The following is a 55,824-nucleotide window of genomic DNA, read 5'->3' on the forward strand; positions in this document are numbered from 1 at the left end:
GATTCGTTTGAGGATTCGGCGTTGGGCGAGATTCCGAAGGGATGGCGCGCTGCCACTTTGGAAAGGCTGATAGCAATTGGCGCGGGGGTGATTCAAACAGGGCCGTTTGGTAGCCAACTGCATGCGAGTGACTACAGCGACGAAGGCGTTCCGGTTGCTATGCCGCAAGACCTCGAAGGTCGTCGCATTTCGACTACTCGCATTGCTCGGGTCAGCGACGCACACGTTGAGCGCTTGTATCGACATAAGCTACAGGCGGGAGACATTGTGTTTAGCCGCCGAGGCGATGTGGGCCGACATGCCGCTGTCACTCCAGCGGAAGCTGGATGGTTGTGCGGAACCGGGTGTTTGCTCGTACGCCCCGGAAAAAAATGGCCATCTAATGCTTATGTTTCGTTCGCTCTTGCAACCGAAGCCACATCTGATTGGCTTCATCGGCATGCGGTCGGGGCCACTATGCCGAATCTTAATACCGGGATTCTTGGTTCGCTTCCTATCCTGTTGCCAACCGAGCCGACCCTACTTGCGTTCGAGAAAATCGCTGGAGTATTTGAAGCGCGCATCAGCGAAAACCTAGCTCAGACTAAAACGCTTGCAGCATTACGTGACACACTTCTCCCCCGCCTAATCTCCGGCAAACTTCGCCTCCCCGAAGCCGAGGCGCAATTGAACGAGGCACTTGCATGAGCGTCATCAGCGAGGATGCGGTCGAACAGGCCATGCTTAGCTGGCTGGCCGACCTCGGCTGGAAAACCGCTCACGGCCCCGACATTTCCCCGCCCGACAGCAAGACGCCCGGCACCGAACGCGACACGTACCGCGATGTCGTCCTGCGTCATCGCCTGGCTGCTGCCGTTGCGAAGCTCAACCCTCATATCCCGCCCGCCGCGCGCGACGACGCGCTGCGCCATGTGCTGAACCCGAACGTCCCCGGTCTCGTCAACGCCAATCGCCAGCTCTACCGCTGGCTGGTCGATGGCGTGCCGGTCGAGTTCCAAAAGGACGGCGAGACGCGCGGCGACCGCGTGCGCCTGGCCGATTTCTCTGACGTGGCCGCGAACGACTGGCTGGCCGTCAACCAGTTCAGCATCCAGGGCGCGAAGAAAACCCGCCGTCCCGATGTCGTGCTGTTCCTCAACGGCCTGCCGATAGTCGTAGTCGAACTGAAGAACCCCGGCGACCCAAACGCCGACATCTGGGGTGCATGGAACCAGCTTCAGGCTTACCAGGAAGACATTCCCGACCTGTTCCATGCCAACGCGATACAGGTTATCTCGGACGGCACCACGGCTCGCATGGGGGCGCTCACCTCCAGCAAGGAACGCTTCTTGGTCTGGCGCACCATCGACGGCCACGAAACCGACCCGCTCGGCACGATGCGCGAACTCGAAACGCTCACGCGCGGCCTGTTCCGCCGCGATTACCTGCTCGACTATCTGCACCACTTTATTCTGTTCGAGGACGAAGGCGCGCTCGTCAAAAAGATTGCCGCGTACCACCAGTTCCACGCGGTACGCGCCGTGATTGATAGCGTGCTGCATGCTTCGGCCCCCGGCGGCTCGCGCAAGGGCGGCGTCGTCTGGCACACGCAGGGCGCGGGCAAGAGCATCGAAATGACCTGCCTAGCCGGTGCGCTGATGGCCAGTGCGGAGATGAAGAACCCGACGCTCCTGGTCGTCACTGACCGCAACGACCTGGACAACCAGCTTTTCGGCGTGTTCGCCGGAGCCTGCGAGCTGCTGCGTGAAACGCCTGTGCAGGCCGATACGCGTACCGAGCTGCGCCGCCTGCTCGCCAATCGCCCGTCCGGTGGCATCATCTTCACAACCATCCAGAAGTTCACGCCCGGCGAGGACGAGGACACGTTTCCGGTGCTCTCCGAACGGCACAACATCGTCGTTATCTGCGACGAAGCGCACCGCAGCCAGTATGGTTTCGATGCGCGCCTGACGGACGCCGGCAAGGACGGCGCGTCATCGGCCAGTTCGGCCGTGCGCTACGGCTATGCGCAGTATTTGCGCGATGCGCTGCCCGGTGCCACGTTCGTGGCGTTTACCGGCACGCCGGTTTCGCTCGACGACCGCGACACGCGCGCCGTGTTCGGCGATTACGTGCATGTGTACGACATCGAACAGGCCGTGAAGGACGGCGCGACAGTGCCGATTTACTATGAAAGCCGCCTGGCTGCGTTGGAGCTGAAAGAGGCCGACACCGACGACCTCGACGACCGGGTGGATGAGCTGACCGAAGACGAGGCCAACGACGAATCGAAGGTCGCCACGCTTCGCCGATGGGCTGCGCTGGAGAAGATTGTCGGTGCGCCGCCTCGTGTCCAGAAAATCGCTGCCGACATCGTGGCCCACTTCGAGAACCGCCTGGCCGCGATGGACGGCAAGGCGATGGTGGTCGCGATGAGCCGCGACATCTGCGTGCATCTGTATAACACTATCGTCGCGCTGCGCCCCGAGTGGCATAGCGACGACCCGATGCAGGGCGTCATCAAAGTCGTGATGACAGGCTCGGCGTCTGACAAGGCGTTACTCAAGTCGCACATCTACCCGAAGGACATCCGCAAGAAGCTCGAACTGCGCTACAAGGACACGTCCGACCCGTTCAAGCTGGTCATCGTGCGCGATATGTGGCTCACGGGCTTCGATGCGCCGTGCATGCACACCATGTACATCGACAAGCCGATGAAGGGCCATAACCTGATGCAGGCGATTGCCCGCGTCAACCGGGTTTTCAAAGACAAGCCGGGCGGCTTGGTGGTCGATTACATCGGCATTGCGAACGAGCTGAAAGCGGCGCTGGCGACTTACACGCAGGCCAACGGACGCGGCCGGCCGACCATCGACGCGCGCGAAGCGCTGGCCGTGTTGATGGAAAAGATGGACGTGCTGCACGACTTGCTGCACGGCGTCGATTACGCGGCGTTCCGCACCCAGGCATGGCAACTGTTGCCGGTCGTAGCCGACCACGTGCTCGGGCAGAAGGACGGCAAGAAACGTTTCGCGGATGCCGTCGTGGCTGCGAGCCAGGCGTTCGCGCTTTGCTGCACACTCGATGCAGCGCTCCAGTACCGGGACGAGCTGGCCTTTCTTCAGGCAGTCAAGGCCGCCATCGCCAAGAGCGAGAACGTCAATAAAACGCTGACCGACGAGCAGAAGGAACACGCGCTGCGGCAAATCATCAGCAGCGTGGTTGTCAGCGACGAGGTCATCGACATCTTCTCGGCGGCAGGGTTGAAGCGACCGGACATTGGAGTGCTCTCCGACGCCTTCCTTGATGATGTGCGGCACATGAAGCAGCGCAACCTGGCGGTAGAACTCCTGGAGCGTCTGCTGAAAGACCAAATCAAGTCACGTTTCAAAACCAACGTAGTGCAGAGCGCGAAGTTCTCGGAGCTGTTGCAGCAGAGTTTGACGCGTTACAACAATCGGGCGGTGCAGACTTCGCAGGTCATCGAAGAGCTTATTGCGATGGCCAAACAGTTCCAGGAAGCCGCCGAGCGCGGCGAGCGCTTGGGGCTGAACAGCGACGAGATGGCCTTTTACGATGCGCTGGCAACCAATGAGGCGGCGGTGCGCGAACTCGGCGACGATATTCTCAAGAAAATCGCGGTCGAGCTGGTCGTGAGGCTGCGCGGCTCGGTCACGGTCGATTGGGCGAAGCGAGAAACCGTTCGCGCGAAGCTGCGCGTGATGGTCAAAACGCTGCTCAAGCGCTACAAGTATCCGCCCGACCGGCAGGAGGAAGCGACAGATACTGTGTTGTCACAGGCGGAAACGCTGTCGGCAGATTGGGTGGCCGCGTAGCAAGCAGGCCATGTTGGCCAATTTGGCCACGCTTTCTGCATGGCCGACTTTGGACAACTTCCTTCGGGGCATGGTTACTGTAGTGCCGGAGAATCTAGCTGAGCCTGCTCGGGCTTGAAGTCGATGCCCGCTCGTTCGAGCATCCAAGCTTCGATGCGTGTGTGCCACTCACGCAGTAAGTCGATGTGGCGGCGACGGTAGTGCTTTTCTGCCAGAGCGCTGGGCTTGTGTCCTTGAATCTGGGCCACGACACCAGCGGGCACGAATACCCACTCGGCCAGGGTGCCGAATGAACGGCGCAGACCTTGCAGCGTCACACGCGGCAGGCCGGCTTCTTTAAGGGCGCACTCATGTGCGAAGCGCGGCTCCTCGATGTGACCGCTCTCCGATGCGTCGCTTGGAAACACCCAGGGTGATGGTTGCCATGGCTTGCCATCGTCTACCAACCTCTGAAGCTGCTTTGCGCTCGGTGGCATATCGTTGTATCGCTTCAGCTCGAGCAGCAGCGAGCGGAAATATGGCGTTAGGGGAATAAAGCGGGAGCCTTCAACTTTGTCGCGCAGCTTTATCTTGTTCCAGAGTAAATCGACGTTTTCCCAGCGCAGCTCGGCCAATTCCTCGCGGCGCGGGCCGGTGATGAGCAGGCCTTGCAGATACGCGGCAGCCACGGGATTCGGGAGGGCGCGCACCGCTTTAAACCAGGCAGGCAGTTGTTCGCGCTCTAGGCAGTCGCCTTCCGGCGTTTTCACGCTTGGCAGCAGCGCCGTGACCTTCGGCGATGAATAGCAGTCGTCCGGCAGCAGCCTTTGGAATTTCGCCTGGCCTTCGCACCAGCCAGCAAACGCTTTGAAAATGCGGTACGCGTAAGCGACGCTGGTCGGCCGTTGAGCAACCTCGTCTTCCATCCAGGCAGCAATCGCGTCGCCAGTCATGTCGGACAACTTCGTCGACATAAGCGCATGCAGCGGGCCTTGGCTTGTCGGCCCCTTGCCTCGTTTCTTCTCCGCGCCGCCGGGGGCGGCTAACTTGTGGTGGTCCTCGATGTATTGCGGGCTGCGGCGGCGTTTCGTTTTCGGAGACGGCTTCGCTTCCAGGTCAATCAAGTAAGCTGACCAAGCATCGGCGAATGTTACGTCCTTGCGCTCGGCTTCAGCCTTTCGTGCGGCTACGGCGGCACGCTGGTCAGCGGCTTCCTCTCGGGGGTCCTTGCCAGCGTCAATCAGCCTTTGCAGGCGGCGGGCTTCGTCCCGCGCATCGTCGATGCCCCAATCCTTTGGCGAGCCGATTGTCACGCGTACCGTCGCCCCGTTCAGCTTGCCCTGGAATATGTAAGACCGTGTGCCTGCAGCGGTGGCACGGAGACCAAGGCCGGATGCGCCGCTGTCCCACAAAAATGCCTGGGGCTTGTCTGCAGGGCAGCTATGCCCGTTGACCCTGCCCACCGTGAAATTGACCTTGGCCACCGTTGACATCCTATGAAATGGTTACATAGACGTCCATGTAACCGTTGTGTAACCGGATTTTGTAGTTTTCAGGGAATTCGTGTCAACGTCAATAAATGAGCCGATACGGTGAAGTGCCCGTATTCTCTGGGTTCGGGCGATTTTTGGAATTCGAGTCAACGCCGAGAAATACGTCATTCCGCTGATTTGTAATCATCAGGTGGCGGGTTCGAGTCCTGCAGCCGGCACCACATACAAGACAAAGGGTTACGTGAAGTTCACGTAACCCTTTGTGCTTTCTGGGCGCCCTAACGGCGGCGGCACACCGCCGCATCTCACTCCGCCCATTGCGGATCGCTCGTGAACATGATCGTGAGCCAGCGGTGCGACTCGTCGCCGCCGATGGCCCGGCCGATCTCGTCGCGAATCGCGTCCCATTCGGCGATGCGCTTGGGCGGCATGTCCGGCGACACCACGAAGTACAGTTCGATTTCGCGGGAGCGCCCCACCTTCGCGACATAAGCGCGGTAGTACTCGAAGCCGTAGCGCTCCACGAACCGCGCCGCGATGGCATCGACGTGCCGCTTGAGGTCGGGGGGCGCGACGAGCAGCACGTCCAGCAGCGCCTGGCGGATTTCCGCGAGCGGTATCGGAATGATCACGACGCACACCACCACGAGCGCCGCCGGGTCGACGTAGGGCGTGAGGTGCTCCCACGCCGTTCCCTGGATCGCGTAGCCCGCGCTGAAGGCGATCAGGAGGGCCGCCGTGATGCCCGCGGACATGATCCACGACTTGATGTCGAGGCGCAGGAAATCCGAACGGATGCGGCGATTCGCGCGCGACTCCACCACGGCCATCGCAAGACAGGCGCTCACCGTGAGCGCGGCATAGCCGAACGCCGGGCCGAAGTGCAGTTCGTGGCCGCCCGACAGCAGGTTCGTGATGCCGTTGATCAGCGCGTAGACGGCCACGCCCACCAGCAGCGTGCTGTTGAGCCCGAGCACCATCGGTTCGAGATGCCAGAAGCCCATGGTGAAGCGCTCGCGCCACTTGCGCGGCAGATCGACGTTGACCGCGTAGGAGGTGATGAGGCGCACGACCGCGAGGGCGAGCGCGCTCATGCTCGCGTCGATGAGCGAGTAGACGCCGTCGAACACGATTGAGAACGATCCCGAAACCAGCCCGAACACGACGCCGAAGATCGCGATCAGCAACGTCGTGGCGATCGAAAGCCGCAGCACGCTGCTTTCGTCCGAGGTGCCGAACAAGCGTGGCCATTTCATGCTGTCTGCTCTCCGCGCGTATGAGCAAGGGTTGAGCAAGACTAGCCGACTCGCCGGGACGTCGTCGCCGGGCTGTCCGTTCGCTGGTGTGTTCAGCGTTGCGGCTTCGCGGCGGCGCGGCCTTCCACGAGATCGATCTCCTGTGCGGTCAATCCGAATGCCGCGTACAGGCAGGCGTCGATGTCGCGCGCCATCGCGGCGGCCTGCTCGCCGCCGGTCCCCTCGTGCGGGCACCGCAGCAGTGCGCTCACGCGCGCCGCGATCGCGTGACGCACCGAGGCGTCGGCGGGTGCGGGCAACGTGTCGATCATCGCCTTGGTGAACGCCACGCCGCCGTTGTAGCTCGACGCCCCGAAGCGCGCGCGGATCAGGAAAAGCGAGAGCGGGCAGTTGAGCAGCGCGGCCGCGAACATCAGCAGGTCGTCGTCGTGCGCGCGCAGGATCAGCGTGGTCTTGCCGGGAATCGTGTCGCCGGCCAGGTCGAGCGCCGCGTCGAGCCGCGTGAGGCCTTTCACGATCACCTTTTTCGCGGCGGCTTTTGCGCGGTACCCGTTCGCGAACGTCGCGGCGAAGCGTTCGCGCTCGACCACCGGCGCCGCGTAAGCGTTGCCGAGATAGGTCATTGGCTTGGCGCCCCAGCGCGACCGATAGCGGCCGAGTGTGCCGGTGTTCACCACGCGATAGTGGCGCTCGCGCGAGTAGCGGCCGGAGGCTTCTTCGACGAGCGGCGCGAGCCGGTAGGCGTCCGCGGTCGCGCAGGCGTTTTCGCACGGCAAGAGCGAGCCGAGCGTTGGGTGCGAGCGGGCGAGGCGTTGCGCGAACGCGTGGTGTGGCGAGAGCAGTGCATCGAGCCGCCACGGCGCTTCGAGCGTGCGCTTGCCGGTTTTTGCGAGTTCGGTGAGAGCGGTGCCGTCGATGCGCGCCGTCGTGACGATGTCCGTGCCCGCTTCGCCATAGAGCGTGACGATCGAATCGACGCGCGCCTGCTCGAACACGTCCCGCCCCAGCGCGACGATGCGCTCGATCTTGCCGATATGTCGCGCGCGGAACGCTTCGCCAAACGGCTTCGAGAGCCACTTGTCCGGCGTGAGGTACGCCATCGCGCCGCCCGGCCTCAGCAGCGCGAGGCCCAGTTCCATGAACACGATGTACAGGTCCCAGTTGCCTTTCGCGCTCGGCCAGCGCCGCGTGAGTTGCTCGCGCAAGGCGCGCTGGCCTTCGTTGATCATGCGCTCGGAGTCGATGTATGGCGGGTTCGCGATCACGGCGTCGAAGCCTTCGAAGCGGCCGTCGTCGGCGAGAAGATCCGCGAATTCGACGTGCCATTCGAACGCGGCGGCGTCCGCGGGCGTGGCGTCGCCGCCGGGTGTGGCGCGAGCGAGCAACGCGTCGCGCTGTTGCGCGAGCCGCGACGCTTCGGCGGCGTTTTGCGCGCGCGTGGTGGAGGCGCGCAGCCTGGCGGTGGTCACGCGATAGTCGGCCACCGCGTGCGCGGCGTCGCGCAGCGGCGCGTCGAACGCGAATCGGCTGATGGTCGCGTTGCCTTGCTTGAGATTGGCTTCGAGATTCGGCAGGGCGACGGGCGGCGCGCTTGCGGTGAGATCCGCGTGTTCGAGCAACTCGATCCAGAGCCGCAGACGCGCCATGCCGACCGAATCCGCGCTGATATCGACCCCGAACAGTGAGTGCTCGACGATGCCGCGCTTCACACGAAACAACGCGGCTTCGATCTCGCGAATGGCCGCGCCGTCGCGTTCGCGCGTGAGCGACGCGCCATTCGCGTGCGTGACGCAAAGGCGGTCGTCGGCCACGGTGATGGCGTATGGGTTGAGGGCTTCGCGGTCGCAGGCGTCCAGCAAGCCGAGTCGCACTTTCAGTACGAGCAGTTCGTTGAGCGCGCAGACGAGCAGATGCCCCGAGCCCACGGCCGGATCGCAGATGCGCAGCGCGTCCAGCACCATGCGGGCTTCGTCGTGGTCCACGATCGATTCGGATAGCTGATCGATGGTGGCGCAGCACCAGCCGTTCGCGCGGTTCAGGCGATTCAGCGCGGCCTGCGTGAGCGCCGGGCGCGCGAGTTGCATCGCGACGCTGGCGGGCGTGTACCACGCGCCGTCGCGGTAGCCGTTGAGTTTCTCGAAAATGAGGCCGAGCGCGGAGGCGTCGAGGCAAGGTTGGCTGGCGGCGTCTCGCCCGATCACGCCCGCCGAAAACTCGAACGCCGCGAGAAAATCGAGCAGATAGGCCAGCACGCTTCGTTCGCCGTTTTCCGGCGCAAGCGCCGACCCGGCGTATAGCGGCAGGGTTGCGCCTTCGTCGAGCGCGCTCATGGCGAGCAGATTCTGGTCGAGATCGCGCGGCTCGAAATGCGAGCCGTCGAAGCGCGGGAGATGGGCGAAGCGTGACGCCTGGGTCGTGCCGCCGAGCACCTCGTTGCATAGCACATCGAGTTCCGCGAACGAGCGGATCTGCGCGCTGCTCAGAAAGCCGTACAGTGGGTCGCCGTCATGCAGCGTCAGCAGGCGCGTTTCCAGCACCTTGAGAAACACGAGCCGGCTGATCCACGCGATGCAAAGCCGCAGCGCTAGCGCGAAACGTTCCGCCTCGTCGTGGCGCCCATGCGCGAGACGCACTAATGCGAGTTCGATGAGCGACCCGTTCGAACGCTCATGCGGCGCGAGCCGCGCAACCGCGCACCGCGCGCCCGTCGTGCTTTCGCACAGCCCCACGATATGCAGCAACTCGGCGTAAAACCCTTCGTCGAGCCCCGCGCCCGCCCGGGCGCGGCGGGTGCGCGGTTTGCGCGCGCGGCGCGTCTGCTGGGTCGTTTCGGGCATGGTTTCAGGGTGCGGGCGAAGGCCCGGTCGGCGCCCATTTTACTGCCGCATGCCTCGCGTTTTCGCGTGCGCTTTCGTCCTATGCCGTTTGGCCGGGTCGACGCGCACGGCCGCCTGAGCGATGATCGCGGCAATGGCGATACGGCGGACCGCGCCGCGTCGCTCTCCTATATGATGGCGCCGCATTGCACATTCGACCTATGACCGAACATCCCACTCTCACCTGGCCCGACACGGAAGGCCCGCGCACGGTGCGCTGGCGCTCCGAGGCCGGCGTGCCCGCGCCCAAACGCGTGGTGCTCGCCGACGACAGCACGACCGCCGACGCGGCGTATCGTCTCGCCTGTGAAGGCACCGCGCTGCTCTGGCAGGGCGACTTTCAAAACGCGCGTCAGCTCTTGCTGGCCATGGGGCGCCGTGCGGAGCGCAAGCCGCGCAAGGCCGCGGCAGCGCCCAAGGCGCCCGCCACGCCCCTCGAAGCGTTTCACCTGCACCGCCAGGCACAGGCCCAGCGTGCGCGCACGCTCGGCATGGTGCTGATTCCGCTCGAAGGCGATTACGGCATCAACCTGCGCCGCGCGCCCGACGTGCGGCTCACGTGTGAGGAGGCGTGGGGCGCGCCCAATGGCGAGGCTTCGGCCGTTTCGCTGCGCGAGATCCTCGGCCTTATCGGTGCGCATGAGTGGCGCAAGAAGGGCGTCGAAATCGCGGCGCTCGACGGCGAGCGCATTCATCCGTACTACGGCGTGTTCTCGCCGGTGCGCGGCGAGTATGTTGATCTCGTCGCGCGCACGGCGCTGCCTTCGCTCGAAAAGGCTTTCGATATCGGCACGGGCACCGGCGTGCTTGCCGCCGTGCTCGCCTCGCGTGGCGTGAAGCATGTGGTCGCCACCGATCAGGACGCCCGCGCGCTGGCCTGCGCGCGCGAGAATCTCGAGCGCCTCGGCTACGCGGCGCAGGTCGAGGTGGTCGAGGCGGATCTGTTCCCGCCGGGGCGCGTGCCGCTCGTCGTCTGCAATCCGCCCTGGGTGCCGGCGCGGCCTGCGTCGCCTATCGAATACGCGGTGTTCGATCCGGACAGCCGCATGCTGCGCGGCTTTCTTGGCGGGCTTAAGGATCACCTCGAGCCGCGCGGCGAGGGCTGGTTGATCCTGTCCGATTTCGCCGAGCATCTCGGGCTGCGCACGCGCGAAGCGCTCGTCGAGATGATCGTGCAGGCCGGGCTGGAAGTGGTAGGGCGCGAGGACATCCGGCCGCGGCACCCCAAGGCCTCCGATCCCAACGATCCGCTCTACCGCGCGCGCGCAGCCGAAGTGACGTCGCTATGGCGTTTGAAGGTACGGCCCGAGTGAGCCGGAGGTAGGGGAAAGCTCAGGCAAAAAGAAGCGGGCAGGCCGCAGGCGGCCCGTGTCGGTGTCGATCGTCGGCGCTGGCGGCGCAACCGCCGCGCCGGCGATGCGGCTTTATATCGGTTTTGTATCGGTTTTACATCGGCTTCACTTCGGCTTTACATCGGCGTCACCCCGGATAGGCCTCGTCGACCTTGAGGCCCGCGAGCTTGAAGATCACGCGCAGGGTTTGCGGCTTGATGTCGCGACGCGACGCGAGCGCCGACATCACGAAGTCGAGAACCTTCGCGTACTTCAGCAGTATCAGGCAGGTCTCGAGATCCGATGGCCCGTCACGCATGGTTTCCGCAACACGCAGCATCTCCACCGAGATGTCGCGCGCCATTTCCAGCTCCAGTTGCTGCTTTTCCGTCCAGTCGGGAACCGTGACGAGTTTCGTAAGCAGTTCCTGGAATTTTTGTTCTGCGTTGCCGTCAGGTATCGTATTCATTGCATGCCCCATGCAAGGCCGTACAGCGTCGTGCGCTCTTCGCGCAGCGGGGGCTGCGCCAGCCTGATTTATCGCAACCGGCGAACCCGGTACGACCTCCCAATGCGCGCCATCCGGTACATAGCCGGCCGGCAGCGCTACGCTTTGGTCCTTTTTGGGCATCGGGGACGAAAATCCTCGTGTCTCTTCTATTCAACCCCTCCCTCCTGTCCGCACGTGGGTCAGCGTGCCGGACGCAGTTACGACACGGGCCGTTCTTCAGGGTTCGACGGCCTTGACCAGCTTTTTTCGTAAAATGACAGATATTCCAGATCCCTTCTGTCGCCTGTCGCACGTTTCGCGCGACTCGACACCTTTCTCCAAGCCACGCCGATGTCCAGCAAGACTTACGAAATCCGTCCGAACCAGTCTGTCGAACTCCTGAAAGAGCTCCACATCCTGACGCGCGACGGCAAAATGAACCAGGACAGCCGCCGCAAGCTGAAGCAGGTCTATCACCTGTTCCAGTTCATCGAGCCGCTTCTGAAGGAACTGAAGCAGGACGGCCGCGACGTGACCCTCGTCGACCATGGTGCGGGCAAGTCCTACCTCGGCTTTATTCTCTACGACCTGTTCTTCAAGGATCAGCGCGACAGGTCACATATCTATGGCATCGAGACGCGCGACGAACTCGTGAAGCGCTCGCAGGAGCTGGCCAAACACCTGGGCTTCGGGGGGATGTCTTTCCTGAACCTTTCGGTGGCCGATTCGATCACGTCGACGCAACTGCCGCCGAGCGTCGACATGGTGACCGCGCTGCACGCCTGCGACACCGCCACCGACGACGCGCTGCGCTTCGCGCTCAAGAAGCACGCGCGCTTCATCGTCGTTGTGCCGTGCTGTCAGGCCGAGGTGGCGGGCGTGCTGCGCAGGAACAAGGGCAAGTCGCTCGGCCAGGCGCTGACCGAGATCTGGCGGCATCCGCTGCATACGCGCGAATTCGGGAGCCAGATCACCAATGTGCTGCGCTGCCTGCAACTCGAGGCGCACGGGTATCAGGTGAGCGTGACGGAACTGGTGGGCTGGGAGCATTCGATGAAGAACGAACTCATCATCGCCCAGTACAAGGATTTGCCGCGCGGCCGTGCGGCAGCGCGACTCAACGAGATTCTCGACACCTTTGGTCTCGCCGAGTTGCGCGAGCGCTTTTTCGCCGACGAGGGCGAGGCGGCCGCGGAGCCCGCGACCGAAGCCTGAGCCGCGCAGAGCCCGTGACCGGGGCGCGGCGTCAGTCGCGCTTCGCCATCCAGTCGCGCCAGCCTTCGAAGCCGAGCTTGCGCAGCGTTTCCTGGTTGCGTTCGTAGATGTCGGCGGCGTCGGGAAACGCCTCGACCGCGCGCTCGATGCTCGCCTCGCGCAACAGGTGCAGGATCGGATACGGCGCGCGATTCGTATAGTTCTCGATGTCGTCGGGCGCGGTGCCGTCGAACTGGAATCGAGGGTGAAAGCTCGCCACCTGTAGCGTGCCTTCGAGCCGCAACTGGCTGACAAGCCGCTCGGCAAACCAGGTCGCGTCGTTGAACTCGGCGAAATCGGCGAGCGCGTGGGGCAGGATCAGCAGCGTCGTGTCGATTTCGGCGGCGTCGGTCTGCGCGAGCGTTTGCAGCTCGCGTTCCAGATCGATAAGGATGCCTTCGAGTTCGGTTGCCTCGCTGATCACATAGCGAATCTGGTTTTTGACGTGTACGCTCTTTGCGAACGGGCAGAGGTTCAGCCCGATCACGGCGCGCGTGAGCCAGTGCCGCGTGGCGTCGAGGATGGCGGCGTGATTGTCGGAAGGCGCGTCGGACTGCGCGGAAGGCGGCAGGGAAGTATCGGTCATCGCGTCATTTTAGCGGCGCTGGGCACGCCGCTTCGATCAGCCGCTTTGCCATGCGCGGCGCCGCGTGGATCACCCCGCAGCCCGGCCCGTAAGTCTGGCTCGCGGCATAAACACCTTCCACGATGAGCGCGAGCTCCTCGGCGAGCGCGACCGCGTCCGTGGCGCCCGCTTCCTGCGCGAGCGCGGTGAGCCGCGCGATCAGCTTCGACTTGTTGTCGTCCACGCTGCGTCGCGCGGGATGCGTGGCGTCGGGAAATTCCGTGGCGACGTTGACGAACGGGCAGCCGCGATAATCCGGCGCCGAGGCGCGCCGCGCCAGATCCTCGAAATACTGCACCAGTTGCTTGACCGGCTCGCCCGGATGCTTCGCGAGACTTTCGTCGAAGCGCTGGAAAAAGCGCACGTCGCAGCGTTGCAGGTACGCGACGACGAGATCATCCTTCGACGAAAACTGCCGGTACAGGCTCATCTTGTTCACGCCCGCGCGCTCGACCACGGCTTCGATGCCCACCGCGCGCACGCCTTCGCGGTAGAACAGTTCGTCGGCGGCAAGCAGCAGATGCTCGTGAGCGCGCGCGCCCGGCTTCTGCGCGCGCGGGCGCTTTGCCGGCCCCGAAGTGGGGGCGGCTTCGTCCTGGCCTTCGTGTTTCATGAGGGCATCTCGCGATCAAGGGATTGCTTGACATGTTACCGAGCGGTCACTACTATCGCAACACACTTGTGACCGATCGGTAACAATCAAGCGGTGGTGCATTGTCGCAGCCACGCGAGCCGTCACAACGAACATCACAACGAACAACTCAACGAACCGTCGCACGCTTCGCGCGCTGCCACGGCGTGACAGGAGCATCAATGAACTGGGCAGCGAGGCGAATAGGCGGGCGTTTCCACTATGGATGGCTCGTCGTGGCGGTGGTGTTTTTCGTGCTGCTGGCGGCCGCCGGCACACGCGCGACGCCGAGCGTGATGATGGTGCCGCTCGAGCACCAATTCGGCTGGAGCCGGGCGACGATCTCGCTCGCCATTTCGGTGAACATCGCGCTCTATGGGCTGATGGGGCCGTTCGCGGCGGCGGCCATGCAGCGCTTCGGCGTGCGGCCCACGCTGCTCGTGGCGCTCGCCACGATGGCGGCGGGCGTGGCAATCTCGGCGCTGATGACGCACCCGTGGCAGATGATCCTGATCTGGGGCGTGATGGTGGGCGGCTCGACCGGCGTGGCTGCGCTCTCGCTCTCGGCCACCGTCGTTACGCGCTGGTTCAGCTCGCATCGCGGACTCGTCATGGGCATCCTCACCGCGAGTTCGGCCACGGGCCAGCTCGTGTTCCTGCCTTTGCTCGCGGCCATTGCGCAGAAGTACGGCTGGCAACCGGTGGTGCTCGTGGTCGCCGCCGCCGCCGCCGTGGCGCTGCCGCTCGTGCTGTTCCTGCTGCCGGAGCGGCCCGCGAGCGTGAATCTGCGTCCGTTCGGCGAGGACGAGAGCACCCCCGTCGCCCCGCCTGCGCCGCAGCAAAATCCGCTGAAGATCGCGTTTGACGCGCTGTTCTCGGCAAGCCGCACCCGCGACTTCTGGCTGCTGTTCTTTAGTTTCTTCATTTGCGGCGCGAGCACCAATGGCTATGTGGGCACGCACCTCATCGCGATGTGCGGCGACTACGGCATGACCGAAGTGCAGGGCGCCTCTTTGCTCGCGACGATGGGCATTTTCGACCTGTTCGGCACGACGCTCTCGGGCTGGCTCTCGGACCGCTTCAACAGCCGCGTGCTGCTGTTCTGGTACTACGGGCTGCGCGGCCTCTCGCTGATCTATCTGCCGCACGCGTTTGGCATCGACTTCTTCGGGCTGCCGATCTTCGCGGTGTTCTACGGCCTCGACTGGATCGCGACCGTGCCGCCGACGGTGCGTCTTGCCACCGACGTCTACGGCAAGGAGCGCGCGCCGATTGTGTTCGGCTGGGTGGTGGCGGGCCATCAGCTCGGCGCGGCGTTCGCGGCGTTCGGCGCGGGCCTGCTGCGCTCGAGCCTCGGCACGTACACGGTGGCGTCGATGATCTCGGGCGGCTTGTGCCTCGTGGCGTCGTTCCTCGTGTTGCGGATCAATCGCGGGCCGCGTACGGTGGGCGTGCAAACGGCCTGACGTGGCCTGACGTGGCTTGACGCGGGCGGCGCGAGCGTGCCGCCCGTCGCGCTTGAGCGTATTTCACGCGCTGCGGTTATGCTAGTGCCCCCCGGGCAAGCCGCCCGCCACCGCAAGGACACACAAGGCATGACGAAGCACAAACCCGCACCGACAGCCGTGCCCATTCACGAACTCATCGCCGGGCGCTGGAGCCCGCGTGCCTATTCGAGCGAGCCGGTGAGCCGCGAGGCGCTGCACGCGGTGATCGAGGCGGCGCGCTGGGCGCCCTCGGGCTACAACCTTCAGCCGTGGCGCTTTATGGTGTTCGATCGCAGCGCCGACGAGGCCGCGTTCAAGCGCGCGTTCGCGACGCTCGTGCCGTTCAACCAGCAATGGAACACGCCGGCGCCGGTGCTGATCGCCGTGACCGCGCAAACGCTCAACTCGAAGGGCGAAGTCAACCGCACGGCGCAATACGACGCGGGCGCGGCGGCAATGTCGCTCGTGCTCCAGGCGCATGCGCTGGGCCTCGCCGCGCACCAGATGAGCGGCTTCGACGTGCAGGCGTTCCGCACGGAATTCGCCCTGCCGAACGACGTGGAGCCGCTCGCGATCATCTCGATCGGCCACTACGGCGAAACCGACAGGCTGGAGCCGGTGCTGCGCGACCGCGAAAAAGCGGAGCGCACGCGCTCGGCGGTGGGCGACATCGCCTACGAAAACGCCTGGAAGAAGCCGTTCAAGGGTTGATCCTGCAACCGGGTGCGCGCCGGCTGGCTGCGCGCGTGTCCGGTGCTCCCAGATGGGTCATATGAAACGCGCGGCGCAGTCCGCGCGTTTTTCTTGTGGGGCCGCATCAAGGCCCTGCGGTTGCCCCGCGCCGCGCTTTCGTGTTACAAAGCCGGTCCTCCCCGACCTTTCCTCTCTCGCGCGCGCATTCGCTGCGGCGCAGCCTTTGCCATGACCAGCTTCTGCGCGATTGACTTCGGAACCTCCAATTCGGCAGTGGCGCTGCCCGCAGCGGCCGGCGACGCCATGCGCCTTGCGCCGGTGGAAGGCGCCCACACCACCTTGCCGACGTCGGTGTTCTTCAACGTCGACGAACACACGCGCGAGTTCGGGCGCGCCGCACTGGCGTCCTATATCGACGGCTTCGACGGCCGCCTGATGCGCTCGATGAAGAGCATCCTCGGCTCGCCGCTCGCCGAAAGCACGACCGACCTCGGCGACGGCAGCGCGATTCGCTACACCGAGATCATCACGATCTTTCTCGAACACCTGAAACGCAGCGCCGAACGCTGCGCGGGCGCGCCGATCACGCACGCGGTGCTCGGGCGCCCCGTGTTCTTCGTCGACGAGGACCCGCGCGCCGACCGGCTCGCGCAGGACCAGCTCGAAGGCGCGGCGCGCGGCGTGGGCTTTCGCGAGATCGAGTTCCAGTACGAGCCGATCGCGGCCGCGTTCGACTACGAGTCGCGCCTTACCGCTGAAGGGCTCGTGCTCGTGGCCGACATTGGCGGCGGCACGTCGGACTTTTCGCTCGTACGCGTGGGGCCGCAGCGCATGTCGCGGCTCGAGCGCAAGGACGACGTGCTCGCGCACCACGGCGTGCACGTGGCGGGCACGGACTTCGACCGCCGTGTCGAGCTCGCGACCATCCTGCGCGAACTCGGCTACCAGGCGCTTGACCCGGAAGGCCGCGAAGTGCCGAACCGCATCTACTTCGATCTGGCGACCTGGCACCTGATCAACACGATCTACACGCCCAAGCGCACCACCGAGCTCAAGCTCATGCGTCACCTGTACCGCGAGACGCGCCACCACGACCGCCTGATGCGCGTGGTCGAGGAGCGTCTCGGGCACGCGCTCATGGCGCGCGCGGAGGAGGCGAAGATCGGCGTGTCGGCGGGCGGGGAGACGATGATCGACCTCGAATCGGTCGAAGCGGATCTGCGCCTCGCGTTCGGCGACGCCCAGCTCGTCGAGGCGGGCCGCGAGGAAACGCGCCGCATCGTGCAGGCCGCGCGCGACACCGTGCAGGCCGCGGGCGTGGCGCCGGGCCAGGTGAGCGCGCTCTACTTCACGGGCGGCTCGACCGGCCTCATGTTCCTCACGCAGGCGCTGGCCGAGGCGTTCCCCGATGCCCAGCCCGTGTTCGGCGACCGCCTCGCGAGCGTGGCGACGGGGCTTGGCATTCACGCGCGGCGCCTGTTTGGCTGAGCGTGCCGGGCGGGCTTGATCCGCGCAAAAAACGGCAGGCAAGAAAAAACCCCACGTTCGAGAAGAAGCGTGGGGTTTTTCGGTAAGCTTGCCACTCAAGAACCGGTGTTCAGGTCCTGAACGTCAAAGCAGGTCGGCGCGGACACGGTCCGCAGCCCTTAGACCGGCTTGATGTTGGCGGCTTGCTTGCCCTTCGGGCCCGTACGGACTTCGAATTGAACCTTTTGGTTCTCTTGCAGCGTCTTGAAGCCGTCGATCTTGATTTCCGAGAAGTGCGCGAACAGGTCTTCGCCGCCGCCGTCCGGAGTGATGAAGCCAAAGCCCTTTGCGTCATTGAACCACTTGACGGTACCGGTTTCCATATTACTTTCCTAAAAATGAATGAAGGCCGAAGCCCGAGAGGTGCATGAAAATCAAGGAAGGGGTATGGGACCAGCCGGAGTACCGTTGATGGGCGAACTACGAAAGACCAATTCACACTCGCCGCTTGAAATCCTGCTCGAACTTTATACGGCTTATTGCGAACAAGGTCAACTGGGGGCCCGGCAATCTCCATGTTTTTTTACTTCGGGGACGCAACAAAACCTTACAAAGCTTGATAAGCAAATGACTTTTTTGTATTAAGCCGCGACTTTCGGCGGTGCAACCGGTTAAACTACGCGCCGCGCTAAAGTTGCGCCTACAGGCGCAATCTTTCGTGTGGAGGTACGACAACCGCGGGAAACCCGCCCGCACAACAGACGGGATAAATGCGGTGTCGAGCTGCTCTTGATACAGGAGAAGACGTGAAAAGTTCTATTCAACGGAACATCGGCCCGTTCGCGCTGATGTTTACCGGCCTCGGGTCGATTATCGGTTCGGGCTGGCTGTTCGGCGCGTGGAAGGCGGCGAAAATCGCGGGTCCGGCGGCCGTTTGTGCCTGGATCATCGGCGCCGTGGTCATTCTGGCCATCGCCCTGACTTACGCCGAACTGGGCGCGATGTTCCCGGAGTCGGGCGGCATGGTCCGTTACGCCCGCTACTCGCACGGCGCACTGGTGGGCTTCATCAGCGCGTGGGCAAACTGGATCGCCATTGTCTCGGTGATCCCGATCGAAGCCGAAGCCTCGATCCAGTACATGAGCACCTGGCCCTACGAGTGGGCGCACGCGCTCTTCGTCGACGGGTCATTAACACATTCAGGGCTCGGGCTTTCCGCCATCCTCGTGATCATCTACTTCATGCTCAACTATTGGGGTGTGAAGCTGTTCGCGCGCGCCAATAGCGCGATCACGATCTTCAAGTTCATCATTCCGGGTCTCACGATCGTCGGTCTGATGGCGGGTGGCTTCCACCACGAGAATTTCGGCGAGGCGAGCACGTTCGCGCCTTATGGCTGGTCGGCGGTGTTCACGGCGGTCGCGACGAGCGGCATCGTGTTCGCGTTCAACGGCTTCCAGAGCCCGATCAACCTCGCGGGTGAAGCGCGCAATCCGGCCAAGAGCGTGCCGTTCGCGGTGATCGGCTCGATCCTCTGCGCGCTCGTGATCTACGTGCTGCTGCAAATCGCGTACATCGGCGCGGTTTCGCCGTCGGACGTCATGAAGGGCTGGAACACGTTCAACTTCAAGTCGCCGTTCGCGGAACTCGCGATCGCGCTGAACCTGAACTGGCTCGCCATCCTGCTCTACGTCGACGCATTCGTGAGCCCGAGCGGCACCGGTACGACCTACATGGCGACGACCTCGCGCATGATCTACGCGATGGAGCGCAACAACACGATGCCGAAGATGTTCGGCAACGTGCACCCGTTCTACGGCGTGCCGCGCAACGCGATGTGGTTCAACCTGCTCGTTTCGTTCATCTTCATGTTCTTCTTCCGCGGCTGGAGCTCGCTCGCGGCGGTGATCTCGGTGGCGACGGTGATTTCGTACCTCACGGGTCCGATCAGCCTGATGGCGCTCAAGCGCGCCGCCTCGGACATCGAGCGCCCGCTCTCCGTGCCGTTCATGAAAGTGATCGCGCCGTTCGCGTTCGTCTGCGCGTCGATGATCCTGTACTGGGCGAAGTGGCCGCTGACCGGCGAAATCATCCTGCTGATGGTCGTCGCGCTGCCGGTGTACTTCTACTTCCAGCGCAAGCAGGGCTTCGCCGGCTGGGGCCAGGATCTGAAGGCCGCATGGTGGCTGTGCGCGTACCTGCCGATCATGGCGCTGCTCTCGTTGCTCGGCAGCAAGGAGTTCGGCGGCAGCGGCCTGCTTCCCTACGGCTGGGACATGCTCGTGGTCGCGCTGATCTCGCTCGTGTTCTATTACTGGGGCGTGAGTTCGGGCTACCGTTCGCCGTACCTCGCCGAACGCGAAGAACACGACGAAGTGCTCGAAGGCATCGGCGCGCACTGAGCGCACTAAGCCAAGCGCACTAAGCGTCGCTGGTCCGATTGCGCCGCGCTGTCGAAGCGGCGCAAAACAAAAAGCCCGCCTGAAGCGATTCAGGCGGGCTTTTTTGCGTCCGGAGCGTGTGCGGCGGTCTTACTGCACGGCGCTGCCGAACACGTAGTTCGTCATCGCCAGCGCGCGCTGGTAGGTGCCGAGCGATTGCACGCCGAGCGTGTAGTCGTCGTCAGCCGCGCCGAGCGCCGCGAAGACGGGCAGCAGGTGCTCGTCGGTCGGGTGCATGAGCACCGCGTGCGGAGCGCGCTGGCGGTAGTCGAGCAGCGCGTCGATATCACGCGCGGCGAGGTGGTTCTCGAACCAGTCGGTGAACTCGGCCACGCGCGGGTCGGCGTCTTCGGGGCGCGCCGAGAAGTCCGCCGCGCGCAGGTTGTGCGTGATCTGGCCCGAACCGATCACCATCACGCCTTCGTCGCGCAACGCGCGCAGCGCGCGGCCGACGGCGAAGTGGTGCGCGGCGTCGGCGCGCGGCTGGATCGAGAGCTGCGCGACCGGCACGTCGGCGTCGGGGAACATCAGCAGCATGGGCACCCACGCGCCGTGGTCGAGCCCGTGCGCTTCCTCATCGACCGGCACGCCTTGCTCGCGCAGCAGCGCCGCGGCGCGCTGAGCCGTCTCGGGCGCGCCCGGCGCCGGATACTGGATCTCGTAGAGCGCGCGCGGAAAGCCGTAGAAGTCGTGGATCGTTTCGGGCTGCGTGGCGGTGCTCACCACGGGGCGCATCGTGCCCCAATGCGCCGAGAGCATCAGCACCGACTGCGGACGCGGCAGGTGCTGCGCAAGCGTGGTGAAGCCGCCGGACGGCAGCGACGGGTCGATCGGCAGCGTCGGCGCGCCGTGCGAAAGATAGAGGGTAGGCGTACGGGTTGTCATGATCGTGGGCTGGCCGCGCCAGGGCGGTCCGAAAGTATCGTATTGCGATCAATATAGGAGCCTACCGTCGAGAATTAAACGGGGCGAAAGGGAATTGATTGTGTCGCCGGTATTGATAATCGGCGCAGCGCGAAGAGATTCGGGCCGCGGCTACTCGCCGCTGCCGCGCAGCCCCGGCCAGGCGGGCGAGAGCGCGGGCCCGAGCGCGAACAGGTCGAGCACGCGCGCCACGGTGTGATCGACCATTTCGTCGATCGAGGCCGGCTGGTTGTAGAAGGCCGGCAGCGGCGGGAAGATCACGCCGCCCATTTCGGTCACGGCCGTCATGTTGCGCAGATGCGCGAGGTTGAACGGCGTCTCGCGCACGAGCAGCACGAGGCGGCGGCGCTCCTTGAGCGTGACGTCGGCGGCGCGTGCGATCAGGTTGTCGGAGAGACCGTGGGCGACGCTCGCGAGCGTCTTCATCGAGCAGGGCGCGACGATCATGCCGTCGGTCGCGAACGAGCCCGATGCGATGGTTGCGCCGACATCGCGCACCGAATGGACCACGTCGGCGCGCGCATGGAGATCGTCTTTCGTGATCTGGAGTTCGTGCTGGATGTTCAGCCACCCCGCGGCCGACACCAGCAGATGCGTTTCGACGCCGCCCAGCCGCCGCAGCACGTCGAGCATGCGCACGCCATAGATCGCGCCCGTGGCGCCCGTAATCGCGATGATCAGCCGGCGTTGCGCGGGCCGTGCGACGGCGGACGAGGCAGGGGAGGCGGTATTCACGTCAGGCGGGTGGGGAGTCGAAGCGAAGGCGAGGCGCGCGGCGCCTCATGAAGCGCGCGGGCGTGGCGCGCCGCGCGCCCGGGGACGAACGAGACGCAATGGATTGCCATTGCGTCCGCCGCCGCCCCGCAGGCCGGCATTTACGCCGCGGCGAAGAGCTGTTGCAGTTCGCCGTTCTGGTACATCTCCATCATGATGTCCGAGCCGCCGATGAACTCGCCCTTCACGTAGAGCTGCGGAATGGTCGGCCAGTTCGAGAATTCCTTGATGCCCTGGCGGATCTCGTCGTCCTCGAGCACGTTGACAGTCTTGAGCTGATCGACGCCGCACGCTTTCAGGATCTGCACCGCGCGACCGGAGAAGCCGCACATCGGGAACTGCGCGTTGCCCTTCATGAAGAGGACGACGGCGTTTTCGTCGACGATCTGCTTGATGCGTTGTTGAGTGTCCATGACTGACCTTGCGATTGGATTGATGCTGAATACGTTGGAATGCAGGATGAAATGATAGCGGATTTCGTCGGGGAGAGCCGGGCGTGACCGGCGGCCTCAGCCCGGCCTCAGCCAGGCATCAGCCAGGCATACGGCCGCCGCTGATGCGCTCGATGCCCGCCAGGTCACGCCCGGAGCGCACATCGGCGAAGCCCGCGCCTGCCAGCAGTGCGCGCACGGCTTGCGCCTGGTCATAACCGTGCTCCATCCAGAGCGTGCCGCCAGGCGCGAGCCGCGCGGGCGCGCCCGCAACGATCGCGCGCAGGGCGGTGAGGCCGTCGGCTTCGTCGGTGAGCGCGCCGCGCGGCTCGAAACGCAAGTCGCCCTGCTCCAGATGCGGATCGCCGCTCGCGATATACGGCGGATTGCTCACGATCGCCTCGAAGCGCAGTGCCGGGTCGAGCGTGTCGTACCAGCTGCCCGCCACGAACGCGAGCGCGCCGCCGGGGCGCCGCGCGTTCAGCAGTTTCGCGGCATTGCGCGCCGCCACCTCGAGTGCGGCGGCCGAGCGGTCGACCGCCCAGACGCGTGCGTCGGGCCGCATCGACGCGAGCGCCACGGCGATCGCGCCGCTGCCGGTGCCGAGGTCGAGCACGCGCGGCTGCACAACGCCTTCGAGCGCGGCGAGCGCCGTTTCCACGAGCAGTTCGGTTTCCGGGCGCGGAATCAGCACATCGGGCGTCACATCGAAGTCGAGGCCGTAGAACTCGCGCGCGCCCACGAGCTGCGCGATCGGCTCGCCGCGCACGCGGCGCGCTTCGAGCGCGCGGTAAGCGTCCACGCGGGCCGCGTCGAGCGCCTGGTCGCCGCGCGTGATGAGTTCGGTGCGGCGCCAGCCGAGCACGTGCATCAGCAGGATGCGCGCTTCGAGCGCGGGCAGCGGCGAGGCGCGCAGCAGGGCGTCGGCGGTGACGGCTTCGTTCATACCGGGTGCGCGCTCAATCCGCGTCGCCGAGCGAGGCAAGCTGTTCGGCCTGATGCTCGGAAACCAGGGCGCCGATCAACTCGCCGAGGTCGCCGTCCATGATCGCTTCGAGACGATAGAGCGTGAGATTGATGCGGTGATCGGTGAGCCGCCCTTGCGGGAAGTTATAGGTGCGGATGCGCTCCGAGCGGTCGCCCGAGCCCACGAGGCTCTTGCGCGTGGCCGCTTCCTTCGCGTGCTGCTCCTGGTACTGCTTGTCCTTGATGCGCGCGGCGAGCACCTTGAGCGCGCGATCCTTGTTCTTGTGCTGCGAGCGGTCGTCCTGGCATTCCACGACGATGCCGGTCGGCAAGTGCGTCACGCGTACGGCCGAATCGGTCTTGTTGATGTGCTGGCCGCCCGCGCCCGAAGCGCGGAACGTGTCGATGCGCAGATCGGCGGGATTGATCTCGACCTCGCCAATTTCATCCGCCTCGGGCATCACCGCGACCGTGCAGGCCGACGTGTGGATGCGGCCCTGCGTTTCCGTGGCCGGCACGCGCTGCACGCGATGGCCGCCCGACTCGAATTTGAGCTTCGAATAGGCCGCCTCGCCCGCAATGCGCACGATCACTTCCTTGTAGCCACCCAGATCCGACTCGCTCGCCGACATCATTTCGATCTGCCAGCGGTTGCGCTCCGCGTAGCGCAGGTACATGCGCAGGAGGTCGCCCGCGAACAGGGCCGACTCGTCGCCGCCCGTGCCCGCGCGGATTTCGAGGAACACGTTGCGGTCGTCGTTGGGGTCCTTCGGCAGCAGCATCATCTGCAATTCGTGCTGGAGCTGCGCCATGCGCTCGCGCGCGGCCTTCACTTCTTCCTCGGCGAAGTCGCGCATCGAGGCGTCGGAGAGCAGGTCCTTCGCCGCGGCCTCGTCGTCTTTCGCCTGGCGCCATTGGCCGTAGTGCTCGACCACCGGCCCCAGTTCCGAATGCTCGCGCGTGAGCTTGCGGTACTGGTCGCGGTTCGAGGTCACGTCGGGACGGCTCAACAGGTCGTTCAGCTCGGCCAGGCGCGTAGTCAGCTGGTCGAGCTTCGATTGCATGCTCGTTTTCATCGGGCGGTGCGGAGCGGGCTCCGGAAAGGACTGCGAGAGAGAAGAGGCGGGCGCGCGGCCCGTTCGTGCGGGGCGCGCATGGCGCGCGCCGGGCCCGAGCGTCGCTAACGGTCCGAAGAACCGGACGCTTCAGTCGAGCCGGAGGCGTCCGCGGAACGGGACGAGGCTTCGGAGGTCGCGGGCTGCGCCGCGTCGCCGGATTTCGGCGACTGGCCGTGGCGATAGAAACCGCCCATCAGCTCGATGAGCGAATCGCGGTTGTCGCCGCTCGACGTGTTGAGCGCGTGCGTCGGGCCGTGGATCAGCTTGTTGGTGAGCGACTGCGAGAGCGCTTCGAGCACGGCGGACGGGTCGTCGCCGCGCGCGAGCATCTTGCGGGCGCGCTCGAGTTCGGCGCGGCGCAGGGCGTCGGCCTGGGTGTGCATGTGGCGGATGACGGGCACGATGCTGCGCGAGTCGAGCCACTGCATGAAGTTCGCCACGCGCGACTCGATGATCGTTTCGGCTTGCGCCACGGCTGCCTGGCGCGAGGCATTGCCTTCGCGCACGATCGTGCCGAGATCGTCGACGGTGTAGAGGAACACGTCTTCGAGCTGGCCGACTTCGGGCTCGATGTCACGCGGCACCGCGAGGTCGACCATGAAAATGGGGCGGTGACGGCGCGCCTTCACCGCGCGCTCGACGGCGCCGAGACCAATGATGGGCAGCGTGGACGCCGTGCACGAGACGATGATGTCGAACTCGTGCATGCGCGAGGGCAGGTCGGAGAGCGGAATCGACTTGCCGTTGAAACGTTCCGCAACATAGCGCCCGCGCTCGGCGGTGCGATTGGCCACCACGAGTTCGCGCGGCTGCTGCGCGGCGAAGTGGGCGGCGCACAGCTCGATCATTTCGCCCGCGCCGATGAACAGCACGCGCTGGTTGGCGATCTTGTCGAAGATGCGCTGCGCGAGGCGCACGGCGGCGGCGGCCATCGAAACCGACTGCGCGCCGATTTCAGTCGTGGTGCGCACTTCCTTCGCCACGGCGAAGGTGCGCTGGAACAACTGGTTCAGATAGGTGCCGAGGGCGCCCGCTTCGGTCGCGGTGCGTACCGCCGTCTTCAACTGGCCGACGATCTGCGTTTCGCCGAGCACCATCGAATCGAGTCCCGACGCCACCCGGAACGCATGGCGGACCGCTTCCGACTGCGGCAGCGTATAGACGTGCGGCGCGAGTTCTTCCTCGCGGATGCCGTGGTAATGGGACAGCCAGCTCACCGCGGCCTCGCGCGAGCCGTGCGCGTCGGTCGCGCAATAGAGCTCGGTGCGGTTGCAGGTGGAGAGGATGGCGGCCTCCGGCGCGCTCAGCGAACGCTTGCCGGACCACGCTTCCTTGAACAAGCCGAGTGCGGGCTTGATCTGTTCGAGCGGAAACGCCACGCGTTCGCGCAAGGCGACGGGCGCGGTGTGGTGATTGATTCCGATCGTTAGAAGCTGCATACCATGGGGCGAAGATTTAGGCGGATATTATAACTTTTCCGCGCTTCTGACATTCTCGTCGACAGATTCCGACTCTTCGGCAGATGATAGGGGGAGTCTTTCGAGCTGGTAGCCGAAGCCGTACAAGGTCGTCAAACGCCAGCCGTGCTCGGGCCCGAGCTGCAATTTGCTGCGCAGCCGGGAGGCGTGCGTGTCGAGCGTGCGCGACCGAACGTCGCGGTTCAGATTCCACACCGTTTCGAGAATGCGCGCGCGCGAAACGGGGCGCGATGCGTTCGTGAACAGCAGCAGGGCGAAGCGATATTCCTTCGGCGTGAGCGTGACGGTCTGGCCCCGGAAGGACACTTCGTAGCGCCCCGAGTCGAAGAGATAGTCGCCAAAGCCGTGGCGCGCGCGGTTGCGCGGACGGCGCACGCCCGCGCGGCGCAGCAGCGCGTCGATGCGCGCGAGCATTTCGGGGCCGCGCACAGGCTTGGCGATACAGTCGTCGGCGCCGGCTTGCAGGCTCGCGACGATCTCGCTCTCGTGCGGCGTGACCATCAGCACGATGGCGGGCAGGCCCGGGAGCAGCTTGCGGGTGCGCGGGATGAGGTCGTCGGCGCCGGTGTCGCCGCACCACCATGCCACGACGAGGAGGTCGAAGGTTTCTTCTTCGAGCGTCTCGAAGAACTGTGTGCCGAGCGCGAAGTGCTGGCATGCGTGCCCGCCCGCGATGAGCAGGCGGACGACGATTTCGGCCTGACGGGCGTCGGGTTCGACTAGGGCGATTCGCATACGAGGGGGGGGCGGCCGCGGCGGACCGGACGCGCTTGCCTTGCGCCATCCCGCCCCCTACACTCAACCGCTACGCGGAAAGCGCCGAGCCGACCGTTCTCCAGTAAAAGTAGATGTAACCGAGAAAGTGATGCTAGCCCTCGCGCTTCGACGGTCCTATCAGACATCTCTGAAAATCTATAGGACAAATCTCTAATGGGCTGGTCCGGTATCGTTGTTCTGGGTCTGGTGGTGGGGTGTGCCGGGTGGTGGCTCCATCCCCTGCGCCGTGCCGCCCGCCACGGGTTCGCGCTGGCGGCCGTGGCCGGCGTGCTGGGCGCGGTGCTCGCGAAAGCGGTGGGCCGCGCGACGGGCCTCTTCTACGACGGCGAGGTGCTCGAATGGCCGCTTTGCACGGCGCTCGCACTCGTCTTCGTGGGCGCGTGCGTCGCGTTGCGCGCGCGGCAGCGCTAACCCGTTCCGATCCGGTCCACCCATCATCCCGCCCCGAATTCTTCGCAGGTGAAAACATGAACGCCCGACTCCCCGAAACCGCTTCGATCCCTGAACGCATTGCCGCCCTGCGCGCCGCAATGGCGCGCGCCGACGTGGACGCCGCACTCGTGCCGTCCGCCGATCCGCATCTCTCCGAGTACCTGCCGCGCCGCTGGCAGGGCCGCGAGTGGCTGTCGGGCTTCACCGGCTCGGTGGGCACGCTGGTCGTGACGAAGGACTTCGCGGGCGTGTGGGTGGACAGCCGCTACTGGGTGCAGGCCGAAAACCAGTTGGCGGGCACGGGCATACAGCTCATGAAGATGATGGCCGGCCAGCAGAGCGCGCCGCACATCGACTGGCTTGCGCAGAACGTGCGCGCGGGCGGCGCGGTGGCCGTGGACGGCGACGTGCTGGGCGTGGCCTCGGCGCGCGCGCTCGCCGACGCGCTCAAGGCGCGCGACATCGCGCTGCGCACCGACCTCGATCTGCTCGACGACGTGTGGCAAGGCCGCCCGTCGCTGCCGCTCGAACCGGTGTACGAGCACGTTGCGCCGCACGCGGACACGAGCCGCGCGGGCAAGCTCGAACAGGTGCGCCGCGCGATGCAGGAGAAGGGCGCGCAGTGGCATTTCATCTCGACGCTCGACGACCTCGCATGGCTCTTCAACCTGCGCGGCGCGGACGTCAACTACAACCCGGTGTTCGTCGCGCATGCGCTGATCGGGCCGGACGAAGCGACGCTCTTCGTCGCCGGCGGCAAGGTGAGCGAGGCGCTTGCTCAATCGCTCGCGAAAGACAAGGTGCGTGTGGCGCCCTACGCCGAGGCCGCCGCCGCGCTCGCGGTGCTGCCAGCCAAGGCCGCGCTGCTCGTCGATCCGCGCCGCGTGACGTACGGCTTGCTGAAGGCGGTGTCGTCGGCGGTGCAACTCGTGGAGTCGGTCAACCCGAGCACGTTCTTCAAGTCGCGCAAGACCGCCGCCGAAGCCGACCACGTGCGCGCGACCATGGAGCAGGACGGCGCGGCGCTCGCCGAGTTCTTCGCGTGGTTCGAAGCCGCGCTTGGCCACGAGACCATCACCGAACTGACCATCGACGAAAAGCTCACCGCCGCGCGCGCGCGCCGGCCCGGCTTCAAGTCGCTCTCATTCGCGACCATCGCGGCCTTCAACGCCAACGGCGCGATGCCGCACTACCACGCCGTGCCCGAGTCGCACAGTGTGATCGAGGGCGACGGCCTGCTGCTGATCGACTCGGGCGGCCAGTACCTCGACGGCACCACCGACATCACGCGCGTCGTGCCCGTGGGCACACCGGGCGCGGAGCAAAAGCGCGACTTCACGCTCGTCCTCAAGGGGATGATGGCGCTCTCTCGCGCGCAGTTCCCGCGCGGCATCCGCTCGCCGATGCTCGACGCCATCGCGCGCGCGCCGATCTGGGAAGCCGGCGTGGACTATGGCCACGGCACGGGCCACGGCGTGGGCTACTTCCTGAACGTGCATGAAGGCCCGCAGGTCATCTCCCATTACGCGCCCGCCGAACCGTGGACCGCGATGGAAGAGGGCATGATCACATCGGTCGAGCCGGGCATCTACCGGCCGGGCAAGTGGGGCGTGCGCATCGAGAATCTCGTGCTGAACCAGCGCGCCGAAACCACCGAATTCGGCGAGTTCCTCAACTTCGAGACGCTCACGCTCTGCCCGATCGACACGCGCTGTATCGATCTGTCGCTCTTGCGTGAGGACGAACGCGAATGGCTGAACGCGTACCACCAGACGGTGCGCGTGCGCGTCGCGCCGCATGTGAGCGGCGAGGCGCTCGCGTGGCTCGAAAAGCGCACGCAACCGATCTGATTTCCTCGATATTCAGCTAGCGATCAAGCGGAGCGGCAAGCGTATGGCGATCAAGGCAGTGGTGTTCGATTTCGGCGGCGTGCTCGTGGACTGGAATCCCGAGCATCTCTATCGCAAGCTCATTCCCAACGACGACGAGCGGCGCTGGTTCCTCACGAACGTCTGCAAGATGGACTGGGTGATCCGCCAGGACGGCGGCGAGCCCCTTGCCGTGGGCACCGAGGAACTGGTCGCGAAGTTTCCCGAGCACGAGGCGCTCATTCGCGCGTTTTACGACCGCTGGCACGAGATGATCGGCGGCCTGCTCGAGGGCGGCGTCGCCACCTTCGAGCGGCTGGAAGCGGCGGGCGTGCCGATCTTCGGCCTCACCAACTGGTCGGCGGAGACGTTTCCGTGGGCCTGGGAGCGCTTTGGCATCCTGCGGCGCTGCCGCGACATCGTCGTTTCGGGGCGCGTGAAGCTCGTGAAGCCCGATCCGGCGATCTTCCACGAGATGTTTCGCCGCATCGAGGCGCAGTTGCCCGGCGTGAAGCCCGAGGAACTCGTTTTCATCGACGACAACGCGCGCAATGCCGAGGCCGCCACGGCGCTCGGCTGGCATGGCGTGCATCACTCGAGCAACGCCGCCACCGACGCGAAGCTGCGCGAACTCGGCCTGCCGCTCTGAGCGGCTGATCGGCTGACTGCCTGTTCGCGTGATCGCCTGATCGCGCAGCAAGCCCGCGCTCGCGGGCTATTTCGATGCGGGCGCCGGCGCCGCCGGTTGCCCGAGCAGGCTGCGCAGCGCGTCGGCGATTCCCTTCGCCGTTTGCCCTGCGCCCTTCGCCACGCCCTCCGCGCTCACGCCGAGCGCTTGCGCGAACCCCGCGCGCAGTTCCGTCACGAGGCTTTCGTTGAGCTTGAATTTCGGATCGCGCAAGTTGCCGTCTAGCACGAAATGCAGCGTGATCTCGCCCTTGTGCGCCTTGAGCGCGGCCACGGCGGCGCGCGTCGGGATCGACAGGAAGGTGTCCACGGCGTCGCCGCTTTCCGCCAGTTGCAGGTTGTGCAGCGTGACCGTGCCCGGCGCGTGCAGGTGATAGCCGCGCACGGTCGAGGTGAGATCGAGGTCGAGCGTGCCGCCCGTCACATTGGCCTTGGCGCCGGCCTTTTTCAGCAGATACGGATCGATCGTGCGCACGTCCACGCCGCGCAGCGTCGTGTGCGTTTGCGAATCCTTGTTCGCGATCTGCATCCAGCCGTCAAACGCGACGCGGCCCGTATGCTCGGGGCCGACCACATTGCCCGTGACCGAAACGCGCGTGGGCTCGCTGAGCGCGGGCAGATGCACGTTGTCCACGCTCGCCTGCGCGCGGTTCACCGTCACGCGCCACGGCGGGTTGCTCACCGAGCGGTCGTAGAACTCGAACGTGCCGTTCTCGAAGCCGATATGGTCGATGACCTTTTCGCGGGGCAGGCCGCCCGCGTCCGGCGTTGCGCTCGCGCCGGACGCGGGCGCTGAAGCTTGCGCCATCTCGTCGCGCAGATTCGGCAGGATCAGGATGGAGCCGCTCTCCCGGCGCAGCACCGTCATCGTGAAGTCGCTCACTGTGACACTGCGGATGTGCACGCGGTGCGAGAGCAGTGCGCGCAGGTCGGGCGTGATCGTGATGCGCGCGGCGCGCAGCGTGTTGGCGGTGGGCCAGTTGGGCGGCGGTTTCAGGCGGACGTCGACGAGTTCGACGGACGAGAGGTTGAATGCCACGTTCACGCTCGCCGCCGTGCCGACGGGCGCGAGCGCTCGCTCCACATACGCCTTTGCCTCGCGCTGGAGCGTGTACGCCGCGCCGAGCGCCGCAAGCACGAGTAACGCGGCGGCGATCGTCACGATCAGCAGAATCCGGTTGCGGAGCGGCATCGCCATGCGCAATTCCTCGCGGGGGAGAGGGCCAGGGGCTAGAGGACCAAAGGCTGAAGGCCCTAAGCGTAGCGGCTTTCGCGCAACCGCCGTGCCGCGCGTGCCGCAAAGAAAAACGGCGGCCCGAGGGCCGCCGTTGCTGGCTACCGAACCCGTCGCGGGTTACCGGCTGATCGGCTTGTAGCGCAGACGCTTCGGACGCGCGGCTTCCTCGCCCAGGCGCTTGATCTTGTCGGCCTCGTATTCCTGATAGTTGCCGTCGAAGAACGTGACCTGCGAGTCGCCTTCGAACGCCAGGATGTGCGTGGCGATACGGTCGAGGAACCAGCGATCGTGCGAAATCACCATCACCGAGCCCGCGAATTCGAGCAGCGCGTCTTCGAGCGCGCGCAGCGTTTCGACGTCGAGGTCGTTCGACGGTTCGTCCAGCAGCAGGACGTTGCCGCCCGAAATCAGCGTCTTGGCCAGATGCAGACGGCCGCGCTCACCACCCGACAGATTGCCGACGACCTTCTGCTGGTCGCCGCCCTTGAAGTTGAAGCGGCCAATGTACGCGCGCGACGGCGTTTCGTACTTGCCCACGGTCAGCACGTCCGCGCCGCCCGAGATTTCCTCGAACACGGTCTTGTCGGCGGCCAGCGCGTCGCGGCTCTGGTCCACGTACGCGAGCTTGACCGTCGGGCCCTGCACGATCTCGCCCGAATCCGGCTGCTCCTTGCCCGTGAGCATGCGGAACAGCGTCGACTTGCCGGCGCCGTTCGGCCCGATGATGCCGACGATCGCGCCCGCCGGAATCTTGAAGCTGAGGTTGTCGATCAGCAGACGGTCGCCGTAAGACTTGCTGACGTTCTTGAACTCGATGACTTCGTTGCCCAGACGCTCGCCCGCCGGAATGAAGATTTCCTGCGTTTCATTGCGCTTCTGGTAATCGGCGCTCGACAGTTCCTCGAAGCGGGCGATACGCGCCTTCGACTTCGCCTGACGGCCCTTCGGGTTCTGGCGCACCCACTCCAGTTCCTTCTTGATCGCCTTCTGGCGCGCCGATTCCGACGCTTCTTCCTGCTTCAGGCGCTCTTCCTTCTGGTCGAGCCAGCTGGAGTAGTTGCCCTTCCAGGGAATGCCGTGGCCACGGTCGAGTTCGAGAATCCACTCGGCGGCGTTGTCCAGGAAGTAGCGATCGTGGGTCACGGCGACCACGGTGCCCGGGAAGCGCGTAAGGAACTGCTCGAGCCACTCGACCGATTCGGCGTCGAGGTGGTTGGTCGGCTCGTCGAGCAGCAGCATGTCGGGCTTTTCGAGCAGCAGCTTGCACAGCGCGACGCGGCGCTTTTCACCGCCCGAGAGGTTACCGATTTTCGCGTCCCACGCCGGCAGGCGCAGGGCGTCGGCGGCGATTTCGATCTGCTGTTCGGCGCTGCCGTCGGTGGTCGCGAGAATCGCTTCGTACTTTGCCTGTTCGGCGGCGAGTGCGTCGAAGTCGGCATCCGGCTCCGCGTAGGCGGCGTAGATTTCGTCGAGCTTCTTCTGCGCATTGAATACGTCGCCCAGACCCTCTTCGACCGCTTCGCGCACGGTCTTTTCCGGATCGAGCTGCGGCTCCTGCGGGAGGTAGCCGATGTTCAGATTCGGCATCGGCGTGGCTTCGCCTTCGATGTCCTTGTCGACGCCGGCCATGATCTTGATGAGCGTGGACTTGCCCGAGCCGTTCAGGCCGAGCAGGCCGATCTTCGCGCCGGGGAAGAACGACAGCGAGATGTCCTTCAGGATCTGGCGCTTGGGCGGCACGATCTTGCCGACCCGGTTCATGGTGAAGACGTATTGGGCCATGAGAGTGTCTTTGGAAACGGGAGAAAAGGGGGCGGGACGCGGCGCTGCTTGCACGGGCGCCACGTCGGAACCGCGAATTGGGGTGACGCCGGGTGAAACGCAAACCGCTATTGTACGGGGTGGGGGCGGCGGGGGAGTGACGGGTGGCTACCGTCGGCCGCTCGCGCCCTCAGCCACAAAAAAGCCCGCTCACAAGCGGGCTTTTCTGCATTGCCTTGCAACGTCGCTTACACGTTGAACAGGAAGTTCATCACGTCGCCGTCGTGCACGACATATTCCTTGCCTTCGGCGCGCATCTTGCCGGCTTCCTTCGCGCCGGTTTCGCCCTTGTACTGGATGAAGTCGTCGAACGCGATGGTTTGCGCGCGAATGAAGCCGCGCTCGAAGTCGGTGTGGATCACGCCGGCGGCTTGCGGGGCCGTATCGCCCACGTGGATCGTCCACGCGCGCACTTCCTTCACGCCCGCCGTGAAATACGTTTGCAGGCCGAGCAGCTTGAAGCCCGCGCGGATCACGCGGTCGAGGCCCGGCTCTGCCATGCCCATGTCGGCGAGGAAGGCGATCTTGTCTTCGTCGTCGAGGTCGGCGATTTCGGCTTCGATCGCGGCGCACACGGCCACGACCGGCGCACCTTCGGCTTCGGCGTGCTTGCGCACGGCGTCGAGGTACGGGTTGTTCTCGAAGCCGTCGTCCTTCACGTTCGCGACGTACATCGTCTTCTTCGCGGTGATCAGGCAGAAGGGCTTCAGGAGCGCCTGTTCGTCTTCGTTCAGGTCGAGCGCGCGCACGGGCTTGGCCTGGTCGAGCTGCGTGCGCACTTTTTCCAGCACGGCGACGAGCTTCGCGGCTTCCTTGTCGTTGCCCGACTTGGCGGCCTTCGAATAGCGCGTGAGCGACTTTTCGACGGTGGCGAGGTCGGCGAGCGCGAGTTCGGTGTTGATGACTTCGATGTCGGAGAGCGGATCGACCTTGCCCGCCACGTGGATCACGTTTTCGTCCTCGAAGCAGCGCACGACGTGCGTGATCGCATCCGTTTCGCGGATGTTGGCGAGGAACTGGTTGCCGAGGCCTTCGCCCTTGCTCGCGCCCGCGACCAGACCCGCGATGTCGACGAATTCGACCACGGCCGGCACGACGCGCTCGGGCTTCACTATCTCCGAGAGCGCCTTCAGGCGCGGATCCGGCACTTCGACCACGCCGACGTTCGGCTCGATCGTGCAGAACGGATAGTTCTCGGCGGCGATGCCTGCCTTGGTCAGCGCATTGAAGAGGGTGGACTTGCCGACGTTAGGCAAGCCGACGATGCCGCATTTGAGGCTCATGAAAATCTCTGCATGTCAGGGTGGTGACGTGCGGCTCGCCGCGCGCGTAGCGCCCGGGGCCGGGCGTCGCGCGAATAGCGGAGGCGGCGGGCGGGGCGGCGCAGGTGGCACGTCGGGGGGCGTGACACGATTCTACGGGTCACGAAAACCGTAATTGTAACCTCGTCCGGGGGAGGGTTCGGCGTGGGCGATGCGGGCGGGCGCCCCGAAACGCGGATTCGCCCTGCGACGCCGTGTAGCGCCGGATGACGCGGGCCCCTTGTTGCGCCGCAACATCGTGCCCGTCCGGCCCTGTCGGGCAAGCCCCCGCGGCTATAATGCGCGCATGACTGCAAGCAACCAGACCTTTGATGTCGCCGTGATCGGCGGCGGGCTCGTCGGCAAGTCGGCGGCGCTCGCGCTGACCCAGGGCGGCCTGCGCGTGGCGCTGCTCGCGCAGCCGTGCGCGCCGCTGCCCACGGGCGCCGTGTTCGACGCGCGTGTCTACGCCTTTTCGCGCAGCTCGCAGGCGCTGTTCGAGCGGCTGCGGGTCTGGCAGGCCGTGGACGCCGCGCGCCTCACGCCCGTGCTCGACATGCGCGTGTTCGGCGACGCCGCCGCGGAACTGCACTTCTCGGCATATCAGGCCTCGGTTGCGCAGCTCGCGTGGATTGCCGAGTCGTCGGTCGTCGAGCGCGCGCTCGACGCGGCGCTGCACTTCCAGCCCAATCTCACGTGGATCGACACGCGCGCGCAAACGCTCGACGTGAAGCCGGACGCCGCCGTGATCGGCCTCGCCAACGGCCGCACGATCGAAGCCGATCTCGCGATCGGCGCGGACGGCGCGCATTCGTGGGTGCGCTCGCAGATCGGCTCGAAGGTCGAGCGGCGCGACTACCGCCAAACCGGCGTGGTCGCCAATTTCCGCGCGGAAAAGCCGCACGGCGAAACGGCGTACCAGTGGTTCCGCGAGGGCGAGATCGTCGCGTTGCTGCCGCTGCCGGACCAGCACGTATCGCTCGTCTGGTCGGCGCAGACGGATCATGCCGATGAACTCCTCAAGCTCGAACCGGAGCAGCTCGCCGCCGAAGTCGAGCGCGTTTCGCAAAGCCAGCTGGGCGCGCTCGAATGCGTCACGCCCGCGCGCGGCTTTCCGCTTTCGCTGCAAACCGTCGATCGGCTCGTCGCGCCGCGCGTCGCGCTGGTCGGCGACGCCGCGCATCTGATTCACCCGCTCGCCGGTCAGGGCGTGAACCTCGGTCTGCGCGACGTCGCCGCGCTTGTGGACGTCGTCACGAAGAAAGAGGCGTTTCGCGACCTCGGCGACCTCGTTCTGCTGCGCCGCTACGAACGCGGCCGCCGCGAAGACATCCAGAAACTCGTCGTCGCCACCGACGGCCTGCAACGCCTCTTTTCATTTCCCGGCACGCTGGCCCGCGCGGTGCGCAACACGGGCATGGCGTTCGTGGGCGCGCAGCCGTTGCTCAAGCGCTGGCTCGTGGCTTCGGCGCTCGGCTAGCGCGCCCGTAGCGCCTATTGCGCCCATTGCGCTTATGGCATCGCCGAGCCCGAGCGGGCATTTCGGTTGCTCGAAGCCCGGTGCAGCTTAGAATGGGCGTATTCGCCCAGCGGTGCCGGCGAAGGCGGTGTTTGCAGCGCTTGCCAGCGCTGCGGTCAGCCAACGGAACTCTGCGCGCGCCGCATTCGCGCGGCGCGCCCGAATCAGGAATGCATCCCATGCAAACGCGTATTCGCATTGCCGCGATCGTCATCGCGGCGGCCACCTCGGCGCTCGGTTGCTCGGCCCAGGCCGACCAGACCACCGACAAGATCAAATCGGCGCTCCAGTCGCGCCTCGGTATCGACGCCAGCGACATCAAGGGCATCACCAAGGCGCAGATGCCGGGCCTGTACGAGATCAACCTCGGCACGCAGCTCATCTACAGCGACGCCAACGGCGACTACGTGCTCAACGGCGAACTCATCGACACCAAGGCGCATCGCAATCTCACCGAGGCTCGCCTGAACGAGATCAACAAGGTCGACTTCGCGAAGCTGCCGTTCGCGAACGCGGTGAAGGTGGTGAAGGGCAACGGCAGCCGCAAGATGGCCGTGTTCTCCGACCCGAACTGCCCGTACTGCCACCAGCTCGAAAGCACGCTCAAGTCGATCGACAACGTGACGGTCTACACCTTCCTGTATCCGGTGCTCTCGCCGGATTCGACGGCGAAGGCCAAGCAGATCTGGTGCTCGACGGACCGCGCGAAGGCGTGGGAGTCGTGGATGGTTGACCGCAAGGCGCCCACGGCCGCCGGCACCTGCGACACCGCCGCCATCGACAGCAATCTCGCGCTCGGCCAGAAGATGAACGTGACCGGCACGCCCACCGTGATCCTCGCCGACGGCACGCGGCTGCCGGGCGCGGTCAGCGGCGACCGGCTCGAAAAGGCCCTGAGCAGCGCTCACTGAGGCCTTGCCCGAAACCTCCGGCCGCTTTTGCGGCCGGTGTTTTTTTATCCTTCGCGTTTTCCCCGGCCATGCGTGCTGTAATCGCGTTGCGCCGACCGAACTTCTCACCGATCCCGCCGATGAAGCCGATTCGATACACCATCGTCCCGAAGAACCCTGCCGCGCATCTGTTCGAGGTGACGCTCACCGTCGAGGATCCCGCGCCGGAGGGCCAGTGCTTCATGCTGCCCGTGTGGATTCCGGGCAGCTACATGGTGCGCGAGTTCGCGCGCAACATCGTCACGCTGCGCGCCTTCAACGACGCGGGCCGCAAGGTGCGCGTGACGAAAACCGACAAGCACACGTGGCAGGCCGCGCCCGTGAAGGGCGCACTCACGCTGCGCTACGAGGTGTACGCGTGGGACCTGTCGGTGCGCGCCGCGCATCTCGACGACACCGTCGGCTTCTTCAACGGCACGAGCGTGTTTCTCGCGGCGCTCGGCCACGAAGAGGCGCAGCACGTGGTCGACATCCAGCGTCCGGACGGCCATGCGTACCGCCACTGGCGCGTGGGCACGGCGCTCGCCGAGGCGCGCGGCACCAAGCGTTACGGCTTTGGCGAATACGCGGCCACCAACTACGACGAGCTGATCGACCATCCGGTCACGCTCGGCGAGTTCACGCTCGCGAGCTTCAAGGCGCACGGCGTGCCGCACGACATCGTGATCGCGGGCCGCGTGGTGGCGCTCGACACCGAGCGTCTCGCCGCCGACCTGAAGAAGATCTGCGAGGCGCAGATCGCGCTTTTCGAGCCGCGCACGAAGCGCGCGCCGATGGAGCGCTACGTGTTCATGACGCAGGCCGTGAGCGACGGTTACGGGGGCCTCGAGCACCGCGCTTCGACGGCGCTCATCTGCAATCGCACGGACTTGCCGGTGAAGGGCAAGCCCGAGACGTCGGACGGCTATCGCACCTATCTCGGCCTGTGCAGTCACGAGTACTTCCATACCTGGAACGTGAAGCGCATCAAGCCCGCGGCGTTCGTGCCGTATGACCTCACGCGCGAGGACTACACGTCGCTCCTGTGGCTCTTCGAAGGCTTCACGTCGTACTACGACGACTTGATGCTCGTACGCAGCGGCCTCATTTCCGTAGACGAATACTTCGGCCTGCTCGGCAAGACGATTGCGGGCGTGCTGCGCGGCACGGGGCGGCTGAAGCAGAGCGTGGCCGAAAGCTCGTTCGATGCATGGGTGAAGTATTACCGCCAGGACGAGAACGCTTCGAATGCGATCGTGAGCTACTACACGAAGGGCTCGCTTGTCGCCCTGGCGTTCGATCTGTCGATCCGCGCGCAAACGGGCGGCCGCAAGTCGCTCGACGACGTCATGCGCCTCCTGTGGCAGCGCTACGGGCGCGACTTCTACCGCGGCAAGCCGGTGGGCGTGGGCGAGGACGACGTCGAGGCGCTGATCGCCGAGGCGACGGGAGTGGAATTGGGCGCACTCTTCAGCGACGCCGTGCGCGGCACGCGCGATTTGCCGCTCGCGGCGCTGTTCGAGCCGTTCGGCGTCACGCTCGAAGGGGAGCCCGAGCGCGGCGCCAAGCCGTCGCTCGGCGCGCGCTTGCGCGGCGGCGCGGACGCGACGCTTGCCGTGGTCTACGAAGGCGGCGCGGCACAGAAAGCAGGCCTTTCGGCCGGTGACGCGCTCGTCGCGCTGGACGGCCTGCGCGTGACGGGCGCCAATCTCGACGCGCTGCTCTCGCGCTACCAGCCGGGCGCGAAGGTCGAGATTCACGCGTTCCGCCGCGACGAGCTGCGCGTGGCGCGTCTGACCCTCGACGCGCCCGAAGTCGCGCGCTACAAGCTCAGCGCCGCCGACAAGCGAACTGACAAACGAGCCGACAAGCGCGCCGCCGTGCGCGGCTTGCGCGAGCGGTGGCTGGCGGCCTGAGCGGGGATCGAGCCGCGCTCGCAGCGCAGTGGCACCGGAAGCGGCGCGGGCGAGATACCCCGCGCCGTTTTTTCATGCCGACGATTGTTCTATCTTTGCAACAATCCGTCATCGGCGGCCTACTTTTTCGCGGCGCGGTAAAAAAACACAATGCCTTCACTCGCGCAACGTTGCGCAACTGAGACCCGAAGGAGCCACCATGACCACGATCCTGCAAATCAATTCCGCCGCCCGCTCGCAAGGCGCCCAGTCGACGCTGCTCGTCAATGAATTGACGGCCAGGCTGCAACAATCGAATCCGGGCGCGCAAGTCGTCACGCGCAACCTGCAAGCCGATCCGCTGCCGCACCTCGACGACGCCGTCCTCGGCGCGTTCTTCACGCCGGCCGAGCAGCGCACGCCCGAGCAGCAGGCCATCGCCTCACGCAGCGAAGCGCTGATCGCGGAATTGCAGGCAGCCGACGTCATCGTGATCGGCGCGCCGCTCTACAACTTTGGCATCTCGTCGCAGCTCAAGACGTACTTCGACTGGATCGCTCGCGCCGGCATCACGTTCCGCTACACCGCGAACGGTCCGGAAGGCCTCGTGACGGGCAAGAAGGTGTTCGTCGTTTCGGCGCGCGGCGGCAAGTATCAAGGCACCCCGCACGACAGCCAGACGCCGTACCTGAAGTCGTTCCTTGGCTTCCTCGGCATGACCGACGTGAACTTCATCTATGCCGAAGGCCTGAACATGGGCCCGGACGCAGCCAGCGCCGCGCTCGCGAGCGCACGTGAGGCGATCGCCGCCGCGTAATGCGGGCGATTTCCCTGCGGTAAAACAAAAACGCCACGAAAGCGATTTCGTGGCGTTTTTGCTTGTGGGCCTCCCGGCGCGTGTCGGCCCGAATCGGCGCGTAGTCGGTGGGTATCAGGCGAGCACGACGCCTTGCGCAGGCAAACGCCAGTCGATCGGCTGGCGGCCATGCGCCTGCAAATAGTCGTTGGCTTGCGCGAAATGCCCGCAGCCGAGAAAGCCGCGATGCGCGGAGAGCGGCGACGGGTGCGGCGCTTCCAGCACGCAATGCGCGCCCGAGAGCAGCGTGCGCTTGTTTTGCGCGTGTGCGCCCCACAGCATGAACACGAGATGCTCGTGGCGCGCGGCGAGTTCGTGGATCAGCGTGTCGGTGCAGCGCTCCCAGCCGCGCTTGGCGTGGCTCGCGGCGCTGGCGCGCTCGACGGTGAGCACGGTGTTCAGCAGCAGCACGCCCTGACGTGCCCAGGCGTCCAGACAGCCGTGCGGCGGCGCTTCGATGCCGAGGCTCGCGGCAATCTCCTTGAAGATGTTGCGCAGCGAAGGCGGCGGGCGCACCGAAGGCGGCACCGAGAACGCGAGACCGTGCGCCTGGGGCGTGCCGCGATCGTCGCCGTGGTACGGGTCCTGGCCGAGGATCACGACCTTCACGTCGTCGGGCGAGGTGAGGCGCAGCGCGCGGAATACGTCGGCGGGATAGACGGTCTTGCCGGCGGCGCGCTCGTCGTCGACGAAGCGGCACAGTGCAGCGTAGGTGTCGCTCGCGATAAACGGCGCGAGCAGTTCGCGCCAGGCGGCGGGCAGCGCGTCGAACTGGTCTTCGAGGCGCGTGGTCTCGGCCGGGGCCTGCGGCGTGGCGGATTCTTTGGACATGGCGGGTGCGGGCGGTTCGGCGGACGTATCGACGTGCGAGCGAGCGGGCGTGGGCGCCGGGAATTCGTCGGCGTCGAACAGCGAGAAGATCGAGATCTGGCGCGGGTCGACTTCGGGCAGCGGCGGCTCGTCGAGCGTAGCCAGCGCGGTGTCGGGCGGTTCGTCGTCGAAGAGCGAGGTCTGCACCGGCTGAGCGAGGCGCGGGCGTTTCGTGGAGGTCATGGGCGGCAAGTGTCGCAGCAATCGCGCGGCGATTCAATCCGGCGCGAGCGCGGCAGGGCGGGCGGTGGACGCATTGGCGCTGTTGATGCAACTAACAGCGAGCCTCTTTGTTGTGCCCGTGCGCGACGCTTCAAGCGTCGCGCAGCGTCGTGCTCAGCCTTCGCGCAGCTTGTAGCCGCGCTGGGCCTTGCTGATGTCGTCGGGGGCGAGGCCCGGCAGCACCTTCGCCAGCTCGGCGGCGAGCGTGTGTAAAGCGGCTTCGTCGCCCGCTTTCAGTTCGAGCTCGATTTCGCAGATCGGCGTGCGGCGAGTTTCACCGTTCACCTGCGCGCTGACCTCGCCTTGATCGACGGCCGCTTCCACCTGCGAGCCGTCGATTTCGAGCGCCCACAGCGTGCGCGTGAAATCGGTGCGAAAGAGCGGAATCAGGCTGGCGGCGGCATCGGAAAGCGCCGTCGAAACGCCGGCTTCATCGCACTCGTGCAACAGCCTGTCGATTTCGAGCGCTTCGCCCGCCACCGGCATTTCCCACTCGTGCCGCGCGTGCAGCCCGTTTTGCGCGACACCCACGGTCTTGAAGGTCTGAAGCCAGCCTTCGGGCGCGCGGCGCAGGCGCAGCGCGCTCTTTGCGCGCGCCAGCGTGAGCGCAGGCGTGTCGAAGTAAATGTTCTCCAGCCTGATCGCGCGGCCCGGCACGCCGGCGCGCGTCTCGAACAGACGCAGCGCCGCGTCCACCTGGTCGCTCGGCAGCGCGAGCTTGATTTCGCGTTCGATACCCATCGTCGCCTTCTACTCGCAAGCAATCAGAAGAACATGCGGGCGAGTTCCGTGCCCGGCTGTTCGGCGCGCATGAACGCCTCGCCCACAAGGAACGTGTGCACCGAAAGCGAGCGCATCTTCTCGACGTCCGCACGCGAAAGAATGCCCGACTCGGTCACGACGACGCGATCTTCGGGCACGTCGTCGAGCATGCCGATGGTGGTTTGCAGCGTGGTTTCGAACGTGCGCAGGTTGCGGTTGTTGATGCCGATGAGCGGCGTCTTCAAGGTGAGCGCATGGTCGAGTTCCGCGCGGTCGTGCACTTCGACGAGCACCGCGAGACCGAGCGAATGCGCGAGCGCTTCGAGGTCGCGCATTTCGCCGGGCTGAAGCGCGGCGGCGATCAGCAGGATCGCGTCGGCGCCCATCGCGCGGGCTTCGACGACCTGGTACGGATCGACGATGAAGTCCTTGCGCAGCACCGGCAGATGGCATGCGGCGCGCGCGGCTTCGAGGTACGCGGCGCTGCCCTGGAAGAACTGCACGTCGGTGAGCACGGAAAGGCAGGCCGCGCCGCCCTCGGCGTACGAGCGCGCGATTTCGGCGGGATCGAAGTTTTCGCGCAGCACGCCTTTCGAGGGGCTCGCCTTCTTCACTTCGGCGATCACGGCGGCCTGGCCGTTCTCGTGCTTCGCACGCAGTGCGCCGACGAAATCGCGCAGGTCGCGCGCGCTCGCCGCGAGGCGCAGCTCTTCGAGCGGGGCGCTCTGTTCCGCGGCGCGCACTTCTTCGCGCTTCACCGCAATGATTTTTTCGAGGATGTCGCTCATGATGTTCGGCTAAAAAACGGTGCTGGATCAGCGTTTGAACTGTTGCGTGAAGCGTACCAGTTCGTCGACTTTGGCGCGCGCGCGGCCGCTCGCGAGCGTCTCGCGCGCAAGCACGATGCCGTCGGCAATCGAATCCGCCACGTTCGCGGAGTAGAGCGCCGTGCCCGCGTTCAGCGTCACGATTTCGCGCGCCGTGCCCGGCTCGTTCGAGAGTGCGCCGAGCAGCATCGCCTTGGACTCGTCGGCGTTTTCGACCTTGAGCGAGCGGTTCGAAACCATCTGCATACCGAAGTCTTCAGGGTGGATCTCGTACTCGCGAATCTGGCCGTCCTTCAGTTCGCCGACGAGCGTCGCCGCGCCCAGCGACACTTCGTCCATGCCGTCCTTGCCGTACACCACGCACACGTGCTTCGCGCCCAGACGCTCCATCACGCGCACCTGAATGCCGACGAGGTCCGGATGGAACACGCCCATCAACTGATTGGGCGCGCCAGCCGGATTCGTGAGTGGCCCGAGGATATTGAAGATCGTGCGCACGCCGAGTTCGCGACGCACGGCGGCGATGTTCTTCATCGCGGGATGATGGTTGGGCGCGAACATGAAGCCCATGCCCGTTTCGGCGATCGATGCGGCCACCTGGTCCGGTTGCAAATCGATGTTCACGCCGAGCGCTTCGAGCACGTCCGCGCTGCCCGACTTGCTCGACACACCACGGTTGCCGTGCTTGGCGACCTTCGCGCCTGCCGCCGCGACCACGAACATCGAGGCCGTGGAGATATTGAAGGTGTGCGAACCGTCGCCGCCGGTGCCGACGATGTCGATGAAGTTCGAGTTGTCCTTCACCTCGACGTGATTCGCGAACTCGCGCATCACGGTCGCGGCCGCCGTGATCTCGCCGATGGTTTCCTTCTTCACGCGCAGGCCGGTGATGATGGCGGCCGACAGCACGGGCGACAGCTCGCCGCGCATGATGAGGCGCATGAGGTGGAGCATCTCGTCGTGAAAAATCTCGCGATGCTCGATCGTGCGCTGGAGCGCTTCCTGCGGGGTAATCATGATGGTCGCCTCCGTATCAAGCGTGCCTGGTTTGCTTCAGGAAGTTCTCGAACAGCGCGTGGCCGTGCTCCGAGAGAATCGATTCCGGATGGAACTGCACGCCTTCCACCGCCAGTTCGCGGTGACGCACGCCCATGATCTCGCCGTCGTCGGTCCAGGCCGATACTTCGAGGCAGTCGGGCAGCGACTCGCGCTCGATGGCGAGCGAGTGATAGCGCGTGACGTTGAAGTGCTTCGGCAGGTCGGCGAACACGCCTTTGCAATCGGTTTCGATCTGGCTCACCTTGCCGTGCATGATGGTCTTGGCGCGCACGACGCGCCCGCCGAACGCTTCGCCAATCGCCTGATGCCCGAGGCACACGCCGAGAATCGGCGTCTTGCCCGCGAATTCGCGCAGCACGTCGAGCGTGATGCCCGCGTGCTGCGGATTGCTCGGTCCCGGCGAGAGGCAGATGCGCTCGGGGTTGAGCTTCGCGATGTCGTCGATCGTGATTTCGTCGTTGCGATACGTATGGACGTCTTCGCCGAGCTCGCCGAAGTACTGGACGATGTTGTAGGTAAACGAATCGTAGTTGTCGATCATGAGCAACATGGTCTTTTCTCCGCTCAAAAGTCGCTGTCGAGGCCGTCCTGCACCTGCTCGGCCGCGCGCAGCACGGCGCGCGCCTTGTTCTCGGTTTCTTGCCATTCGGACTCGGGCACCGAATCCGCAACCACGCCCGCGGCGGCCTGCACATACAGATTGCCGTTGTGGATGAGGCCGGTGCGGATCGCAATCGCGAGATCCATCTCGCCGTTGAACGAGAGATAGCCGACCGCGCCGCCGTACAGGCCGCGCTTCACCGGCTCCAGTTCGTCGATCAGTTCCATCGCGCGAACCTTCGGCGCGCCCGAAAGCGTGCCGGCCGGGAACGTGGCGCGCAGCACGTCGAAGTTGCTCATGCCGGGCTTGAGCTTGCCTTCCACCGAACTCACGATGTGCTGCACGTGTGAGTACTTTTCGATGATCATCTGGTCGGTCACGGCCACCGAACCGATCTCGGCGATGCGGCCCACGTCGTTGCGCGCGAGGTCGATCAGCATGACGTGCTCGGCGATTTCCTTCGGGTCGTTGAGCAGCTCGGTCGCGAGTTCGGCGTCGCGCTCGGGCGTGTTGCCGCGCGGACGCGTGCCTGCGAGCGGACGAATCGTCACGATGCGGTCCTCACCGCGCTTTTCCTGACGCACGAGAATTTCCGGCGACGCGCCCACCACGTGGAATTCGCCGAAGTTGTAGTAGTACATGTACGGCGACGGGTTCAGCGAACGCAGCGCACGGTAGAGCGAAAGCGGGTTGTCGCGATACGGCTTCGAGAGGCGCTGGCCCACTTGCACCTGCATCAGTTCGCCCGCTGCGATGTATTCCTTCGCCTTGCGCACGGCGGCGAGGTAATCGTCCTTCTTGAATTCGCGGAACGTTTCGGTGCGCACGCTCGCGCTCGTCACCGGCGGCTGCACGGTGGTGCGCAGGCGCTGCTTGAGTTCGCGCAGGCGGTGCTTGGCCTTGGTGTACGCCTCGGGCGTTTGCGGATCGGCGTAGACGATCAGGTAGAGCTTGCCGGCGAGATTGTCGATGACCGCGACTTCTTCGGTCAGCAGCAACTGGATGTCGGGCAGGCCGAGATCGTCGGTGGGGCAGGTGTCGGCGAGCTTTTTCTCGATGTAGCGCACCGCGTCGTAGCCGAAGTAGCCGGCGAGGCCGCCGCAGAAGCGCGGCAGGCCCGGACGCTGCGCGACCTTGAAGCGCGCCTGGTACTTCGCGATGAATTCGAGCGGATCTTCGTTGTGCGTCTCGATCACCTGGCCGTCGCGCACGACTTCCGAAACGCCGTTACGCGTGCGGATCAGCGAGCGCGCCGGGAGGCCGATGAACGAGTAGCGCCCGAAGCGCTCGCCGCCCACCACGGACTCCAGCAGGAAAGAGTTGGCGCCGCCGCGCTCGGGTTGCGCGAGCTTGAGATACAGCGAGAGCGGCGTTTCGAGATCGGCGAGCGCTTCGGCGATCAGCGGGATGCGGTTGTAGCCCTCGTTGGCGAGGGACTGAAATTCGAGTTCGGTCATGTTCCGATCCTGTTCGTGCTGCCGGTCGCGGCGGGTGCGGGCCCAGTGCGGCTCAAAACGGGGCGCGCGGTGTGCGCGAGGCGTTTGTTTTTGAGTGCTTGATGGCCGCTGGCGCTCGCTCGTGCCGCCCGTGCTTGCGCTGCTGAAGGCGCGCTTGCCGGGCCGGCGTGCAGTACATCGACGGAAGACGAGGCGTAGCCGCTCGCGCCTTGCACACCTCGCCGCGAACGGCGAAACGACACGCAAGGACAACGAAAGCCAATGGCCAGATCAGCCGACGGGTTACTGCAACAGTTTAGAGTCGAGACACGCGCGAGTGCGCAGCGAAGTAAAAAACGGTGCTGAAGACAAGCTTCAGCGAACCTCAGGCGAGGTTAGCGCGACCAGCGACGCCAGGGCCAGGCTCCCCGGTCGATCGTGCTCAGACTCCGTTTTTTATTCAGAAACATGAGGATAGTTGACGTTCAGTTGAGAACTTAAGTCAGATCATTGTGTGCTGCGACCGCCTTGGCGGCGTCGAGCAGCGAGGCAACTATACCATCCGATTCAATTTTTTGTACAGGTTGGCCGTGGTTGTAGCCGTAGGGCACCGTGAGCGTGGCCATGCCGGCCGCGCGGCCCGCAATCGCGTCGTTCTCCGAATCGCCGATCGCCACAGCCGCTGCGGGTTTCACACCCAGGCGCTCGCAGGCGGTGAGCATCGGCAGCGGGTCGGGCTTCTTCTTCGCCAGGCTGTCGCCGCCAATCACCACCTCGAAGTAGTGCGCCAGGCCGTATTGCTGCAAAAGCTCGACGGCGAAGCGGTGCGGCTTGTTGGTCACGCACGCGAGCTTGATGCCCTGGCCGCGCAGCGCGGCCAGGCCCGCTTCGACGTCCGGGTACAGATGCGTGTGGCGCCCGTTGATCTTCGCGTACTCGTCCTGATAGAGCGCGAGCGCTTCGTCGAAGCGCTCCTGGGCGTCGTCGGCGGGAAAGCGCTGCGCGAGCACGCTGCGGATCAGATGCTCCGAGCCTTTGCCCACGTAGCCCATCACTTCCTCGCGCGTGGTTTCTTCGGCGTCGAGCTGCGCGAGCATGCCGTTCAGGCCGGCGGCGAAGTCGTCGGCGGTGTCGACCATCGTGCCGTCCAGGTCGATCAGCGCCGCTTCGATGCGCGGCGCGCTGAATTTGACGGGAGCATTCATTTCGCGGTTGCGGCGCTGGCAACGCTTGCGAGCTGCGCGCGCATCTGGTCGATCACAGCCTTGTAGTCCGGCTTGCCGAAGATCGCCGAGCCCGCCACGAACGTGTCCGCGCCGGCCGCCGCGATTTCGGCGATGTTGTCGACCTTCACGCCGCCGTCCACTTCCAGATGGATCTCGCGGCCCGTGCGCGCCGTGTAGGCGTCGATCTTCGCGCGCGCCTCGCGCAGCTTGTTGAGCGCCTCGGGAATGAACGACTGGCCGCCGAAGCCCGGATTCACCGACATGATGAGGATCAGGTCGAGCTTGTCCATCACATGGTCGAGGTAGTTCAGCGGCGTGGCCGGGTTGAACACGAGACCGGCCTTGCAGCCGTGGTCGCGGATCAGCGAGAGCGTGCGGTCGATGTGGTCCGAGCCTTCCGGGTGGAAGCTGATGAGGTTCGCGCCGGCCTTGGCGAAGTCGGGCACGATGCGGTCGACCGGGCGCACCATCAGATGCACGTCGATGGGCACATTCACGTGCGGGCGGATCGCCTCGCACACCAGCGGCCCGATCGTGAGGTTCGGCACGTAATGGTTGTCCATCACGTCGAAGTGGATCCAGTCGGCGCCGGCTGCGACGACGTTACGGACTTCCTCGCCAAGACGCGAGAAGTCGGCGGAGAGGATGCTGGGGGCGATGCGGAATTGCGTCATGGCGGCAATCGGAAAACTGTCGGAAAAACCGTATTTTACCGTCAGTGGGGCGGGCCGCCGCGGCCGCTGTCCGGCCACGGCCAGGAGCGTTGTCGCGGGCCGCGCCGGGTTGCGGGTGCCGGTTGCATCAAGCAGAATGCGAAACCATGTGCCGCGCATCGCGGCGCGCCTGCCGGCGCTCTTGCGCGCGGGCGTTTCAGTAATCAGACTCAGCAGCCGCACCCGGGCGATTGGAACAAGGATGAGCCAGTACGAATTCAGCGTGACGTCGCAGGTGCGCTACCTGCCCGAAGAATCGGACCCGGAGCGCCGGCAGTATGCCTTCGCGTACACGTTGACCATTCGCAACACCGGTCAGGTGAGCGCACAGCTCATTGCGCGCCACTGGGTCATCACCGACAGCGAAAATCACGTGCAGGAAGTGAAGGGGCTCGGCGTGGTCGGCCATCAGCCGCTTCTGAAGCCGGGCGAGCAGTTCGAATACACGAGCTGGGCCGTGATCGCGACGCCCGTGGGTACCATGCGCGGCGAGTACTTCTGTGTGGCCGAGGACGCCGAGCGCTTCGAGGCGCCCGTTCCTGAGTTCGTGCTGCGCATGCCTCGCACGTTGCACTGACGCGCCGCGATTGAACCGCGGCGCGAATTTGGGGTCTGCTAGTCCTGACGCCGATCGTCGTGCGGGGCGCGCTTTTTCCTGCCCGACGCGGTCCACACAACGATGAAAATCAGCAGGAACAGCGCGAGGAGCGCTTCCAGACCAAACATGAGCATCGGGTATTCGTCGAGCAGTTCTGACATGGCGGCATCCATCGAGAGCCAATATTGTAGGCGTGATTGTGGCGTCGATTCCGGCCTCGGTTCTCCAGTAATGCCGGGATTCACAGCGGCGCGATATCGTGCGGGCTCGACGCTGCGCAGCGCGGGCGCCCGATTGGCTACCCGCCTGGGCGGCTGGCTTGGCGCCGTTTCGCTGGCGGCCCTGCTCGCCGCGTGCGGCGGCCCGAGCTACGTGCGCAACGCGCCGCCCAAGGGCGCGCCCGCGCTGCCCTCGCAACTCGCGGCCCAGCGTCTCACGCCGGTCGCGTGGCAACAGGTGCCGGGCTGGCAGGACGACTCGCTGATCGGCGCGACCGCGGCGCTGCGTGCCAACTGCACGCGCCTTGCACGCGACCCGCGCTGGCAGCGCGCGTGCTCCGCCGCGTCGCATCTCGACGATCTCGATGCCTCCAGTGCGCGCGTGTTCTTCGAAACGTATTTCACGCCGTATCAGTTCGCCAACACCGACGGCACGCTCGACGGTCTCGTGACCGGCTACTACGAGCCGCTGCTGCACGGCTCACGCACGCGTCACGGCATCTATCAGACGGCGCTCTATCGCTGGCCTTCCGGCTATCGCGCGGGCGCCGCGTTGCCGCCGCGCGCGCAACTCGAACGCGCGGGCATCCTCAACGGCAACGAACTCGTGTGGGTCGACGATCCGATCGAGGCGTTCTTCCTTCAGGTGCAGGGCTCGGGGCGCGTCGTGATGGAAGACGGCAGCGTGATGCGCGTGGGCTTCGGCGGCACCAACAACCAGCCGTACAAGTCGATCGGGCGCTGGCTGCTCGATCGCGGCGAGCTCACGCCGGCACAGGCGACCATGCAGGGCATCAAGGCCTGGGCGCGCGCGAACCCGACGCGCGTGGATGCGCTCCTCGACACCAATCCGCGCTTCGTGTTCTTCCGCGACATGCAGTCGAACGAGGGCGATGCACAAGGCGGCGCGGATGGCCCGATCGGCGCGCTCGGCGTGCCGCTCACGCCGGAGCGCTCGATTGCCGTCGATCCGTCGTCGATTCCGCTCGGCACGCCGGTGTTTCTCCAGACCACGCGTCCGCTCACGAACACGCCGCTCAACCGGCTCGTGTTCGCGCAGGATACGGGCACGGCGATCAAGGGCGGCGTGCGCGCCGACTACTTCTGGGGCTTGGGCGACGATGCCGGCGATCTGGCCGGGAAGATGAAACAGGGCGGCCGGATGTGGCTGCTGTTTCCGAACTCGTGATCGCAGCGGCGCCCGCGTGGCGCCTCTGTAGCGAAAAAGCCGGCATCTGCCGGCTTTTTCGTTTCCTGCTGCGCGTTCTTGTTCTTATGCTGCTCGCGCGGCGCTTACTTCGGCCGCTTGTCGATCACGCGCTTGGCCTTGCCCACCGAACGCTCGATGCCGTTCACGTCCAGCACGTTCACCTTGCACGTCACGCCGATGAGCGACTTGATGTCGTAAGCGAGCGCCTTGCTTGCCGCGTCGATCGCGCCGTAGTCGGGTGCGGTTTCCGGGCAAGGCTCGCAGTTGAGCGTCATCACGTCCATCGGACCTTCCTTCGTCAGGATGATCTGATAGTGCGGCGCAAGCGCCGGCTGCTTGAGCAGCAGTTCCTCGATCTGCGTGGGGAACACGTTCACGCCACGGATGATCAGCATGTCGTCCGAGCGGCCCGTGATCTTTTCCATGCGGCGCATGGTGCGCGCCGTACCCGGCAGCAAACGCGTGAGGTCGCGCGTGCGGTAACGGATGATGGGCAGCGCTTCCTTTGTGAGCGAGGTGAAGACGAGTTCGCCGAATTCGCCGTCGGGCAGGACTTCGCCGGTCTCCGGGTCGATGATCTCGGGATAGAAGTGGTCTTCCCAGATGGTCGGGCCGTCCTTCGTTTCCGCGCATTCCGACGCGACGCCCGGACCCATCACTTCCGAGAGGCCGTAGATGTCGACCGCCGTGATGCCCATGCGCTGCTCGATGGCCGCGCGCATGTCGTTGGTCCAGGGCTCCGCGCCGAAAATGCCGATGCGCAGCGAGCTGCTGGCGGGGTCGATGCCCTGGCGCTCCATTTCGTCGGCGATCGCGAGCATGTAGCTCGGCGTGACCATGATGATGTCGGGACGGAAGTCCTGGATCAGCTGGACCTGCTTCTCGGTCTGGCCGCCGCCGAACGGAATGACCGTGAGACCCGCGCGTTCCGCGCCGTAATGGGCACCGAGACCGCCCGTGAAGAGGCCGTAGCCATAGCTGATATGCACCTTGTCGCCGCGCTTTGCGCCGGCCGCGCGCACCGAGCGCGCCACGAGGTTGGCCCACGTGTCGATGTCGCGCGCGGTGTAGGCCACCACGGTCGGCTTGCCGGTCGTGCCCGACGATGCGTGGATGCGCGAAATCTGCTCCTGCGGCACGGCGAACATGCCGAAGGGGTAGTTGTCGCGCAGGTCCTTCTTCGTGGTGAACGGGAAGCGCGCGAGGTCGGCGAGCGACTGCACCTGGGACGGATGCACGCCCGCTTCGTCGAATTTGCGGCGATAGACCGGCGAATTCTCGTACGCATGGTTCAGCGACCATTTCAGGCGCTCGAGCTGAAGCGCGGCAAGCTCGTCGCGGCTCGCTTTCTCGATGGGCTCGAGCGGCAGCGTGGTAGTCATGGGTGTCTCCTGGACCTTAAGAACTTTACTCGTGACGCGTGGGGAATCGAGAAGGGGAAACCCGGTTCACATTGCGACTGGAATGACATTGCCGCGAATCTGCGCGGACTTGCCTCGGAAAAGCGCGACGGTTTCGCCTGCCCGGTTCGTCACGCGGATGTCGTAGACCCCGTTGCGTCCCGATAGCACCTGTTCGACGGCTTCGGCGGTCAACACTTCGTCGCGCAGGACCGGACGCAGGAACTCGATCGAGCAGCCGGCCGCCACCGTGTTGACGTTGTATGAATTACACGCGAAGGCGAACGCCGAATCCGCGAGCGAGAAGATCATCCCGCCGTGACAGGTCTGATGGCCGTTGAGGAACTCGGGCCGCACGGCCATGGCGAGGCGCGCGTAACCAGCGCGTACTTCGAGCAGCTCCATGCCGAGCGCGCGCGTGCAGCCGTCGGCTTCGTACATCGCTTGCGCGGCCGCGCGGGCGAGTTCGTCGGGCGACATGCCTTGCTCCTCTGACAGTTGCGAAACTTGAGTGGACATCTCAGCGGCCCTCGAAATGCGGTGCGCGTTTTTCGATGAAGGCGCGCACGCCTTCCGCGTAGTCGTACGAAGCGCCCAGTTCGCGTTGCAGATCGCGTTCGAGATCGAGCTGCTGGTCGAGCGTGTTCGTGGCCGATGCGCGCAGTGCTTCCCGCGTCGCGACGATGGCGCGCGTGGGTTGCTGCGCGAGCCGTGCGGCGAGTGCGCCGGCCGTTTGCACGAGCTCGGCGTCGTCGGTCACTTGCCAGACGAGGCCCCAGTTTTCCGCCTTCTCCGCGCTGAGCTTTTCGCCGGTCATGGCGAGTCCGAGCGCGCGGGCCATGCCCACGCGCTTGGGCAGGAACCACGTGCCGCCCGAGTCGGGCACGAGGCCGATTTTCACGAATGCCTGGATGAAGCTTGCGGAGCGCGCGGCGAGCACCAGGTCGCAGGCGAGGGCGAGATTCGCGCCCGCGCCGGCCGCCGTGCCGTTGACGGCGGCGATCACGGGCATGGGCAGCGCTTGCAGGCGCTTGATCAGCGGATTGAAATGCTCGTCGATGAGTTCACCCAGGTCGGTCATCGCACCCGGCGTGAAGTCGAGGTCGGCGAGATCCTGGCCTGCGCAGAAGCCGCGGCCCGCACCGGTTAGCACGAGTGCGCGCGCGCCCGCTGCGGCGATTTCGTCGAGCGCCGTGGCGAGTTCGCCGTGCATGGCGCGCGTGAAGCTGTTGAGCTTGTCCGGGCGGTTCAGCGTGATCGTGGCCACGCGGGTGGATGCGTCGATTTCGACGCGGATCGCATCGTAGGGCATCGGTTGTCTCCTGTCGGCGGGACTTGGCGCTTGAGTGCCTGGTCCCGCCCCATGCAAAGCAGTCGCCTGCCAGAGACCGCCGAACGCTGCGCCCGGCGGCCGGTCGATACTGCGCGCGTTATGCCTCGATGCGTTCGATCGCCAGTGCAATGCCTTGGCCAACGCCGATACACATCGTGCAGAGCGCGTAGCGTCCGTTCGTGCGCTCGAGCTGATAGAGCGCCGTCGTGACGAGTCGCGCGCCCGAAGCGCCGAGCGGATGGCCGAGCGCGATCGCGCCGCCGTTCGGGTTCACGCGGGGATCGTCGTCGGCGAGACCGAGTTCGCGCAGCACGGCCAGACCTTGCGACGCGAACGCTTCATTGAGTTCGATCACGTCGAACTGGTCGAGCGTCATGCCGAGTTGCTTGAGCAGCTTTTGCGTGGCGGGCGCCGGGCCGATGCCCATGATGCGCGGCGCGACGCCGGCCGTGGCCATGCCCAGCACGCGCGCGCGGCGGCGCAGGCCGTATTGTTGCGCGGCTTCCTCGTTGGCGAGCAGGAGCGCACAGGCGCCGTCATTGACGCCCGAGGCATTGCCCGCCGTGACGGTGCCGTCGGGCTTCACCACGCCCTTGAGCTTGCCGAGCGTTTCGAGCGTGGTCTCGCGCGGGTGTTCGTCGAGCGTCACGCGCACCGGGTCGCCCTTTTTCTGCGCGATCTCGACCGCGACGATTTCCTGCGCGAGCGTGCCGTCCTTCTGCGCGCGCGCCGCTTTCTGCTGGCTGCGCTGGGCGAACGCGTCCTGGTCGGCGCGGTTGATGTTGAAATCGCCCGCGACGTTTTCCGCCGTTTCGGGCATCGAGTCGACGCCGTATTGCTGCTTCATCAGCTTGTTGACGAAACGCCAGCCGATGGTCGTGTCGTAGATGGCCGTTTCGCGCGAGAAGGCCGCGGCGGCCTTGCCCATCACGAACGGCGCACGCGTCATGCTTTCCACGCCGCCCGCGATCATGAGGCGCGCTTCGCCCGCCTTGATGGCGCGCGCCGCGCTGCCGACGGCGTCGAGGCCCGAGCCGCACAGGCGGTTGAGCGTGCCGCCGGGAGCATCGGTCGGCAGGCCCGCGAGCAGCGCGGCCATGCGCGCGACATTGCGGTTGTCTTCGCCGGCCTGGTTGGCGCAGCCGTAGAGCACGTCGTCGAGCGCGCTCCAGTCCACACCGGGATTACGCTCGACGAGCGCGCGGATGGGCACGGCCGCGAGATCGTCCGTGCGGACATCCTTGAGCGCGCCGCCGTAGCGGCCGAACGGGGTGCGAATCGCGTCGCAGATATAGGCTTCGGTCATCTGGGGTTCCTCGGGCGCGAGCGCGGAAGTGCGCTCACGCCTTGCATGCTAGAGGGATGGTCAAGCGGGCGCCACTTGGGCGCCACTCGGTCGAACGGCATAGGCCGTTCAGCCGGCTACCGCGGGAGCCGCTTTCGGTTCAACATGAACGCGGCTTTGAACCACGCGGAAGCGGTTCGCCACGAAGGCGGAGTCGGAGAGCGCGGCGTTGGCGGCGGGGTTCGCGCCGGTGCCGTGGAAGTCAGAGAACGCGGCCGTCTGGTTCACGAACACACCGCCCGTCAGGTTGATCGAGAGCGCCACGCCGCCGGTCACGGCGGCTTCGTGTGCGGCGTCGATCACGGCGTCATCGGTGCTGTAGACGGAAAACGAAAGCGCGCCGTGGTCGCGGGCGGTCACGCCGGCCATTTCGAGCGACTGCGCGGTCGAGTCCGTGGCGATCACGAACGAGATCGGGCCGAACCATTCGCGCGTGAATTGCGCGGCGTCGCGGGCGGCGTCGAGCGCAAGCACGAGCGGCGTGCGCACGCGCGCGCCGGCGAACAGCGGGTGTTCGAGCGTCTGGCTGTCGGCGAGCACGGTGCCGAGCTTGCGGGCCTCGTCGATGCGAGCGGTCACGCCTTCGTTCTGGATCGCGCCGAGCACCTCGACGGCGCGCGCCGGGTCGGACACGAACTTCTGCACGGCGCCGGCAATGGCTTGCGCAACGGCGTCGAAGCTCACCGGGCCTTCGGCGGTGCGGATGCCGTCACGCGGCACGTAAATATTCTGCGGGGCCGTGCACATCTGGCCTGAGTAGAGCGAGAGCGAAAACGCGATGTTGCGCGCGGCGGCCTTCAGATCGTCCACGGAGTCGATCACGATCTGGTTCACGCCGGCCTTTTCCGTGTAGACCTGCGCCTGGTGCGCATTGCGCTCGAGCCAGTCGCCGTTTTGCGTGCTGCCGGTGAAGTCGATCAGCTTGATCTCGGGGCGCACGGCGAGTTGCTGGACGAGCGCGCCGTCATTGGGATCGGTGGCGAGCAGCGTCACCACGTTCGGGTCGAAGCCCGCTTCGCGCAGCACGTCGCGCGCAATGCGCACGGTGATCGCGAGCGGCAGGATCGCGCCCGGGTGCGGCTTGACGATGACGGTGTTGCCCGTTGCGAGATCGGCGAACAGGCCGGGGTAGCCGTTCCAGGTCGGGAACGTGCAGCAGCCGAGCACGAGGCCGGTGCCGCGCGGCACGATGGTGAAGCGCTTGTGCATCGCGAGCGGCGGATTCTTGCCCTGCGGCTTTTCCCAGTGCGCGTCGGCGGGAATGCGGCGCAACTGGTCGTACGCGTAGGTCACGGCTTCGAGCGCGCGGTCCTGAGCGTGCGGGCCGCCGGCCTGGAAGGCCATCATGAACGCCTGGCCGGTCGTGTGCATCACGCTGAAGGCGATCTCGAAGCTCGCGCGGTTGAGGCGTTCGAGAATTTCGAGGCTCACGCCTGCCCATGCCTGCGGACCGGCGGCGCGCCAGTCGCGTTGGGCTTTCTGCACCGCTTCGATCAACTGGTCCGGCGTCGACTTCGGATAGCGCGCACCGAGCGCAAAGCCAAAGGGCGAAGTCTCGCTACCGACGGTTTCACCCGTCGACGGCTGGTCGAGTTCGAAGGTGCGGTTCAGGTTGGCTTTGAACGCGGCTTCGCCGTCCGCGCTGGCGGTTTCCCCGTACACTTTGGGGCTTGGCATTTCGGCGAACGGGCTCCAGTAGCCGCGGGTCTCGATGGCGGCAAGCGCTTTTTGGAGCGTGCCTTCATGCTTGGCGAACAACGGATTTGTCATGGCGCAACGTGAATTGAGAGGTTGGACAGGGCCCGTGCCAATTAATTGACCGACCGGTTGGTTGGGCAATGTTAGCATTAGTCAAAGTTCGGCGTGAAAAATTTTTTTGGGGACTTTCTTTAGATGCAAGGAGGGGTTATGGGGTACGAAAACATCCTGGTTGAGACGCGCGGCAAGGTCGGTTTGATCACGCTGAACCGGCCGAAGGCGCTCAACGCACTGAACGACGCGCTCATGGATGAACTGGGCTCAGCGCTCAAGGCATTCGACGCCGACGAGGGTGTGGGCGCGATCGTCATCACCGGCAGCGAGAAGGCCTTCGCCGCAGGCGCGGACATCGGCATGATGGCGACTTACACCTTCATGGATGTCTACAAGGGCGACTACATCACGCGTAACTGGGAAACGATCCGCTCGATCCGCAAGCCGATCATCGCGGCAGTGGCGGGTTTCGCGCTGGGTGGCGGCTGCGAGCTGGCCATGATGTGCGACATGATCTTCGCCGCCGATACGGCAAAGTTCGGCCAGCCGGAGATCAAGCTCGGCGTGATTCCTGGGGCGGGCGGTACGCAGCGTCTGCCGCGCGCGGTGTCGAAAGCGAAGGCAATGGATCTGTGCCTGACCGCGCGGATGATGGGTGCCGATGAGGCGGAGCGTGCGGGTCTTGTGTCGCGCGTGATTCCGGCGGCGGACCTGTTGGACGAAACGCTTGCGGCTGCGGCGACCATCTGCGAATTCTCGCTGCCTGCGGTGATGATGGCGAAGGAGTCGGTGAACCGTGCGTACGAGACCACCCTCGCGGAAGGGGTGCACTTCGAACGCCGCATGTTCCATTCGCTGTTCGCGACGGAAGATCAGAAGGAAGGGATGGCGGCGTTTGTGGAGAAGCGCAAGCCGGCATTCAAGAACAAGTAATAGAGCGATGTGACCGATCGCCGGAAACGGCGATCGAATTTTTTCGCCGGCCCCCTTGCGGGGCGACGCTGGTGGCGTTAAGATTCGCCCCCTTCGCAGTTCGATGTCTCTGACATCCGGTTTTGCGAAGGCCGCCGCGGAAACCGGCGGACGCAGGAGTCGACAGCTTTTTAAGCGGTAAGCGAAAAAAAAGGTTGACGAAGCGAAAAAGATTCTTCATAATCTCGTTTCTCTGCTGCTGACGCAGCAACGCAGAAAGAAGCCGGTAGTCAAGCAGTTCTAACGGCAACTTCGCGATCGATCTTTAAAAATTTACAGCCGATAAGTGTGGGCGCTTGATGCGGTGACGCGACCTGACCTTGTTCTCCGGAATGAAGTCGGGAGTAGCGAAAGTATCAAGAGTCTCACACTAAAGTAAGTCAGGTTTTTGAATTTATTCAGAACCTGTCAGCTTTGAGTGAGCGACTG

Annotated in this window: 47 protein-coding genes and 1 pseudogene (1 of these 48 only partly in view); 18 read left to right on the forward strand and 30 right to left on the reverse strand. The window is 65.4% G+C overall.

The features are described 5' to 3' along the window. Positions 1-687 carry the 3' portion of a restriction endonuclease subunit S gene (locus C7402_RS34085; protein WP_116613720.1) on the forward strand. It extends 651 nt beyond the left edge of the window, so 687 of the gene's 1,338 nt are visible here — the last part of the coding sequence; its start codon lies off the left edge, out of view; its stop codon occupies positions 685-687. Then, positions 684-3,815 (forward strand): type I restriction endonuclease subunit R, encoded by a 3,132-nt coding sequence (locus C7402_RS34090; protein ID WP_116613721.1) that lies wholly within the window; start codon positions 684-686, stop codon positions 3,813-3,815. Before C7402_RS34085 ends, C7402_RS34090 begins: the two co-directional genes overlap by 4 nt. Before the next feature lie 74 nt (positions 3,816-3,889). Here C7402_RS34090 and C7402_RS34095 read toward each other — a convergent pair whose 3' ends face one another. The 3 genes from C7402_RS34095 to C7402_RS34110 all read right to left on the reverse strand — a co-directional run bounded on the left by C7402_RS34095 (position 3,890) and on the right by C7402_RS34110 (position 9,380). Then, positions 3,890-5,278, reverse strand: coding sequence for a tyrosine-type recombinase/integrase (locus C7402_RS34095; protein ID WP_116613746.1), 1,389 nt, complete (start codon positions 5,276-5,278; stop codon positions 3,890-3,892). Between the two features lie 314 nt (positions 5,279-5,592). Beyond that, positions 5,593-6,543, reverse strand: a complete 951-nt coding sequence (locus C7402_RS34105) for a cation diffusion facilitator family transporter (RefSeq protein ID WP_116613722.1) — start codon at positions 6,541-6,543, stop codon at positions 5,593-5,595. A 92-nt stretch (positions 6,544-6,635) separates the two neighbouring features. Beyond that, positions 6,636-9,380 carry a type IIG restriction enzyme/methyltransferase gene (locus C7402_RS34110; RefSeq protein WP_116613723.1) on the reverse strand — a complete coding sequence of 915 codons (2,745 nt, stop codon included), beginning with the start codon at positions 9,378-9,380 and terminating at the stop codon, positions 6,636-6,638. A gap of 200 nt (positions 9,381-9,580) precedes the next feature. On the opposite strand from C7402_RS34110, the gene C7402_RS34115 reads away from it, so the two are divergent. Next, complete coding sequence (locus C7402_RS34115; protein ID WP_116613724.1) at positions 9,581-10,732, forward strand: methyltransferase; 1,152 nt, start codon at positions 9,581-9,583, stop codon at positions 10,730-10,732. A gap of 166 nt (positions 10,733-10,898) precedes the next feature. Here C7402_RS34115 and C7402_RS34120 read toward each other — a convergent pair whose 3' ends face one another. Continuing rightward, the gene (locus C7402_RS34120) at positions 10,899-11,219 is read right to left on the reverse strand and encodes a type II toxin-antitoxin system HicA family toxin (RefSeq protein WP_112174883.1); all 321 of its coding nucleotides are present in this window, start codon (positions 11,217-11,219) and stop codon (positions 10,899-10,901) included. Between the two features lie 372 nt (positions 11,220-11,591). Between C7402_RS34120 and C7402_RS34125 the strand changes: the two genes are divergently transcribed. Beyond that, positions 11,592-12,455: a class I SAM-dependent methyltransferase gene (locus tag C7402_RS34125; protein WP_112174884.1), complete on the forward strand. Its 864-nt coding sequence runs from the start codon at positions 11,592-11,594 to the stop codon at positions 12,453-12,455. Positions 12,456-12,486: 31 nt separating this feature from the next. On the opposite strand, the gene C7402_RS34130 is transcribed toward C7402_RS34125, so the two are convergent. Together C7402_RS34130 and C7402_RS34135 are read right to left on the reverse strand one after the other, a co-directional pair. Further along, a complete protein-coding gene (locus C7402_RS34130) occupies positions 12,487-13,080 on the reverse strand; it encodes a DUF1415 domain-containing protein (protein WP_116613725.1) in 594 nt (197 codons plus the stop codon). A gap of 4 nt (positions 13,081-13,084) precedes the next feature. Then, positions 13,085-13,732, reverse strand: a complete 648-nt coding sequence (locus tag C7402_RS34135) for a TetR/AcrR family transcriptional regulator (RefSeq protein ID WP_116613726.1) — start codon at positions 13,730-13,732, stop codon at positions 13,085-13,087. Between the two features lie 200 nt (positions 13,733-13,932). On the opposite strand from C7402_RS34135, the gene C7402_RS34140 reads away from it, so the two are divergent. The 3 genes from C7402_RS34140 to C7402_RS34150 all read left to right on the forward strand — a co-directional run bounded on the left by C7402_RS34140 (position 13,933) and on the right by C7402_RS34150 (position 17,418). Next, entirely contained in the window at positions 13,933-15,216 is a 1,284-nt protein-coding gene (locus C7402_RS34140; RefSeq protein WP_112174887.1) for an MFS transporter, read from the forward strand. A 129-nt stretch (positions 15,217-15,345) separates the two neighbouring features. Beyond that, the gene (locus C7402_RS34145) at positions 15,346-15,948 is read left to right on the forward strand and encodes a nitroreductase family protein (RefSeq protein ID WP_112174888.1); all 603 of its coding nucleotides are present in this window, start codon (positions 15,346-15,348) and stop codon (positions 15,946-15,948) included. Positions 15,949-16,158: 210 nt separating this feature from the next. After that, positions 16,159-17,418, forward strand: coding sequence for an Hsp70 family protein (locus C7402_RS34150; RefSeq protein ID WP_112174889.1), 1,260 nt, complete (start codon positions 16,159-16,161; stop codon positions 17,416-17,418). A 158-nt stretch (positions 17,419-17,576) separates the two neighbouring features. Here C7402_RS34150 and C7402_RS34155 read toward each other — a convergent pair whose 3' ends face one another. Further along, the gene (locus tag C7402_RS34155; RefSeq protein ID WP_027819263.1) at positions 17,577-17,780 is read right to left on the reverse strand and encodes a cold-shock protein; all 204 of its coding nucleotides are present in this window, start codon (positions 17,778-17,780) and stop codon (positions 17,577-17,579) included. 423 nt (positions 17,781-18,203) lie between these two features. Between C7402_RS34155 and C7402_RS34160 the strand changes: the two genes are divergently transcribed. Further along, on the forward strand, positions 18,204-19,799 hold the full coding sequence (locus C7402_RS34160) for an APC family permease (protein WP_112174890.1): 1,596 nt from the start codon (positions 18,204-18,206) through the stop codon (positions 19,797-19,799). A 129-nt stretch (positions 19,800-19,928) separates the two neighbouring features. Here the strand turns inward: C7402_RS34160 and C7402_RS34165 are convergent, their stop codons facing one another. The 7 genes and pseudogenes from C7402_RS34165 to C7402_RS34195 form a co-directional block, all read right to left on the reverse strand. Next, on the reverse strand, positions 19,929-20,723 hold the full coding sequence (locus C7402_RS34165; RefSeq protein ID WP_116613727.1) for a DODA-type extradiol aromatic ring-opening family dioxygenase: 795 nt from the start codon (positions 20,721-20,723) through the stop codon (positions 19,929-19,931). 150 nt (positions 20,724-20,873) lie between these two features. Further along, on the reverse strand, positions 20,874-21,497 hold the full coding sequence (locus C7402_RS34170; RefSeq protein ID WP_112174892.1) for a UbiX family flavin prenyltransferase: 624 nt from the start codon (positions 21,495-21,497) through the stop codon (positions 20,874-20,876). Positions 21,498-21,637: 140 nt separating this feature from the next. Then, the gene (gene grxD / locus C7402_RS34175; RefSeq protein WP_112174893.1) at positions 21,638-21,949 is read right to left on the reverse strand and encodes a Grx4 family monothiol glutaredoxin; all 312 of its coding nucleotides are present in this window, start codon (positions 21,947-21,949) and stop codon (positions 21,638-21,640) included. A gap of 118 nt (positions 21,950-22,067) precedes the next feature. Beyond that, a complete protein-coding gene (gene prmC / locus C7402_RS34180; protein WP_116613728.1) occupies positions 22,068-22,913 on the reverse strand; it encodes a peptide chain release factor N(5)-glutamine methyltransferase in 846 nt (281 codons plus the stop codon). A 13-nt stretch (positions 22,914-22,926) separates the two neighbouring features. After that, positions 22,927-24,009, reverse strand: a complete 1,083-nt coding sequence (gene prfA, locus C7402_RS34185) for a peptide chain release factor 1 (protein WP_112174895.1) — start codon at positions 24,007-24,009, stop codon at positions 22,927-22,929. A 191-nt stretch (positions 24,010-24,200) separates the two neighbouring features. Continuing rightward, positions 24,201-25,490: pseudogene (gene hemA / locus C7402_RS34190) on the reverse strand (glutamyl-tRNA reductase); the annotation flags it as partial. A 27-nt stretch (positions 25,491-25,517) separates the two neighbouring features. Further along, positions 25,518-26,264, reverse strand: a complete 747-nt coding sequence (locus C7402_RS34195) for a response regulator transcription factor (RefSeq protein ID WP_112174897.1) — start codon at positions 26,262-26,264, stop codon at positions 25,518-25,520. A 195-nt stretch (positions 26,265-26,459) separates the two neighbouring features. On the opposite strand from C7402_RS34195, the gene C7402_RS34200 reads away from it, so the two are divergent. Genes C7402_RS34200 through C7402_RS34210 form a run of 3 tightly spaced genes read left to right on the forward strand, consistent with a single transcriptional unit; the run spans position 26,460 to position 29,255 of the window. Then, positions 26,460-26,717, forward strand: coding sequence for a hypothetical protein (locus C7402_RS34200; protein WP_116613730.1), 258 nt, complete (start codon positions 26,460-26,462; stop codon positions 26,715-26,717). A gap of 56 nt (positions 26,718-26,773) precedes the next feature. Next, on the forward strand, positions 26,774-28,588 hold the full coding sequence (locus C7402_RS34205) for an aminopeptidase P family protein (protein WP_116613731.1): 1,815 nt from the start codon (positions 26,774-26,776) through the stop codon (positions 28,586-28,588). A 43-nt stretch (positions 28,589-28,631) separates the two neighbouring features. Further along, positions 28,632-29,255 (forward strand): HAD family hydrolase, encoded by a 624-nt coding sequence (locus C7402_RS34210; RefSeq protein WP_112174900.1) that lies wholly within the window; start codon positions 28,632-28,634, stop codon positions 29,253-29,255. A gap of 66 nt (positions 29,256-29,321) precedes the next feature. Here C7402_RS34210 and C7402_RS34215 read toward each other — a convergent pair whose 3' ends face one another. From C7402_RS34215 to ychF, 3 genes are all read right to left on the reverse strand, one after another. Beyond that, entirely contained in the window at positions 29,322-30,491 is a 1,170-nt protein-coding gene (locus C7402_RS34215; protein ID WP_116613732.1) for a DUF748 domain-containing protein, read from the reverse strand. Between the two features lie 156 nt (positions 30,492-30,647). Next, positions 30,648-32,312: an energy-dependent translational throttle protein EttA gene (gene ettA / locus C7402_RS34220; protein ID WP_112174902.1), complete on the reverse strand. Its 1,665-nt coding sequence runs from the start codon at positions 32,310-32,312 to the stop codon at positions 30,648-30,650. Between the two features lie 227 nt (positions 32,313-32,539). Then, entirely contained in the window at positions 32,540-33,634 is a 1,095-nt protein-coding gene (ychF, locus tag C7402_RS34225) for a redox-regulated ATPase YchF (protein WP_116613733.1), read from the reverse strand. A gap of 325 nt (positions 33,635-33,959) precedes the next feature. On the opposite strand from ychF, the gene C7402_RS34230 reads away from it, so the two are divergent. From C7402_RS34230 to C7402_RS34245, 4 genes are all read left to right on the forward strand, one after another. Further along, positions 33,960-35,132 carry a UbiH/UbiF family hydroxylase gene (locus C7402_RS34230; RefSeq protein WP_112174904.1) on the forward strand — a complete coding sequence of 391 codons (1,173 nt, stop codon included), beginning with the start codon at positions 33,960-33,962 and terminating at the stop codon, positions 35,130-35,132. 218 nt (positions 35,133-35,350) lie between these two features. Continuing rightward, positions 35,351-36,082, forward strand: a complete 732-nt coding sequence (locus C7402_RS34235; RefSeq protein WP_112174905.1) for a DsbC family protein — start codon at positions 35,351-35,353, stop codon at positions 36,080-36,082. A gap of 119 nt (positions 36,083-36,201) precedes the next feature. Next, positions 36,202-38,016, forward strand: coding sequence for a M61 family metallopeptidase (locus tag C7402_RS34240; protein ID WP_116613734.1), 1,815 nt, complete (start codon positions 36,202-36,204; stop codon positions 38,014-38,016). A gap of 199 nt (positions 38,017-38,215) precedes the next feature. After that, positions 38,216-38,812, forward strand: coding sequence for an FMN-dependent NADH-azoreductase (locus C7402_RS34245; RefSeq protein ID WP_116613735.1), 597 nt, complete (start codon positions 38,216-38,218; stop codon positions 38,810-38,812). 114 nt (positions 38,813-38,926) lie between these two features. Here C7402_RS34245 and C7402_RS34250 read toward each other — a convergent pair whose 3' ends face one another. The 8 genes from C7402_RS34250 to rpe form a co-directional block, all read right to left on the reverse strand. Next, the gene (locus C7402_RS34250) at positions 38,927-39,682 is read right to left on the reverse strand and encodes a uracil-DNA glycosylase (protein ID WP_116613747.1); all 756 of its coding nucleotides are present in this window, start codon (positions 39,680-39,682) and stop codon (positions 38,927-38,929) included. 375 nt (positions 39,683-40,057) lie between these two features. Continuing rightward, a complete protein-coding gene (locus tag C7402_RS34255) occupies positions 40,058-40,684 on the reverse strand; it encodes a CYTH domain-containing protein (protein ID WP_112174909.1) in 627 nt (208 codons plus the stop codon). A gap of 23 nt (positions 40,685-40,707) precedes the next feature. Beyond that, positions 40,708-41,493 carry an indole-3-glycerol phosphate synthase TrpC gene (gene trpC, locus C7402_RS34260; RefSeq protein WP_116613736.1) on the reverse strand — a complete coding sequence of 262 codons (786 nt, stop codon included), beginning with the start codon at positions 41,491-41,493 and terminating at the stop codon, positions 40,708-40,710. A gap of 27 nt (positions 41,494-41,520) precedes the next feature. Continuing rightward, positions 41,521-42,552 (reverse strand): anthranilate phosphoribosyltransferase, encoded by a 1,032-nt coding sequence (gene trpD / locus C7402_RS34265; protein ID WP_116613737.1) that lies wholly within the window; start codon positions 42,550-42,552, stop codon positions 41,521-41,523. A 13-nt stretch (positions 42,553-42,565) separates the two neighbouring features. Continuing rightward, positions 42,566-43,141 carry an aminodeoxychorismate/anthranilate synthase component II gene (locus tag C7402_RS34270; protein ID WP_112174912.1) on the reverse strand — a complete coding sequence of 192 codons (576 nt, stop codon included), beginning with the start codon at positions 43,139-43,141 and terminating at the stop codon, positions 42,566-42,568. A gap of 14 nt (positions 43,142-43,155) precedes the next feature. Further along, complete coding sequence (trpE, locus tag C7402_RS34275) at positions 43,156-44,649, reverse strand: anthranilate synthase component I (protein WP_112174913.1); 1,494 nt, start codon at positions 44,647-44,649, stop codon at positions 43,156-43,158. A 476-nt stretch (positions 44,650-45,125) separates the two neighbouring features. Next, positions 45,126-45,833 (reverse strand): phosphoglycolate phosphatase, encoded by a 708-nt coding sequence (locus tag C7402_RS34280; RefSeq protein WP_116613738.1) that lies wholly within the window; start codon positions 45,831-45,833, stop codon positions 45,126-45,128. Then, positions 45,830-46,528 carry a ribulose-phosphate 3-epimerase gene (gene rpe / locus C7402_RS34285; RefSeq protein ID WP_112174928.1) on the reverse strand — a complete coding sequence of 233 codons (699 nt, stop codon included), beginning with the start codon at positions 46,526-46,528 and terminating at the stop codon, positions 45,830-45,832. Before rpe ends, C7402_RS34280 begins: the two co-directional genes overlap by 4 nt. A gap of 241 nt (positions 46,529-46,769) precedes the next feature. Between rpe and apaG the strand changes: the two genes are divergently transcribed. Next, positions 46,770-47,144 (forward strand): Co2+/Mg2+ efflux protein ApaG, encoded by a 375-nt coding sequence (gene apaG / locus C7402_RS34290; protein WP_028208771.1) that lies wholly within the window; start codon positions 46,770-46,772, stop codon positions 47,142-47,144. A 102-nt stretch (positions 47,145-47,246) separates the two neighbouring features. After that, on the forward strand, positions 47,247-48,572 hold the full coding sequence (mltA, locus tag C7402_RS34295) for a murein transglycosylase A (RefSeq protein WP_165842057.1): 1,326 nt from the start codon (positions 47,247-47,249) through the stop codon (positions 48,570-48,572). Positions 48,573-48,676: 104 nt separating this feature from the next. Here mltA and paaK read toward each other — a convergent pair whose 3' ends face one another. The 5 genes from paaK to paaN all read right to left on the reverse strand — a co-directional run bounded on the left by paaK (position 48,677) and on the right by paaN (position 54,441). After that, positions 48,677-49,975: a phenylacetate--CoA ligase PaaK gene (gene paaK / locus C7402_RS34300; RefSeq protein WP_112174916.1), complete on the reverse strand. Its 1,299-nt coding sequence runs from the start codon at positions 49,973-49,975 to the stop codon at positions 48,677-48,679. Positions 49,976-50,041: 66 nt separating this feature from the next. Continuing rightward, positions 50,042-50,512 (reverse strand): hydroxyphenylacetyl-CoA thioesterase PaaI, encoded by a 471-nt coding sequence (paaI, locus tag C7402_RS34305; protein WP_116613740.1) that lies wholly within the window; start codon positions 50,510-50,512, stop codon positions 50,042-50,044. Position 50,513: 1 nt separating this feature from the next. Then, positions 50,514-51,305, reverse strand: coding sequence for a 2-(1,2-epoxy-1,2-dihydrophenyl)acetyl-CoA isomerase PaaG (gene paaG, locus C7402_RS34310; protein WP_112174918.1), 792 nt, complete (start codon positions 51,303-51,305; stop codon positions 50,514-50,516). A gap of 118 nt (positions 51,306-51,423) precedes the next feature. Further along, on the reverse strand, positions 51,424-52,632 hold the full coding sequence (pcaF, locus tag C7402_RS34315) for a 3-oxoadipyl-CoA thiolase (protein ID WP_116613741.1): 1,209 nt from the start codon (positions 52,630-52,632) through the stop codon (positions 51,424-51,426). A 108-nt stretch (positions 52,633-52,740) separates the two neighbouring features. Beyond that, a complete protein-coding gene (gene paaN / locus C7402_RS34320) occupies positions 52,741-54,441 on the reverse strand; it encodes a phenylacetic acid degradation protein PaaN (protein WP_116613742.1) in 1,701 nt (566 codons plus the stop codon). A gap of 138 nt (positions 54,442-54,579) precedes the next feature. On the opposite strand from paaN, the gene C7402_RS34325 reads away from it, so the two are divergent. Next, a complete protein-coding gene (locus C7402_RS34325) occupies positions 54,580-55,356 on the forward strand; it encodes an enoyl-CoA hydratase (RefSeq protein WP_116613743.1) in 777 nt (258 codons plus the stop codon). Positions 55,357-55,824: the final 468 nt, after the last annotated feature.

It is taken from the genome of Paraburkholderia unamae (assembly GCF_003096875.1).
Lineage (GTDB): Bacteria > Pseudomonadota > Gammaproteobacteria > Burkholderiales > Burkholderiaceae > Paraburkholderia > Paraburkholderia unamae.

Bases quoted from the DNA above. Each gene is read 5' to 3' on its own strand.
- C7402_RS34090 (WP_116613721.1), top strand. From the start codon at position 684: ATGAGCGTCATCAGCGAGGATGCGGTCGAACAGGCCATGCTTAGCTGG.
- C7402_RS34105 (WP_116613722.1), bottom strand. From the start codon at position 6,543: ATGAAATGGCCACGCTTGTTCGGCACCTCGGACGAAAGCAGCGTGCTG.
- C7402_RS34110 (WP_116613723.1), bottom strand. From the start codon at position 9,380: ATGCCCGAAACGACCCAGCAGACGCGCCGCGCGCGCAAACCGCGCACC.
- C7402_RS34115 (WP_116613724.1), top strand. From the start codon at position 9,581: ATGACCGAACATCCCACTCTCACCTGGCCCGACACGGAAGGCCCGCGC.
- C7402_RS34120 (WP_112174883.1), bottom strand. From the start codon at position 11,219: ATGAATACGATACCTGACGGCAACGCAGAACAAAAATTCCAGGAACTG.
- C7402_RS34125 (WP_112174884.1), top strand. From the start codon at position 11,592: ATGTCCAGCAAGACTTACGAAATCCGTCCGAACCAGTCTGTCGAACTC.
- C7402_RS34130 (WP_116613725.1), bottom strand. From the start codon at position 13,080: ATGACCGATACTTCCCTGCCGCCTTCCGCGCAGTCCGACGCGCCTTCC.
- C7402_RS34135 (WP_116613726.1), bottom strand. From the start codon at position 13,732: ATGAAACACGAAGGCCAGGACGAAGCCGCCCCCACTTCGGGGCCGGCA.
- C7402_RS34140 (WP_112174887.1), top strand. From the start codon at position 13,933: ATGAACTGGGCAGCGAGGCGAATAGGCGGGCGTTTCCACTATGGATGG.
- C7402_RS34145 (WP_112174888.1), top strand. From the start codon at position 15,346: ATGACGAAGCACAAACCCGCACCGACAGCCGTGCCCATTCACGAACTC.
- C7402_RS34150 (WP_112174889.1), top strand. From the start codon at position 16,159: ATGACCAGCTTCTGCGCGATTGACTTCGGAACCTCCAATTCGGCAGTG.
- C7402_RS34155 (WP_027819263.1), bottom strand. From the start codon at position 17,780: ATGGAAACCGGTACCGTCAAGTGGTTCAATGACGCAAAGGGCTTTGGC.
- C7402_RS34165 (WP_116613727.1), bottom strand. From the start codon at position 20,723: ATGACAACCCGTACGCCTACCCTCTATCTTTCGCACGGCGCGCCGACG.
- grxD (WP_112174893.1), bottom strand. From the start codon at position 21,949: ATGGACACTCAACAACGCATCAAGCAGATCGTCGACGAAAACGCCGTC.
- prmC (WP_116613728.1), bottom strand. From the start codon at position 22,913: ATGAACGAAGCCGTCACCGCCGACGCCCTGCTGCGCGCCTCGCCGCTG.
- prfA (WP_112174895.1), bottom strand. From the start codon at position 24,009: ATGAAAACGAGCATGCAATCGAAGCTCGACCAGCTGACTACGCGCCTG.
- C7402_RS34195 (WP_112174897.1), bottom strand. From the start codon at position 26,264: ATGCGAATCGCCCTAGTCGAACCCGACGCCCGTCAGGCCGAAATCGTC.
- C7402_RS34200 (WP_116613730.1), top strand. From the start codon at position 26,460: ATGGGCTGGTCCGGTATCGTTGTTCTGGGTCTGGTGGTGGGGTGTGCC.
- C7402_RS34205 (WP_116613731.1), top strand. From the start codon at position 26,774: ATGAACGCCCGACTCCCCGAAACCGCTTCGATCCCTGAACGCATTGCC.
- C7402_RS34210 (WP_112174900.1), top strand. From the start codon at position 28,632: ATGGCGATCAAGGCAGTGGTGTTCGATTTCGGCGGCGTGCTCGTGGAC.
- C7402_RS34215 (WP_116613732.1), bottom strand. From the start codon at position 30,491: ATGGCGATGCCGCTCCGCAACCGGATTCTGCTGATCGTGACGATCGCC.
- ettA (WP_112174902.1), bottom strand. From the start codon at position 32,312: ATGGCCCAATACGTCTTCACCATGAACCGGGTCGGCAAGATCGTGCCG.
- ychF (WP_116613733.1), bottom strand. From the start codon at position 33,634: ATGAGCCTCAAATGCGGCATCGTCGGCTTGCCTAACGTCGGCAAGTCC.
- C7402_RS34230 (WP_112174904.1), top strand. From the start codon at position 33,960: ATGACTGCAAGCAACCAGACCTTTGATGTCGCCGTGATCGGCGGCGGG.
- C7402_RS34235 (WP_112174905.1), top strand. From the start codon at position 35,351: ATGCAAACGCGTATTCGCATTGCCGCGATCGTCATCGCGGCGGCCACC.
- C7402_RS34240 (WP_116613734.1), top strand. From the start codon at position 36,202: ATGAAGCCGATTCGATACACCATCGTCCCGAAGAACCCTGCCGCGCAT.
- C7402_RS34245 (WP_116613735.1), top strand. From the start codon at position 38,216: ATGACCACGATCCTGCAAATCAATTCCGCCGCCCGCTCGCAAGGCGCC.
- C7402_RS34250 (WP_116613747.1), bottom strand. From the start codon at position 39,682: ATGTCCAAAGAATCCGCCACGCCGCAGGCCCCGGCCGAGACCACGCGC.
- C7402_RS34255 (WP_112174909.1), bottom strand. From the start codon at position 40,684: ATGGGTATCGAACGCGAAATCAAGCTCGCGCTGCCGAGCGACCAGGTG.
- trpC (WP_116613736.1), bottom strand. From the start codon at position 41,493: ATGAGCGACATCCTCGAAAAAATCATTGCGGTGAAGCGCGAAGAAGTG.
- C7402_RS34270 (WP_112174912.1), bottom strand. From the start codon at position 43,141: ATGTTGCTCATGATCGACAACTACGATTCGTTTACCTACAACATCGTC.
- trpE (WP_112174913.1), bottom strand. From the start codon at position 44,649: ATGACCGAACTCGAATTTCAGTCCCTCGCCAACGAGGGCTACAACCGC.
- C7402_RS34280 (WP_116613738.1), bottom strand. From the start codon at position 45,833: ATGAATGCTCCCGTCAAATTCAGCGCGCCGCGCATCGAAGCGGCGCTG.
- rpe (WP_112174928.1), bottom strand. From the start codon at position 46,528: ATGACGCAATTCCGCATCGCCCCCAGCATCCTCTCCGCCGACTTCTCG.
- apaG (WP_028208771.1), top strand. From the start codon at position 46,770: ATGAGCCAGTACGAATTCAGCGTGACGTCGCAGGTGCGCTACCTGCCC.
- mltA (WP_165842057.1), top strand. From the start codon at position 47,247: ATGAAAATCAGCAGGAACAGCGCGAGGAGCGCTTCCAGACCAAACATG.
- paaK (WP_112174916.1), bottom strand. From the start codon at position 49,975: ATGACTACCACGCTGCCGCTCGAGCCCATCGAGAAAGCGAGCCGCGAC.
- paaI (WP_116613740.1), bottom strand. From the start codon at position 50,512: ATGTCCACTCAAGTTTCGCAACTGTCAGAGGAGCAAGGCATGTCGCCC.
- paaG (WP_112174918.1), bottom strand. From the start codon at position 51,305: ATGCCCTACGATGCGATCCGCGTCGAAATCGACGCATCCACCCGCGTG.
- pcaF (WP_116613741.1), bottom strand. From the start codon at position 52,632: ATGACCGAAGCCTATATCTGCGACGCGATTCGCACCCCGTTCGGCCGC.
- paaN (WP_116613742.1), bottom strand. From the start codon at position 54,441: ATGACAAATCCGTTGTTCGCCAAGCATGAAGGCACGCTCCAAAAAGCG.
- C7402_RS34325 (WP_116613743.1), top strand. From the start codon at position 54,580: ATGGGGTACGAAAACATCCTGGTTGAGACGCGCGGCAAGGTCGGTTTG.